This is a genomic window from candidate division WOR-3 bacterium (assembly GCA_039802005.1).
Taxonomy (GTDB): Bacteria; Hydrothermota; Tepidihabitantia; order SM23-42; family JAOAFX01; genus JAOAFX01.
This window is the reverse complement of record JBDRVV010000003.1, coordinates 57,672-115,342: the sequence shown is the minus strand read 5'-3', so window position 1 is coordinate 115,342 and position 57,671 is coordinate 57,672. Positions and strand designations below refer to the sequence as shown.

Sequence of the window (57,671 nt, the reverse complement as noted above, 5' to 3'; positions counted from 1 at the left end):
GCCGATATCTATCGCTGCCAAATTTCCTTTAAGTATTATTTCAATCGCCTTCTGGTAATCGAATGGAATGTTTAGGCTTCTGCATAAATCAGCACCTGTTCCTACCGAAATGAATCCGAGGGCGGGGAGATTGTTAAATGAATCCTTGCATTCCATTATTCCATTTATGATTTCATTTATTGTGCCATCGCCACCAACACTTATGATTAAATCGAAATGCTTTTTCACTCCATCTATTGCCAGTTCTTTTGCGTGGTAGCGATACCTTGTTTCGCTGATGTAAGGTTCACAACCCGATTCTTTAAGACGTTTCTGAATATCCTTAAATCTCCTGCCGGCAAGATATGCACCAGCTTTGGCATTAATTATTACTTTGGCCTTCTGAAACATTTTTATTTCTCGTTATTTTTGTAGATTATAAATCCCACCGCCGAGAATAAAGCAATGAAAGTAATTATACCCCAGATGAAGATTGAACGACCAGGAAATGTATCAAGTAGAATTCCACCAAGCATTGGACCAAATGCCCAGCCAAAGGTCTGAGCAAGATTATAGAACGCAAGATATCTACCTCTATTCTCAGGGCGTGCAATTTTAGACGCATAACTTTGACTTGAAGGTGTTATCACCATTTCGGCGATTGTTATTAAGATCATTGAAAAAATAAGAGCGGAGAAACCATTAGCAAAACCGAGTGATAGATAGCCTATGCCATATATTAATGAACCAATCCATAGTGCAGATAGTTCTTTTTTATCGGGAATTAAGTGGGTTATGAAATATTGAAATAAGACAACCATAAATCCATTGATAGAGAATAATATTCCAAGTTGGCTTTTGGTTATTCCAATGCGATTGACTGTATAAATTGATAATGGTGATACAAGTTGTCCCCATACAATAAATATGCTGAGGGAAATCAATGTGAAAATTAAGAATTTCTGGTCATTAATTACTGAAAATATTTCTTTCAGATTGATTGATATAATAAAGTTTTTCTGGTTTTGTGATAGAGCATTATTCTCAAAATTTTTTTTATGGAATAAAGATTCCTTACAGTAATTTACTAAAATAATCGTGGCAATTAACATACATAATGCAGTAACAAAAAAAAGGTAGGCATATTCTATAGATGCAAGTAATCCGCCGAGTGCTGGACCGAGAGCCCAGCCCAGATTTCCACCCATCCGCAGTAAACCATATGCCTTTAATCGTTCGTTTGTTTCGGTCAAATCGGCTATATATGCCTGGGACGCGGGTATATAGAATGAAAATAATATTGAGTTTAAAATGAGAAAGGCAAATATAGTATAAACATTGTGCCAGTGTAGGATAATAAAACCCATTGAGGCAAATAGAATAAATCTTCCTGATAATGAGCGAACCATTATAAATTTTCTACCAAATTTGTCGCTTATTTCACCGCCATACAAACCTACGGTTGCTCCAATTATCTGGGCAAACATTAATATTGTGCCGACAATGGTCATTGGAATATGCAAAACATTATTTAAATAAAGACTCATATAGGGCATTGTTATTGAAAAACCAATTGCACTTATGACACTTGTGGTGAAAAGTGCCCAGATATCCCTGGAAAAACCTCGGGGCAAAACTGAATCTAATTTCATCTAATGATACTATTCTACTTTCAGCAATTCAGCCATAGGGTCCCAAAGGGGTAGATGGATTGGTTTTTGCTCAAAAATTTTTCTTATTTCGTCAGGCAAATATTTTACATTAATTATTACTTCATAAACATAATCATCAAACCAATCATTATACATTGTATAAAAACCCTGTTCACCTTCATCATTACCATGACTATTCTCAACAAGCCATTTAACAATTTTATTGTCTTTAATATCCACTCCCAGTAGCACCATTGCGTGGTTGGAAGAACTAAATCTATAAAATATTCTATTTTCTTTATCCATTTTGAATGCTGGCTTGAATAGGGCATCATAATTATAAATCTTTGAACTCAAGATCCCTGTTTTACGGTCACTCCCTTTTCCTATATCACAGGCGAACCATACAGGTTCATTATTCAAAATAGATTTTTTTACCAACTCCTTTATGATTTCAATATTAACATTGGCACTTTGTGGATTGGGTAGATCAAAGACATTGCGACAATTATCAAATTCATAAAGACGATTAAACTCCCGCCCTGGATAATGTATCAATGAGACATAATCATTTAAATTGACCCCGACTGTCTCTTTATAGAAATCAAGAGGAGTATAAATTTTTGTCTCGAATATTTTCCCATTTTTATCTTCATATCGCCAGATAAATTTTTCTGGTGGTTCTGTGAAATTCATCACAAGAATTTTATAGATTTCTTTTAGTATTTTTAACTTATGGGCTCTAAGGTCATTATCATCCGACCCTTCTTTTGCCATTTTTCTTATCATGCTTGCTCCAGCGAGGACCTGTTCATTAATCACCCTGTTCATCAACCAGGTATTACTTGTAGGATAAGTTTCAGGATAGACATCCTTTGGCACCAGACCATACTTTTCGACAAGGGAAACAAACCAACTCCAGTATCCACCGTCCTGGACACCTTCATCAAGGATTTCGCTTAGTTCCCGGTCTAATATGTCGCGGTCTTTTGTCTGTATCACAAATTCAAGGACGAAATTTGCCTTCTCAAGTTTATCGTAAAATGCGATATAGGACTGAGAAAATTCGAAATTTTTTAGATTGTATTTTTTTATAACACCAGGCCTTAACAGATTTAATCCTGCAAATATCCAGCATCTACCACTATTCTTCTGGTCGGTAATCCCTTTGGTCTCAATCTTATTACTGAACAGTGTATTATGGTTCTTTAGAAATTCTCTATTCAATGTCAATTCATGGAGATCGTTATTGGTCAGGGCGTTGATTAGTGCTGTGTCTTCTATACTTAGATTGAGTGAAGACCTCAATTCGTTAAGTATCACGGTGTTTATCCCAGCGTCTTTAAGGTACTGGCAATAGCCAGGGAAAAGACACATAAATGACAGCGTTGTTATACGCAAAATGATTTTATCAAAACGCATAGTTGCTCCTTTCTATTATTTATTATTACCACTTTGAAAGGGTTTTAATTATGGTTATGTTTTTTAAAAATATGAACTATTTCATTAAAATGACCTTTTCAGTATAAACTTTGTTTGCGTAATCCGCTTTAATAAAATAGATCCCAGAACTCACTTCTCGATTTTCGTTATCTTTTCCATTCCATATAATCAGATGTCTTCCATTTTCTATTTTCCCATTTATTAATGACCTTACCAGACGGCCTGTTGCATCATAGACATTTAGTTTAATCTCTCTTTGCTCTGGTGAATAGAATAAGATTCTGACTTTATTAGTAAACGGATTGGGAAAAGGATGGTAGAGCATAAATTTTTCCGCAGATGTTTTTTTATTATCAGATATACCTGGTGCATAGTCTGTAGTGACGCGCATCATAAAATCATAGGGATACCAGGTATGCCATCCATAATTTGACGGTTCGGTCCAGTACCAGTATGATACGCTGTCCCTTGGGATTGCGTTATCCATTCCGACATAAGGGGCACTTGGTGAATTTGAGAGCCAGTGAAGGACAAGCCAGAAGGGATTTGAGTTATTTATAACGATTGGTGGTGAATAGCTTTTTACTGCCCAGCCGCTCCCTGGAGGAAATATCGTTTCAGGTGGTGCAATGTAATAATCAGGGGTAAGCCCTGGTAGTCCTGAAGAATCAGCATTTAATGATATGAGCATGGGTGAAGATGTGCTTGCAAAAAACCTTGCCTGGGTTATAACAAATGGTGCGGACAAACAGGGAATCATTTTCTGGGCAAACTTGTTATCATAGAAGTTCGGGGATACATAACCATAGACATCAAGGTTACCATCATCATATAAAATTTCCGTCGTTATGTTGACCTGTTTCATTAATGTATCATTACTACGATTATAATCGTCATTTACATTAGTGTAGAAATAAACAGAATGTATCTGGGTTGTTGCAGGTGCCCAGGCAGGGTTTAACCAGATCGTGTTGGACTGGAGCGGTGTAAGATATGCCTGGCCATTACCTGTGTAAACAAGGTTATTACCAGCATCATAGATTTTACATACCACGGGTATATTTTCTGAATAACTGCCGTTATTTGTGATTGTAACACGAGGCGCTCTTGTATAATTCAAAGTCAGTTCATCGAATGGAAATTCAATCCTTGATACTGCACCATCATGGAAACAGATACTACCCTTTTTTAGTGTATCATTTGCAGGATATTGATCCCCTGAAAGAGCAGTATAGGCAACGGTCGTATATCTGCCGTAAGCAGGGACTGTCCAGTTGGGCGAGAAGTTCAGTACCTGTTCTGCACCGCTCTGGAGATTGTTTACTGAAGCGGTTGATTGATAAAGAACAGCGCCGAGAGAATCATAAATAAAATAGTATGTAGAAAAACTGGCAGAAGCAGTTCCATAATTTTTTACCGTTGCCTGCGGTGCGATTGACTGTCCAACCTGTAAAAAATTCCCTGGCGAGTTAATACTCTTCACGCCGACATCGTTTGCTAATTGGTCAATTATCCTAATAGCATATAACTCGCCACCGTTTCCAAATTCTCTTGCGTGGACTGCTTTCCCGCCAGCAGTAACGAATGAACCATCCTTTGAAATATCTACTGAAGTTAATGAACCAGGTTCATCAATGTCGTCTAATAACTGAAATATTGGCGTGGAGGATGATTTATTAAAGACTGTGAGTACATCTCCAAATGTTCCCTGGTATTGTCCCCATGATACTGCAGCACCCCTTTCTCCGTTGGCAGAAAGGGCACACTCATCAATATAATCGCCATACTGACTATATTCCCAGAGCGGTGTTGAGGATGTTGAATCATACATCAAAACCTTTCCGGAATAAGTCGGGCTATACTGGAATGTCCCCGCCATGATTGTGGCACCGTTATCAGATATTGCTACAGCAGTAACCCAGGGGTGACCCGTGTAATGTTCCCATTTTAATGTATAATTAGAACCGGTCCAGCGATAGAGATACACTCTTCCATTGAAATGTCCTTTTACGAGATATTTTCCATCGCCAGAAATTTTTGCACTGCTCTGTCCGTAATTATAGAGCGAGTCGCGTCTTGTCCCATTAAGATTATAAATATATGTTGCATAATAAGTTGAGATACAAAATACATTGCCATCATTGGAAATATCAAGTCCGTAAATACCGCTATTGGGAGAAAATGTGATTGTGCGTATTGTGTCACCGTTTTGATTGAAGATAAATAATTTAGCTACATCCGATGCACTTGCAAGTACCCCATAGATTGAACCATTTTCACTAACTGCAACGCATGTTCCCTGAGAACTTGTAGCAATTTTGTAACCTGGTGGAAGGTTAAAACGCCATTTAGGAGCCGCACTATTCGCAGTAAAACTATAAAATGGCTCACCCGTAGAGCCGACGGCTATATCTTCTCCGGTTGAAGATACATCAACCGGAATATACCATTCGGTAAGCGGTAAGGGAAAAGTCCATAATGGAGTGTTATTTCCGAGTGTTCTATATAAACTTGTCCTTTTATTATTTAACCACCAACCTGCCTGGATAAACATACCATTTCCAGTAATTGAAACATGTTCTGCAATAGCATATTGATGATTGCGGTCAACCCATAAAGTCTCGGCGCGGGAAGGATTATATTTAACCGTCTGGGGCAAAAATTTTGGTATCATAGCAGTAGGTGTTATGTATCTCGTCTCGTTATTAGAAATTTCTATATCTATTCCGGGTAGATTATCATCTTTAAGTATGCCTGAAAAGGCAAAACCAATAACGAAAATAAAGACAATAAACCTGAACATTTAGCCCCCTTTCAATTGATTATATCTAAAGGATTTTTGATGTCAAGGACAAGATTTGCGTCAGAAATCTAAACTATTTTTTCCCTATAAATACTCTAAAGCGAGATTTAAAAGACCATCCTGTGTCGTATTGCCAGTTTTTATTTCCAGCGAGGACCTGCCAGTAGTAAATTCCGCTTGTATCAATTATTATAGTTTCCGAGTTAGTAGATACATTATAATCAAATAGATATGTAGTGTCTCTATACAATCTAATATTATAATACTGTGCGTTGGTCACCTCTGTCCAGTGGAATGTTATAGGTGCGGGTAAAGAGTCAAAATATAAACTTGTGTCAAATTTTGGAAAAAGTGGAGTCGGTGGCAAAAAACGAAAATTCACCTCAAAATGCCATTCTTCAGACCAGTTTGTATAATAATCCCATTTTGAACTGTATGCCCTTACCTTCCATTTATACTTATCAAAAAGTAAAGTATCTGCCCAACTCTGGATTAATGCATTAGTATCTAATTGTAATGTCCATGTGCGGCCTTTTTCTGCAACAAAATTGATTTCGTATATTTCTGCATCTTCTATATTTTCCCATGAAATAATGAGCCTTGGGCTACCAAATGGCATATGAACAAAACTGTCGGGTGGGGTAAGTAGTCTTGGTGGAGCAGGAGGTGGAAGCAATGAATCACCTTTCGGTTTGTATTCGTCCGGATTTTTGCAATCAGAATGTATTATCAATAAAATAACGCTTACAAAATATAATATTGGGAAAATTATTTTTAACTTTTTCATTGCCACCCCCTAATGTATATATGTTACCTATAAAAATCTTTTTGTCAAGGGGCACTTCTGACTTGATATTCTATCATTTTTGGCTATAATAAGCTATGCAGATAAAATATGGAAGAAGATTGATAATTTTCTTGGCTTTTTCTTTGCTAATGCATTGTGCCCCGAAATTTGTCTATTCACCTGACCCCAAGGAAGATGTAAAGTTCTGGATGAAGAATCTTTCCTATCAAAAATCCTTCCGATATGAGTATGAGCTGAATACAGCTTATGCAAGAATATCTGCAAAGGGCGATTGTATTATTGGTCGGGCGGAATATATTAAAGGAACTTGGGATTATGGCGATACGATAATTGATTTTGAATATATCGGGATAAACGACAGGGAATGGTCAAAAAAGGAAGGTAGGTGGATAGAATCCGCAAGGGGTGAAGAATCAAATATATATGCCCAAGTCAAAAGGATTCTTGAGTTTAACAAATTTGAACTTTTAAGTGAAAATGATAAATTTCTATTCCGTTCTAATGCTACTTTGCCCTTTCTCGCACCGGATAGGTGGCGGGAGATGATTGGTTATATTGAGATCTCACGCAAAACATATCTACCTGAAATGCTCTGGGTGGGATTACCTGATTCAAGTGTTTACTGGAGATTGAAAATTGATGATTATAATCATAACAGAATTATTACACCGCCTTATATTGATATAAAAAATTATGAAATTAAACCTGATAGTTCAATAAACCAGAAACAGGCTGTCAAGAAAATAAAGAATCGTTTAAAATTATTAAAACTAAATTGGAGATTGAATAAAGAAGGTAGTAAGATAATTCTTAGAGTACCTGGAGAATATAATATTCATGATATTAGGGATTTACTCGCCCCTGGAATCACCACAATTTATCATGTAGCCCGCAATAGCAACGAAGCATCCCGTATTTCCTATCTTAAAGGAAATGTTAATCAGACAATCTACTTAAAAGATATCAAATATGATTACGGAATTATAAAATCTACTAATTTGAGTTTTGACGCTTTTTCCCGCCCTTATATCACAATAAAATTAAAAAAGAAGATTGAGCCGGCAGAGGAGATTGCCATTGAGATAGACAGCGTTCTAATTGCAACCGCAAGACTTGACAAAGATAAAAAAATGGATAAAATTATCATATATCCTGATATGGAATATCTTGAAATTCTTAAATACAAGGCATTTATGTCTCAACCCTTATTTAAAATGGAGATACTGCCAGCAACCAAGGGGTCTGATTGACCAGTTTGGTACTTTTTGTCTATACAATAGTACTCTTTGTCTTATTATTTTATTCAATGCACTCTTATGTATTGCTTTATTTACATTTCAAATTCAGGAAGAAAAAAGGTGATAAAACAATAATTGGAGTCCCTGGGATTTTAAAAACATATCCCAATGTCACCATACAATTGCCTGTTTATAATGAAAAATTTGTCGTGAGACGGTTGATAAATAGCGTGTTAATGATTGATTATCCAAAAGAGAAACTTGAAATTCAGATTCTTGATGATTCTAATGATGAGACTACGAGAATAATTGATGATATCTTGAAAGAAAAATTAGAAATCGGTTATGATATTAAACATATAAGAAGAGGCACAAGGCAGGGGTTCAAGGCGGGTGCACTTCAATATGGTTTGATGATTGCTAAGGGTGAGTTCATTGCAGTCTTTGATGCTGATTTTGTTCCACCAAGAGATTTTCTCAAAAAACTCTTGCCCGAATTTGATGATCCAGTGGTTGGAGCGGTTCAGGCAAGATGGGGACATCTTAATGTGGAAGAATCGCTACTTACAAAGAGTCAGGCGGTTGGACTTGATAACCATTTTATCAATGAACAGGAATTAAGGAATAAGGCTGGGCTTTTTATAAATTTCAATGGAACCTGCGGAGTATGGCGCAAGGCTGCAATAATGGATGGTGGCGGCTGGGCAGGGGATACACTTGCCGAGGATCTCGACCTTTCATATCGGGTGCAGTTGAAGGGCTGGCGAATAAAATATCGTGGTGATGTTGTCGTCCCTGGAGAATTACCCGATGATGCGGATAGTTTTCGCATTCAGCAAAACAGGTGGGCAAAAGGAACATTCCAGGTTGCACTTAAATTGCTCAAAGATGTGCTCAGAAGCGATTTGAAACCTCTCGTTAAATACGAAGCATTTGTTCACCTTACCTGCCACATAAATTTTATTGCAATGTTACTTTTAGGTTTGCTTTCCTTCCCGATAATTTATTTCAAGGTAGAGAAGATTGTTGCTGATTCCTACTACACATTCGCTTCTTTCTTTACGATCGGTGCATTTGGCTATCCTTTGCTTTATTTCTTCTCTCAAAAATTCAGTTATACTGATTACAAAAGACGAATTCCATATATCGCAAGTGTTATTGCCTATAGTATGGGATTGACAATCTCAAATACCAAGGCAGTCATTGAAGCATTGCTAAATAAAAACATTGTTTTTACAAGAACTCCGAAGAGTGGCGGGGTAAAAAATAAAAGATATATAATTGAGGTTAATAGTTTAATTCCGTTTTTAGAAATTTCTATTGGTTTTTATATCTTTTTTACCTTTTTGTATGCGCTCTTCAATAGTCAGTATATTCTTTTGCCGTTTTTGGGCGCATACGGTTTTGGTTATTTACACCTCGGCTATAATTCATTTAAAGATAAATTTGTTTTAACAAAACCACAGGAGGTATTATGCTCAAGAGAGAACTCTTAGAAATTTTATGCTGTCCGAAATGTAAAGGTGACCTTGAATATGATAAAGAAAAAGAAGAACTTCTATGCCACAATTGTAAACTTGCTTATCCTATAAAGGATGACATTCCAATAATGCTTATTGATGAAGCAAAAAAGATAGGATAAATTATGTTTGTCATTTCTTTCTTTATCATTTCTGCCGTTAGTGTAAATAATCTGGGCGATGCGGGCATCCAGATTAATTTTTACGGGAGAGAAATAGAACTAAATAATTTAAAATTCAGCGGGGCGACATCATTTGCCCAGCCCGGTGAACCCGATGTACCTTCTTTAAATTTATTTGTAGGCATTCCCCAGGAAGGCGATGTGGATGTGAGAGTCATAGAACATCATACTGAAATTTACTCTGGAATAGATATAAAGCCGGTACCGTCACTTGCAATATATGAGGGAGATTATGGTGAGATTAATAATCAGGTATCTAAAGTCTATCAGAAAGACCATCTCTATCCCGAAAACATAATTGAAGTATCTGCTCCTAATTATTTCCGTGATATTAATACAGTTAGTTTAAAAATAAATCCGGTACGCTATAACCCTATTAAAAAAGAAATTATAATTTCGCGGGTTTTGAAGATCACAGTCAAATTTAAAGGTAAACCAAAGGTGGTACCGCTCTTTAATGATTCTTTTGAGGAAATTTATAAGAGGGTAATAATAAATTATGATCAGTGTAAATATTGGCGTAGAGAAAGGTTAGAACAAACAATAAAGAATCCATTTTCAGTCAGTAACATATGGTTTAAGATTGAAGTAGATAAAGAAGGTTTATATAAAATAGGGTATGATGAGCTAAAAAAGGCAGGGATAAACCCGCGGCAACTTGACCCGCAAACAATGAAGGTATACAATGCAGCATTTGAACTATTGCCCAAAAATGTGCTCCAGCAGTTCCCTGATTCCCTCATAGAAATTCCTGTATTTGTTGAGGGTGAAGAAGACCATAGTTTTGATAAAGATGATTATTTAATATTCTACGGTTTCCCTGCAAGCCATTTTGTTCCAGATACATTTTTGAAATGGTATGAAAATGGCTATGCAAAAAATAATGTATATTGGTTTACATTTGGTGGTGCGTTAGGAAAGAGAATGGAAAAGGTGAATGCAACCTCGAATAATTCAAACCCGGATACCGTCGTTAAAGAAATTCTGCATTTTGAAGAGGATATTCATAATCCGACACGTTCTGGAATAAACTGGTACTGGATGGATTTTTCATTGGGCACTGCTGAAAGTACGGTTGTGAGAGTCCCCCTAAACCATAAATATGCTTCTGGTAATGCAAATATTATTGTATCAATATTTGATTCTATGAGTCCGAGTCCCCAGCCATTCTGGTATAGGTTAATTCTGGACGGTCAATCTTTTTTCAATGATACTATTGTCCTGCCGCAGACGATGTCTTTACCCCCGGTCAAATTATCAGGAACCTGTGTTTTAAATAAGGATTCCTCTATTTTTGAATTCTGGGTTAGAAGGTTACCACCCGACACGACAAGACTTACAGTTTACCTGAATTGTTTTGATATAGAATACAATCGTTTGGCGGATATGACTGAGCCTTTTCATTGTTTTTTCAAAAATCCTGTTGATTATTCAATAAGATGCAAGAATGTTAATTCTAAACCATTTATCATTGATATAACCGACTTACGCCAGCCAAAGATGCTTGATAACTTTTTGATGAGTGGGAAGAATATCACATTTTCCAGCAATTGTGATTCTTTTCAGTTATTGTATGCTGCCCAATTAAAATCAGCAATTGATGCAAAACTAATTCCAGTCAGTCCGGGTCGTTTGAGAACTGTGGACAATGGATCTGAATATTTGATCATAACCCACAAAAATTTTTATAACTCAATAATGCCTTTGGTCAATTATCGCCGGCAGGAATATACTACAAAGGTGGTAACTGTAGATGCAATATTTGATGACTTTTCTTTCGGAAAATATGACCCATTGGCAATTAAACATTTTCTTTATCATACATACAATAACTGGTCTACTATTCCAAAGTATGTCCTTATCGTTGGCGATGCTACCTATGATTACAAAAATAACCTCGGCAAGGAGAATCCACCGAATTATGTCCCAATGTATGAGACCGGGACAACACTTTCGGGTAATCCAGGGATCCCACCTAACTATATCTACGAGGGTGAGTATGTGAATTTCTTCGGGACTGAGGCAATGGTTCTTGGCAGAATAACTGTCCGTACCAACAAGGAAGTCCGTGATTTTATTGATAAAGTATTTGCCTATGAGAATAGTGATATAGATGGAACATGGAATAGAAGAATCATACTTTCTGCAGATGATGAATATGCAAATGGGTGGGAAGGAACTACACATTCTTCTGCCTGTGAGGCAGTTAATTCTTTTGTCTCAAATCTGTTATATGATCGGGCTAAAATATATATGCTGAGTTATTTACCATTTCCTCCTCATGATGTGAATACCGTGAAACCCCTTGCGACAGAAGATTTTATCAAGGAACTCAATAAGGGTGCCTTGATTGGTTGTTTCTTTGGGCATGGTAATACCCATCAACTTGCCCATGAAAAATTATTTATAGAAACCGATATACCAAGGGTGAATAATGGAAGGAGATTTTTCTTCTTCTATTTTGCTTCCTGCACAGTGGGTAGATTTGATGACTCAGACCATGAGTGTATTGCTGAAGAATTTGTGAGAATGAAACAGGGGGCGATCGGCACAATGGGTGCACACGCTGCTTCAAATACAAGTACAAATCAACCGATTGGTATTGAACTTTTTAGACTCTTTACGCATCCCGATACAAATCTGACAATGGGTGAATGTTATTATATTGCCAAACACAGAGGGAATGGTATATCCACCTATTTGATGCTTGGTGACCCGGCGACTAAAATAAGAAAGGTAAAACAGAATTTCAATATTCAAACAGTTCAAGACTCAATAAGGCCATTAGAGAAATTGAAAGTACTTTCTGATAAAAAACCATATTATTTGACTGCATATATTAAAGATACCACGCATATCAAATGGATTGATCCTACTACCGTAAATAAAATAAGCAGCCATATAAGACGCACGGTGCGTGTAGGCCCTAACACCCAGGATACTTTAATTTTTGATTATCGAATAGAAGGTAAAGAAGTTTATAATGGTTACTGGACGATTGATACCGCACAATTTGCTGTACCAATTATTTCAACAACTCATTTACCTGTGATTAAATTGAGTGGTTATAAAGACCAAACAAGTAGTACACTTGATTCTATCCGTGTCTGGGGGACTGTAATGCCTACTACTGACCAGGAGGGTCCTAAAGTATTATTCTATGATGGTGCACGACAATTAAAAAATGGAGACTGGGTGGATAAGACTTTTACGCTTACCGGAATTGTCTCTGATGAAAGTGGAATTAACCTTTTAAATTCTAAAGAAGACGCACGTGGTTTCTTTTTGTATGTGGGCAAGGATAATGTCTTAAATCGTGTTGATTTGCGTAATAATTTTATCTACAATCAAAATTCCTATTCAGAAGGAGAATTCAAAACCGAAATTACACTTGATAATCCACAAGAATCTATAACCGTCTATGTAAGTGATAATTGTTATAATCAAACCATTGAAAAGATTCTATTGAATGCTAATATCTATGAGCGCATTTCAATAGAGAATGTTCTGATATATCCTAATCCTGTAAAACATCATAAAGGTATATGGATTACATTTGTCCTTTCGCAAAGCGCAAAGGTAACGATAAAAATCTATACGATTGCAGGCAGATTGGTTAAGGTCTTACCAGAACTTTCCTGTCATGCGGGCTATAATCAAAAATTCTGGGATGGCAGAGATGAGTATGGGGATGATTTGAGTAATGGTGTATATTTGGTTAATATCCTTGCTGAGGGAAATTCCGGAACTGATAAAAAAATTGAGAAGTTTATAATAGCACGGTAAAAATTCTTATTTAGAATAAAAAAGGGGCAGATTTTTCTGCCCCTGAAGTTTCATAGATGAATCATTATGCACCGGCCTGAGGTGGTTTCAAAGCCCTTGTATTCTCTTCAATCGCGAGGATTACAAGAATCATATCTGCTGCCGCGAGCAGACTGACAAAGGCGAGGGCTCCGTAGATAAGTATAAAAAATGCCATTCCAATTCCGCCAAAGGCACCCAACGCACCTAAACCGCCATAACCACCATAGCCGCCATAACCCCTGCTCATCATACTGCTCATTGCTGCTCCACCAACGAGCATTACAATAAATCCGATTACCGTTAGCACTGCAACAATCCATGCGAGTACCTTAAAGATAACCGAAACGACGCGCAATGCTGTGAACTTTTTTTCCATTTTACCCCCTTATCATAATAATGATATATAAAAAGATATTTAAGTCAAGGCTAAATCTTTATTTTGTTTTTTTAATAATCATTGACTTATTTAAATTTTTGTGTAGAATATTTAAGTTTTTAATGATAACCTGAGAGGAGGTGTAATGCCAAAATATAAGATTGCCTGGTTGCCAGGAGATGGAATTGGCAAGGATGTTCTGGATGCAGCAAAGATAGTGCTTGATAAATTAGAACTTGATGCTGAATATATTTATGGTGATATTGGCTGGGAATTCTGGTGTAAAGAAGGAGATCCATTACCAAAAAGGACGATTGATTTGTTAAAGAATGTGGATGCAGCACTTTTCGGTGCAATTACTTCAAAACCCACAAAACAGGCTGAGGCTGAATTGGTTCCAGAATTAAAAGGAAAGGGATTTGTTTATCGCTCGCCGATTGTCAGAATGCGACAGTTGTTTGACCTTTATATATGTTTGAGACCCTGTAAGGCATATCCGGGCAATAATTTAAATTATAAAGAAGGTATTGACCTTGTTGTTTTCAGGGAAAATACAGAAGACCTATATTCTGGTGTTGAATTTTATCCGGTGCCCGAAGAATTATCAAATTTACTAATTAATCTTTCCAAAAATTTTGAACCATTCAAAAATTTTAGTGCACAGGAATTAGCTATATCCTGCAAAATTAATACCCGCAAGGGTTCAGAGAAAATTATCCGTGCCGCATTTGAATATGCCAGAAAAAATAAAAGAAAAAAGGTAACGGTCATTCACAAAGCAAATGTCGTCCGGGCGACTGATGGATTATTCTTAGAGACCGCCCGAGAGGTGGCAAAGGAGTATCCGGAAATCCAATTTGAAGATGCCAATGTTGATGCGATTATGATGTGGTTATTAAAAAATCCTCATAATTATGATGTGCTTGTGGCACCCAATCTTTATGGTGATATTGTTTCTGACTTGTGTGCGCAGATGGTTGGTGGCTTGGGATTTGGTTGTTCGGGAAATATTGGTGAAAAACTTGCGGTATTTGAGCCAACTCATGGTTCAGCACCAAAGTATGCAGGTATGTATAAAGTTAATCCGATTGCAACCATACTTGCGGCGAAGATGATGATTGAATGGCTGGGTGAATTAGAACTCGCAAAGAAACTTGAGAATGCGGTGGCTGAAGTTATTAAAGAAGGTAGAGTTAAAACCTATGATATGGGTGGTAGTGCTACAACTCTTGATATGGCGAAGGCAATAGCAGAAAAATTATGACAATAATAGAAAAAATTTTTTCCCGTGCCTGTGGGAAAAAAGTTAAACCGGATGAATATATATGGGCAAATGTAGACATCGTGGCGATGCGGGATTTTGGTGGTCCGAATGTGGTACAAGAATTTGAAGGAAATTTTAATAATGCGCCTGTTTTTGATAATAAAAAAGTTGTCATCACCTTTGATCTTCATATCCCACCGCGTGATGAAAAAGTTGCACGGAACCAGCAGATTTTAAGAAGATTTGCCCGAGAAAAGGGCGTAAAATTATTTGATGTTAATACTGGTGTCGGACAACATATTCTAATGGAAAACGGTCTGATAAAACCCTGGCATATTGTTATCGGCACTGATAGTCATATGAACCTGCTGGGTGCAATCGGTGCCGCAGGTTTTGGAATGGGCACAACCGATATAGCCGGGGCACTTTATAAAGGCAATCTCTGGTTTAAAGTACCGAGGACGATAAAAGTGGTCATTAACGGGATTTTAAAATATCCGGTGACAGCAAAGGATGTGATATTGTATATTCTTAAAAATTTGACAACGAGTGGTGCGCTAAATAGGGCAGTAGAATTTTGCGGTGAAACTATAAAGATGATGAGTTTAGATGAGCGCATTACAATGACAAGCATGGTCACGGAGATGTCGGGTGATATTGGATTTATGGAAACGGATGAGACCGTATATGAATTTCTGAGAACCCATAATGTAGAAAATATTGAACCCATAAATGCAGATGATGATGCAGAATATGAAAAGATTTATGAGTTTGATATTACAAGTTTGAGACCTCAGATTGCCTGTCCTCATTCTCCAGATAATGTGGTAGATGTTGCTGATGTGGCAGGGAGAAAGATAGACCAGGTTTTTATTGGTTCCTGTACCAATGGACGCTTTGAGGATTTGAAGATTGTTGCGAAAATACTGGAAGGCAAAAAAATCAACAATAATGTAAGGTTGATAATCGTACCGGCAACGCACGAGGTCGCCCAGCAGGCTGAGCAGGCAGGATTTTATAAGATATTTTTACATAGCGGTGCAGTTGTCGTTAATCCGGGTTGTTCTTTATGTACAACAGGGCATCCAGGAATTCTCGCACCAGGTGAAGTTATGGTTTCCACTTCTAATCGCAATTTTATCGGAAAGATTGGCAAAGGCGGTGAAGTTTATCTCGCTTCGCCCGCTACCGCAGCTGCCAGTGCGGTGCGTGGTGTAATAACATCACCGATGGAATTATGGAATTAAATAGTATTAATAATAATTTAGTTTATCGGGGTAGAGTCTGGAGATTTGGTGATGATATTGATACCGATCAGATTTATCCTGGTAAATATCTTCCTCTGACTGATAAATCAGAGATGGCTAAACATGCAATGGAAGGGACTGATAGGGGAGAGGAATTTTTAAAGAATGTGAAATCGGGTGATATAATTGTTGCGGGAAAGAATTTTGGCTGCGGTTCTTCACGGGAGCATGCAGCAACAGCGATCAAAGGAGCGGGTATAAGTCTGGTAATTGCCGAGTCGTTCGCCCGGATTTTCCATCGTAATTGTGTTAATACCGCATTATTGACCCTTGAATTGAAAGAGGCAAAAGAGATAAATGATGGTGATATTCTTGAAGTAAATATTGCCAGTGGCGAAATCAAAAATATCACTCAAGGTAAGATATACAAAGCCGAACCGATTTCAGAACTTGAAAGAGCTATAATAAATGCGGGTGGATTATTAAATTATTTGAAATCAGAATACAGGTGAGAAAAAATGGATGAGAATTATATAAAAAAAATATTTCCTGAGATAAATGAGATTAAAGACGATAAGTTGAAAAAAGGTGTCATCTCGGCCTGGCTCATAGCGATAAAAAAGGGGAAGTGGAGGGCTGTTAAAAATATTCCATTTACACTTTTAATACAAACAAAAAAGAATCTTATTGAGCATACGCGTTCTGTAACGACTATGGCTATGGCAATTGCCAAGACACGCCAGGACCTCAATTATGATATTGTTGTTGCTGGTGCCCTTGTCCATGATGTAGGGAAGTTACTGGAATATGAATTTAAGAATGGACAATTCGTAAAGAGCCGTTTCGGAGAACTTGTCCGCCATCCAGTTTCGGGTTATCAAATTGTGCTTGAGGCAGGATTACCTCTGGAGATTGCTCACATTGTTGCTGCACATTCAGAGGAAGGAGAGAAGGTTAAGCGTTCACCTGAAGCAATCTTAATCCATCATTGTGATTTTATTGATTTTGATATAGAGAGATCAAAATCCGGAAAATAATAAATATGCGCTATTGACATATTTATTTTTTTAAGTATAATGTGTTATGATTTTTAAAAAAGTAACACCAAGGAGACTATATGTCTGATGCAGTGAGATTCGGGGTGTCAATGAGTCGGAAATTGCTTGTTGAATTTGACCGGTTGATAAGAGAGAAAGGGTATAAAAATCGGTCTGAGGCAATTAGAAAATTGATCAGGGAAAAACTCGTTCAAAAAGAATGGGAATCTTCAAAAGAAGAGATTGTGGCAACGATTACAATGGTTTATAGCCATGAGGTTAGGGAACTCACCGAGCGTTTAACAGAAATTCAGCATAAATATTATAAGCAAATAATTTCTACCATGCATATCCATCTTGATGAGCATAATTGTCTGGAAATTCTTGCGATAAAAGGTAGGGCAGATGAAGTAAAGAGTATCGCGGATAGACTACTCAGTACAAAGGGGATAAAACATGGACAGGTGGCAACAACGAGCACGGGCAGAAGGCTTGCGTGAATTCAATTGAAGGATCTAACCGACAAAAAGCGATTATGGATTTTGGTTTGGAAATGGGATATGGTCTGGTTTTTTGGTTTTGTTTATAGTGTTACTTTTTTAAAAAAAATAACACAAAGGAGGTGCGATGCAAAATCTTAAGGCAGTTGCCTTAATAATGATTGGTATAATTGCCAATCTCTATGGTGCCAGACCGTTTGGAACCGATGATGCAGGAACGGTTGCCCAAAATTCTTATGAATTGGAGGTCGGTTATGATATATGGAAAGAAATAGGAATGTTTGACCTGGGATTCAAACATGGATTGACAGAGAAAATGGACATTGGAATCGGATTCGGTTTCAATATTGTTTCAGAACCAAAGAATTCTTTTGTTCCGGCTGAACTTGCATTCAAATATTCCCTCGTTCCTGACTTTTTGGCTGCATCTTTTGTCGCAGAAATCGGTGGTTCGGCTTATGCCTTGAATGGTATTCTTACTCGAGGATTTGGACCCATAGAATTAGATGCTAACCTTGGTTATACAACAGGGGATTCAAGTATAACCTATGCAGGTGCATTTATTTACTCAATAGAAAAATTTGCCTTTGGCGGTGAAGTACTTGGCGATAAAAAAGCTCAGAACTGGTTATTGGGAGGTAGATATACAATAAAAGATGGATTGATGGTTGATGCGGGGTTTGCGAGTGATTTTAAATTTGAGGCAAAGACTGCAACTTTCGGTGTCCATTATGAATTTTAGGGATTTATTCAAAAAGGCTAAAGCCTTGCCCTACAGATGCAGATGCAATCTTGTTTGTAGGGCAAACAAAAACAATTGAAAGGAGAAAAATGTTGCAAAATAGGACAAAATTATTGATTATTGTGGGGTTTTGTTTGATTCTTCCATTATATGCACATTTTCAAATCATACTCCCCGGTACTAATATTATAGATGACCAGAAATCGGCAAACATCAATCTTCAATTAATGTTCTGCCATCCCTTTGAACAGGCAATTATGAATATGGATAAACCTTTGCAGTTTGGGGTTCTAATCGGTGGCGAAAAAAGAGAAAATCTTTTAAATACACTCTCAGAAAAGAAGGTTGAAGGTTTTTCAACCTGGAACGCAAATTATAAATTAAAACAACCCGGTGATTATGTGTTTTATGTCGAACCCGCACCCTACTGGGAACCGGCTGAAGAAAAGTTTATTATTCATTATACAAAGACCGTGGTGAACGGATTTGGAATGCAAGAAGGATGGGATGCGGAAATCGGGCTTGAAACGGAAATTATACCATTAACCCGTCCTTATGGGTTATATGCGGGAAATGTATTTTGCGGATTGGTAAAGGTAAATGGTAAACCCGCACCGTTTACCGATGTTGAGATTGAGTTCTATAACATTGATAAAAAATATAGCGCACCCAAAGAACCCCATATTACCCAGGTGACAAGGACCGATGCCAATGGTGTATTTGTCTATGCCATGCCCAGACCAGGGTGGTGGGGTTTTGCAGCATTGAGTGAAAGGGAAACGAAGATGCTCAATAAACAGGACAGGAAAGAATATCCAGTGGAGATTGGGGCGGTGATATGGGTTTATGTTGAGGAGATGAAGTAAAAAAGTGGTTATTGGGTTGGGGTTGAGAAGAGGTATTATATGCATATCGCTGAAGGTGTTCTAACTGCGCCGGTTTTAATAGGTGGGGCTTCCATTACAGTAACCGGAACAGCAATCGGTTTAAAAAAAATTGAATATAAAGATATGCCGAAGATTGCTGTCCTTTCTTCTGCCTTTTTTGTTGCTTCGCTAATTCATATTCCAGTAGGACCTACAAGCGCCCATTTAATTCTCAACGGACTTGCAGGAATAATATTGGGCTGGGCTGCATTCCCAGCCCTTCTTCTGGCTTTATTCTTGCAGGCGATACTCTTCCAGTTCGGGGGATTGACAACACTCGGGGTGAATACCGCAACAATGGCAACTTCAGCCGTCTTTTGTTTTCTGATTTTTAAGAAATTGGTGGAGGTTCAAAGCCGATTTTGGAATTTTGTTGGTGGTTTTCTCACCGGATTTTTGAGCGTTCTTTTAGCCAGTTTTTTCGTCGCAATCTCTCTTGCTCTTAGTGGCGAGGTATTTATGCCTGTAGCGAAGATGATTATAATTGTCCATATTCCGGTGATGATTATTGAAGGTATCCTTACCGGATTTGTGATTTTATTCTTAAAAAAAGTTAAACCGGAATTACTTTGAAATATGTTTTCATTAATACCCGATTGAACGGGTGTAAGGAGAAAAGATGAGGTTCATTAATTTCATTCTCTTATTATCCATACCACCCATTTGTTTGGCACATAAGATCAATATCTTTGCAACAGTAGAAGGAAATAAGATTTATACCCAATCTTATGCCAGCGATGGTGGTAAGATTAAGGGTGGAGAGATTGAAGTTTATGATAAGAGTGGTAATAAACTTCTCAGTGGAAAAACTGATTCGCTTGGTGAATTTTCTTTTGTCATACCTAAAAAAGATGATTTAAGGATTGTGGTCATCGGTGGTATGGGGCATCGGGCTGAGACCGTGGTAAGCGCGGATGAACTCCCGGAGATAAAAAAGGAAATTGCGGTAAAGGTAGAAAAAAATGAAAAGTATAAAGAAGCCCCAAAGACAGAGACTGCGGTAATTGATACCACCTTATTGGAAAGGATAGTGGAAAGGGTAGTTGATGAGAAAATCCGTCCGGTTTTAAGATTAATCGCCGAGCAGAAGCAAGAGAAAATTGGCATTACTGAAGTCGTGGGCGGTATTGGATATATCATCGGCATAGTCGGTATTATTGCATTTTTTATGAAGCGAAAGAACAATGTTTAATGAATATATAAATGGTAATTCTATAATCCACAGATTTGATCCGCGCATAAAGATCATTTATGCATTTGTATTTTCTGTGGTTATTGCTCTACAGAATGAATTGATTCCTTCGTTAATCGGACTTTTAATCAGCATTATTTTGGTCATGCTTGCAAGGATAAGATTATTGGAGATAATAAACAGATTACTGATTGTTGATAAATTTCTCCTACTCCTCTGGCTTGTTCTTCCTTTGACATATCCAGGCGAACCATTATTAAAAATATTAGGTTTGAAAATAAGTCAGCCAGGTCTTTTGTTTACATTATTATTGACCATAAAGGCAAATGCAATACTTTTGATTCTTATCAGTCTTATAGCGACATCAAGTATATTTGATATTGTTCATAGCCTGCTCCATCTTAAAATACCAGAGAAACTTGTCTTCCTGTTTTTTCTAATATATCGGTATCTCTGGGTTCTTAATGATGAATATGAAAAGATAATACGGGCAGCAAAGGCAAGGGGGTTTAAACTGAGAAATTCTATTCATACCTACAAGACGATTGCTTATATTGTCGGGAGTCTACTGGTTAAAAGCTATAGCCGAGCAGATAATCTATATCGGGCAATGGTATGCCGGGGATTTTGTGGGAAATTCTGGCTCATAGACCACTTTCAATTCAAAACTACAGATGTTTTTGGTGCTATATTGTTGACCATTTGCAACATTTTGATTATAATCGCCTGATGGAAGCAAAATATCTGATAAGGTTAACAAGTATTACTTTTGGGTATAATGGTAAACCACTACTTTTTGATGATTTGCATTTTTCCCTTTTGGAGGGTGAACGTGTGGGTATCATTGGTCCAAATGGTTCAGGAAAGACTACTTTATTCAATATAATAATGGGATTTGTTGAACCCGCAAATGGAGTAATTGAGATTGCAGGCAGGATTATAAAAGGTGAAAAAGATTTTCAGAAGGTGCGAGAAATGATTGGATTCTTATTTCAGAATTCTGACGACCAGTTATTCTGTCCGAGTGTTAGAGAGGAAACGGCATTTGGTCCTTTAAATTATAGAGTTCCTAAAGAAGAGATTGAAAGCATTGTAAAAAAATCTCTTGAACTTGTTGGGCTCGAAGGATTTGAAGAAAGGGCTCCGTATCAACTGTCCGAGGGTGAAAAAAAGAAACTGGCAATTGCAACTATACTGGCAATGCAGCCAAAAATTTTGCTCCTTGATGAGCCAACAAATGGGCTTGATGAGGAGGGTGTCAAAAGGGTAATTAATATTTTAAATAGTAAAAAATTTACATACGCGATAATTTCCCAGGATATCAACTTTTTAAAACAAACGACAGAAAAAATTTATACAATTGAAAATGGTAGATTGGTAGAAGTTAACCTTCATTTACATTGAGTATTTTTAAAAATAGATCAACTATTTCTCCATCAAGCTGGGTATCTTTGGCATTTTGCAATTCTTTAACTGCTTCTTCTTTGGATTTTGCCTTTCGGTAAGGTCTTTCTGAAATCATAGCATCATAAGTGTCAGCTACTGCAATTATTCTTGCCAGAAGAGGAATTTTTTCACAATCAATTCCTTCGGGATAACCTTTTCCGTCAACCCTCTCATGATGGGCATAGACAATATCAAGGATTGGTTGAAATTCACTGACGGTGCCGAGTATTTTTCGTCCAAGTATCGGATGATTAATTATATATCTTTTTTCATCCTCTGAAAGTTTCCCTTTTTTATTCAAAATTCCGTCCGGTATCCCTATCTTTCCAATATCGTGTAGCAGGCATGCTTGCTTTAATATTTCTTTATCGGATTCCGAAAGTTTTAGTTCTTCAGCAATTTTTAAGGCATAATCAAGGACACGGAGAGAATGACCGGCAGTATATTCGTCCTTGGCATCAAGGGTTTTTGCAATCAACTGGACAAATTCAATAAAATTTTTGTTGGATTTTGCAATAAGTTTTTCTATCTCTTCTTTTGATTTGTTTAAACTCGCAAAGACCATTGAATATTGTGAGAGAAATGTCCAGGCGAATGTTAACATAATGATAAAAATTCCAAATATGAATGGGTCTCTTATTTTAAATATAATTGTTTTGTTCAAAAATGTTCCCGTAATGTCAAGCAATCCCAATAAGACTGCAAAAATAATGCCGATAATCATCGGTCGAACATCAATCAATTTCGGCTTGTTCTTTCGGTAATATTTTATTGTATCTATAAATATATAACTTGCCCAGATTGCAAGAAGAACGATTAAAAGATAGGTTATATTTGATTTTGTAGGTCTGTAAATGCCGGCAAAATCTATCAGTTCATTTTTAATAAATAAATCAGTAAAAAGTGTTAAAATTATTAATATAACAGAAAAAAGTCCGGTGAGCCAGCAAAATGCTTTTGTATATCCTTTACCAATCGTGTTATAAACAAATTGTGGAAATATAAAAAAATAAGCAAAGATACAGGAAAACATTATTTTATTCCAGTAAATTATTGTATTACTGGGTTGTGATGTCAAATTCATAAGATAACTGGAAAGCAAAAATCCTGCACCAAAGAGAAAGAAAAATCCTGCAAAAAGGAATTTTTTATCAAACTGGTTTTTAGAATAAAGATAGAATAACCCCAGTGACAATAAAAATACCGTGCAGAAAAATCCGAAGGTCAATTGAGCAATAAGCATATAATAATTTATATATTTTTTCGCCTCTGTCAATAGTGAGAATCTTGACTTGCAGATTTTTTTGGTTAAATTCTTATGTGTTGTTGTTATTGATTATAGGAACCTGTGATTTTAGGGGAATATGGATTCCCCGATGGTCCATACAGGATAAGCATAAGATATTTGAAGTTATTGATAATAAATTCAATCATATATTTTTGCAGATATTCGGAAACGGAGAAGCATACTATCCATCAGAGATTGCACCGACGAGAATAAAAGATGACCTCTGGCTGAAGGATTTCCTTAATCATGCACATTCAAAAGGTATTAAGGTATCTGCCTGGATAAATGTCTTCTATTCTTGGGGTTATGGAACAAGAATTGACGATGATCGCCATCCGTTCAATTTTGCACCAGATTGGTACGTTTTTGATAAAGAGCAGAGGTCCATTTACGATTATCAAATTGATGAACTCAAGAAATTGGGCATAGAAGGTTATTATTTAGCGCCTGCAAATTCAAGCGTCAGGATATATTTATTGAATGTGATAGAAGAAGTATTGAATAAATACAATTTTGATGGTATCCATCTTGATTACATAAGATATCCAGGTGAAAATTTTGTTTATGATATGCACCTAAGGACAAAGTTTCAAAGAAAGTATTTTTATGATCCATTAGAACTTGACACTGATTCACTCAGGTTAAGGTTGGGTATTAAAGGTAATGACGAATTAATCAGAATGTGGTGGCAATTTATCAACAATGACCTTACTGAATTTTTAATTCAAGTACAAAAATTAATAAAATCTAAAAAACCCGATTGTTTACTTTCGGCTGCAGTTAAACCGGATTATTCGAGTGCCCGAAACGAATTTTATCAGGACTGGCTTACCTGGGTCAACAATGATTATATTGATTTTGTATGTCTTATGGCATATTCTAAAAACATAGATGGAATACTAAATAAGACATTAATTAATGTAAAAGATCACAAAAAAATTATGATTGGGCTTGGAATTTATAATCTGAGTCCAGATTTGATCAAAAAACAAATCGATATAATAAAGAAGACAACATTTGGTGGCTTTGTTTATTTTTCTTATCCCCAATTAAAAGAAAATAAAAAATATCTGGAATTGATGGATTAAAAAGCCAACCTTTTTGGTTTCTTTTTAGTTATTCCGTATTTTTTTATCTTCCGAAAAAGGGTTGAACGATTTATGCCCATTAATCGCGCTGCCTCGGTCATATGCCAATTTACTGTATTCAAAATCGTTACAATATATTTCTGTTCGGCCTTTGTTTTTATTTCATTTATATTTGGAATATCTTCAATATTTCCTGTTTTCATTTTCATTTCTCTCCTTTGGCAGTAGAACAAAAAAGAGGGCGGAAGTGCCTAAGTTTTTCTACAAACCCCTCTCCACTTTCCGCCCTATTTTACTCTACCCTATATATCTATAGGCAAAATGCGTGCCCGTCTATAATTTTAAAAAACCTCCGAAATTTCATAAGTTTTTCCTCTGATAGAGTAAAAAACGGAAACGATATGCTAAAATATGTTGCAATTTTGCAACAGTGCCTCTGGAATTATTACACTTAATTTTAATTATAACTTCATAATTTCCCCATAAATCGTGAGAATTTACGCTGATATTGAATATATTTGATTGTTGCATAATTGCAACATCATTTATGCAATGTCGCAACAATTTCTCCTATAATTGCATAAACAATTATTTTCCTTCTTTTGAGTTCAATAAACTTTTTTATGGTTAACCAATTTATTGGATAAGATATTGTAGTTAAAAATGATTCAATAAAAAACAGGATTGACTTTTATGTATTTTTTTGTTATAATACATTATGCGTATGTTGATCTTAAGTTGCAAAAAGGCATTGCAAAAAGAAGTTGGTGATTTGAAACCACTTGTAGAAGAGATTGAAAGATATAAAAAGAGAAACAAAAATTGTGATATAAAATTTGTTTTTTTTGATGATGAAAACGTTTTCAATATCAAACCGGTAAAGAAAAAACCAAAGGACATAAGGGAGTTCATTAATAAACTGGAAAAAAAATGGGGAAATATTCAGACAGTTTTAATCATTGGAGGAGATAGCGTTGTACCATTCTATCGTTTGCCAAATCCTTGCGATGATGATGACGCGAGCGTTTTATCTGATAATCCCTATGCTTCAAGGGATGATGACTTTTTAATCCCCGAAAGAGCTTGTGCAAGGATACCGGATAATAATAAAATGGATTTTATTATCAAACAATTGAATAAATCGTTTACAAGGTTTGATAAATCATTTGGTATGAGTGCCGAAGTTTGGAAGGAGGCATCAAAGAATGTTTACAAACAGATAGGTGATGTAAAAGACTTGAAGATTTCGCCACCCACAACATCCCAAAATTTTAATTCAGAGTGGCTTAACAAAAAGGATTTTTTATATTTTAATTTGCATGGTAGTGCAATATCTGAAAACTGGTACGGACAGCAGGGTGGTGAATATCCCGTTGCATTGAGACCTGCTAATATTTTATCGGCGACGGGCTTTGTTGCATCCGAGGCATGTTATGGTGCTTATATAATAAACAAAACTGAGAAAAATGCGCTTTCCTTAAAATTTTTAGAACAGAATAATATCATTGGATTCTGCGGTTCAACGACGATTGCTTACGGACCTCCAACGCCACCATCAAGTGAGGCTGACCTTCTTATTAAATATCTTTTTGAGTATTTAAAACAGGGGTTATCAGTTGGTGAGGCATTTAAAAATGCTAAAATTGATTTCGCCCGTAAAATGATAAGACGCCACGGGTTTCTTGATGATGACGATCAGAAGACCTTGCTACAATTTGTGCTATACGGTAACCCCTTGTTAAAATTATTTTAATGGACTAAAGTCCAGGGGAGTGAAATGGTTGATAAGAAGATAATAGAAAAAATAAAGAGGGAGGTTGAGAAGAAATTTCCTGAATTTAAGGGTGTTAAACCCGAGGTCAACGAGAAAAAGATGCCACCGCAGAAGCATGTTTATAAAAAACTTTCCCTTGAAGTTTCCGAAGAGACAAAGACCATATTCAGTTTTAAGTTTGTAAAAAAGGTTAAAATGGCGGATAATATTCGGATGAATAAGATTCTGCTTGTTACCACGGATAAATTGGGGCAGATAATAAAGATTACGCAGTCAAAGTAACTTTAAAGGAGATTTATGGTCGAAGTTCTTATAATAATTTTAGTTTTTTCTTTCGTTTCCCTAATTTTTTCTATAATTAATAAGTTTCTGCCTATTAGTATTTTCCAGGTGATTGTGATTTTGTTTACAATTTATCTTTTGATTCGAGTGCGGGTAAAAATATCACGGGCAGAAAAAGAAAAATTAAGGGCAAAGATTGAAGAATTAGAAAAGAAGATTGAGAATCTGAGTAGAAAAGAAATTTAGTTTTTTACCAGGTTGCTTTTCTAACCCCGGGAAGTTCGCCCTGAAGTGCGAGCTCTCTGAAGCAAATACGGCACAGACCAAATTTTCTGTAAAATCCCCTTGGCCTTCCGCACCTCTGACAGCGGTTATATTTCCGGGTTGCAAACTTTGGCGGTCTTTTTGCCTTTATAACCAAACATAACTTTGCCAATTAGCCTCCTCTTTTATTTTTTTCTCTCAAAAGGCATGCCCAGTCCTTCAAGCAATGCAAGGGCATCCTCATCTTTTTTTGCTGAAGTTACAAGCGCAATATCCATCCCGAAGACCTTTTTCACTTTGTCATATTCAATCTCAGGAAATATGGTTTGCTCAGTCAAACCCAGATTATAAGAACCACGACCATCAAATGAATCCCTTTTGAAACCTTTGAAATCTCTTATCCTGGGTGCTGCGAAATTAATAAATCTATCAAAGAATTCATACATACGGTTGCCCCTCAGCGTTACTTTTAATCCTATTGTCATGCCTTTGCGAATTTTAAAATTAGAGATGGGTCTTTTCGCACGCGTGTAAGCCGGTGCTTGTCCAGTTATCTTTGCCAGATCCTCTTTTATTATTTCCAATATTTTGGGATCTGAAACTGCCTCACCGACACCAACATTAATAACTATCTTTTTGAGTTGCGGCACTTGATAAATATTTTTATATCCTAATTTTTTTAATAATGAGTTTCGCAGTGTTTCTTCGTAAAAAATCTTTAATCGTGGTTTATAACTCTTTTTCATTCTATTATCTCCCCACATTCTTTACAAATTCTAACCCTTCTTTTTTCAACCTTTTCTCTTTTTATTTTGGCTTTTTTCCCACATTTGGGGCAGATGAGAACAAGATTTGAAATATGAATTGGTGCTGGTTTCGTAATTATACCAGAAGGTTGGGTCTGAGAACGGGCGCGCTGATGTTTTTTTACAAGATTGACTCCTTCAACTATTGCCTTTCCTTTTTCACGGTCCACTTCAAGCACCCTACCTCTTCTACCTTTTTCTTCGCCAGAAATGACCTCAACCAGGTCATTCTTTTTGATATCAAATTTTATTTTTTTTATTTCTTTCATACAACTTCACTCGCTAAAGAAAGTATTTTTGTAAATCCTTTTTCGCGTAATTCACGCGCTACAGGTCCGAATACCCTTGTTCCTTTTGGTTCTTTTTGCTCGTTGATCAAGACACAGGCATTGTCATCAAACCTTACATAAGAACCATCAGGACGTCTAATTTCTTTTCTTGTTCGGACTATTACTGCCTTTGCCTTATCACCTTTTTTGATTGGTGCATGGGGCAAGGCATCTTTTATTGTTACATTAATAATATCACCAACATAGGCATAACGCCTTCCCGAACTTCCAGTAACATGCATACACATTGCCACCCGTGCACCAGTATTATCACATACCTTTAATCTTGAATAGATTTGAATCACCTGAACCTCACTATCATTTGATTAATCTCAAAATTCAACATTTTTATATTATTTTCTTTAAAACCCGCCACCTTTTCAATTTAGATAAGGGGCGTGTTTCTTCAATCAACACCTTATCACCAATCTTACATTCATTTTTTTCATCATGGGCATACACCTTCGTTGCCTTTTTGATATGTTTCTTATATAGCGGATGTTTAACAAATCTTTGGAACTTAACGATAACGGTTTTCTGCATTTTATCACTTACCACAACACCAACCTTGGTTTTACGCATTATTCTCCTTTCTTTGCTTTTGTCTTAGTCTGAACTTGTTTGGGTTGTAATAATTTTCTCTTTCCTAATTCATCTTCGCGAAGAATTGTTCTTATCCTTGCGATATCTTTTTTTATAATTCGTAATCTAACTGGATTGGGTAATTGCTGGGATGCGTGGCGAATGCGCAGATTGAATAATTCACGGTATAATCCGTTTAGTATCTCAATCAATTCTTCTCGTGATTTTTCTCTAAGTTCATAAACCTTCATATTTTATTCCCTCTTCTCTTTTGACAAATCTTGTCTTAATCGGTAACTTACTGGCAGCGACACGGAATAATTCACGAGCTTCTTCATTTGAAACTCCTTCAATCTCAAAAATAATTCTACCTGGTTTAACAACGCTGACCCAGAATTCAGGTGCTCCTTTTCCTTTTCCCATTCTCGTCTCTGCTGGTTTTTTCGTTACGGGTTTATCAGGGAATATTCTAATCCAGACTTTGGCACCTTTTCTCATACTGTGGGTAATGGCGACTCTTGCTGCTTCTATTTGACGTGCGGTTATCCAGGCTGGCTCAAGTGCCATGAGTCCGTATTCACCAAAGGCAATTGTGCTACCACTTGTTGCCTTTCCTTTTCTTCTACCTCTCTGTTGTTTACGATATTTTACCTTTTTAGGTTCTAACATTATTGCGCATCTCCTCTATATATCCAGACCTTTACACCAACTGTTCCATAAATTGTGAATGCTGTAGCACGAGCAAAATCTATATCTGCCTTAATCGTTTGTAAGGGAACACGACCTTCACGATACCATTCACTCCGGGCAATCTCAGCACCGCCAAGCCTGCCCCCACAACTTACTTTAATTCCTTTTGCACCAATCTTCATTGCTGAGATTACCGATCGTTTCATTGCCCTGCGATGTGAAATCCTTTGTTCGATCTGTCGGGCTATATTCTGGGCAACAAGATTGGCATCAAGCTCAGGAATTCTTACTTCTTCTATGTTGATTGAAACTTCACTCTTTATAAGACTTTTAATTTCTTCATGGAGTTTTTTGATCTCCTCACCACCCTTGCCAATGATTTTACCGGGCTGGGCAGTATAGATTGTGATAATTACTTTGTTTGATACTCGTTTTATTACTATATTAGAGACCATACAGTCTGCAAGCCGCTTATTTAAATAGCGACGGATATTAAAATCTTCTATAACCAATTTTGCATATGAAGTTTCATCAAACCATTTTGATTTCCAATCTTTTGTTACACCGAGACGGAAGCCTATAGGATGTGTTTTTTGACCCATTATTCTCCTTTCTTTGATTGTATTGGTTTGTAAGAATCAACAATAATTGTGATATGACAGGTTGGTCTTTTAATTATTGAAGGACTACCCCTGAAACCGGGGCGAAGACGTTTAAACCGTGGACCTTCATTGGCAATGGCTTCTTTTACATATAGGTCATTATCTTCAACTCTTACTGAACCAACTTTATTCTTTAAATTTGCGACCGCTGAATTAAGCGTTTTCAAAATAGGTATTTTTGTCCGCGAATGATGCAGTGTCAATATTGCCCGTGCCTGTGGAACAGGTTTACCTTTAATCTCTCTTAGAATCTTCCTTACCTTTAAAGGTGATGCCCTTTCGTATCTTTTAACTGCACGTGTCATCATTTTTCTGACTCTCTTTCTTTCTCGGCTTTTCTTGTCCCGGAATGAGCACGGAATGTTCTTGTTGGTGCAAACTCGCCGAGTTTGTGCCCAACCATTCTTTCTGTGATATATACTGGAATAAAACGATTGCCATTGTGAACCGCAATTGTAAAGCCGACAAATTCAGGCGGAATAGTAGAATTCCTTGCCCAGGTTTTAATCACTTTCTTTTCTTTAGTTTCGATAAGGTGCATTATTTTTTTCAGAAGTTTCTGGTCTATATAAGGACCTTTTTTCAAGGAACGAGACATCACTTTCTCCTTTTTACGATAAATTTATCTGAAGCCTTTTTCTTTTTTCTTGTTTTCTTGCCTTTTGTCAACCAACCCCAGGGTGATGTTGGATGCCTGCCACCGTGTGCCCTTCCTTCACCACCGCCTAATGGATGGTCAATTGGATTCATAGCTACGCCACGCACATAGGGTCTGATACCCATATGCCTTGTTCTTCCTGCCTTACCAATTGATACACTTGAATGCAAAGCATTTGATACCTTACCGATGGTTGCCCGACAGCGCAAATCCACTAACCTTACTTCACCTGAGGGAAGTTTGATATGGGCATACTTTCCTTCTTTTGCCATAATCTGACAGGAAAGTCCTGCACTGCGAACGAGCTCGCCGCCTTTTTTTGGCGAAATTTCAACATTGTGAATTTCCACACCCAATGGGATATTACTCAAAGGCAGACAGTTTCCAATTTTTATTGGCACATCCTCGCCCGAAATTACTGTTTCACCTACATTCAATCCTTCCGGACATATTATATATCTTTTTTCACCGTCTTTATATGTAAGCAGGGCAATGTATGCACTGCGATTCGGGTCGTATTCAATAGCACTTACTACAGCCGGAATGTTGTCTTTGTCTCTTTTGAAGTCCACGATCCTTATTTTCTTGTGGTGCCCACCACCACGATGGCGTGCGGTAACTCTCCCCAGGTTGTTTCTACCGCCGGTCTTCTTTTCAGATATAACGAGTTTCTTTTCCGGTTCAGTTTTTGTAATTGGTGGAACATTTACCGTATAAAAACGGCGACCCGGTGTTAAAGGACGATATACTTTTATACCCATCATACACCTTCTACTATTTCAATCTTCTGTCCCGGTTTAATCCACACCGATGCTTTTTTATAACCAGGACGATAACCTTCTGACCGTCCGAGTCTGCGCAGTTTACCACGGAAGTTTGCGGTATGTACTTCCAAAACATTTACACCAAATAATTTTTCTATTGACTCCTTAATCATCTGTTTATTCGCCTTCTTTGAAACTAAAAATTGATAGCAATTTAGTTCCCTGAGACGGTCTGCCTTTTCTGTAATTATTGGTCTGATAATTATTTGATCTGGTCGCATCTTTTCTCCAGTTCGGATAAACCGTTTTTTGTGAATAATATATAATCAGCCCATAGCACATCATAACAATTTATGTCTATTGAGCGTTTTAAATTTATTTTTGGTATATTTCTAACTGATAGCAGAAGATTTTTGTTAATCTTATCAGGGCTGATAAGAATCTTGGAACCAACTATATTTATTTTCTTTAACAACTCATTAATAACTTTAGTTCTCGGTTTTTCAATGTTCATATCCTCAATTATGCGTATTCTATCTTCCTGGGCTGCGACACTGAGGGCTGAAAGAAGTGCTTTAATTTTTTTCTGTTGGGGCATTTTTTTGTAATAATCTCTTGGCTTAGGACCGAATACAACACCGCCCTTACGCCAGATTGGAGAACGAATACTACCATGCCTTGCCAATCCTGTGCCTTTCTGACGCCATGGTTTTCTGCCACCACCCCTGACTTCGGCACGTGTCTTTGTCTTGGCGGTGCCGCTCCGCTGGTTGTTTAATATAATTGTGAGTGCTTCCCATAACAATGTTTTGTTGATTTTGGCACCAAAGACCTTTTTTGGTAATTCTATCTTGCCAACCTCTTCACCATTCTGATTAAATAATTTTGTGTCCATAACTATTCTTCCTTGCTCAATAATAATATACCGTTCTTTGGACCCGGCACTGCTCCGTGCAAATAGATTATGTTGTTTTCAATCTTTACAATCTTGAGATTTTTAATTGAGACGCGTTCGTTTCCATAATGCCCGGGCATTGTTTTACCTTTGAGTATCCTACCTGGATCAGAATGTCCATGTCCAGCAGAGCCAATCCTTCTGTGTGACATTGAACCGTGGGATGCAGGTCCGCCTTTCCATCCCCATCTCTTCATTCCACCGGAGAATCCCCGTCCTTTTGTGAAACCTGTCACTTTTATTTTATCACCCACCGAAAATATTTTAGAATCAATAACATCACCAGGTTTGTATTTTTCAATATTCTCTGTCTTGAATTCAGCAAGCCACTTTGCGGATTTTAAATTTGCCTTTTTCAGATGTCCAAGAAGCGGTTTGTTTACTTTCTTTTTAGTCCCAAATGCAATCTGTATTGCCTTATAACCATCTTTCTTTTCATCTTTTACCTGAACAATAGGACAGGGTCCTGCCTCGACCTTTGTGACTGCTATGAGTTTCCCATCCTCAGTAAAAACTTGAGACATACATATCTTTTTGCCTATCAATCCAATCATATTGCCTTTACCTCTACATAAACTCCAGCCGGAATTTCAAGTTTGTTAAGGGCATCAATGATATCAGGAGTCACATCGTTCAATTCAATCAGACGCTTGTGAATTCTCAATTCAAATTGTTCCCTTGATTTTTTATCAACATGCGGTGAGCGAAGCACGGTATATAATGAACGTTCAGTAGGGAGGGGAACAGGGCCTGATATCTTTATGCCAAATCTTTTCACAGTCTCCACAATGGATTTCACAGACTGGTCGAGAATTCTATGGTCATAAGATTTTAATCTTATTCTTAATTTATTCATTATTCAACCTTATTCAATTATCTGTGTTACCACACCAGCACCGACCGTCTTACCACCCTCACGAATCGCAAAACGCAAACCCTGCTCAATCGCCACCGGCGAAATCAACTCCACCTCTAAATTCGCATTGTCACCAGGCATCACCATCTCCACACCCTCAGGCAACTTAACCACACCCGTCACATCCGTCGTCCGCATATAAAACTGCGGCCGATAACCATTGAAAAACGGCGTATGACGACCACCCTCTTCTTTCTTCAACACATAAACCTCTGCCTTAAACCGATGATGCGGATTGATCGAACCCGGCTTACTCACCACCATCCCACGATAAACCTCATCCTTACCCACACCCCGCAATAATATCCCAACATTATCCCCAGCCTCCGCACTATCCAATGTCTTACGAAACATCTCTAAAGAAGTCGCCACCGTCTTAAACTGCTTACCAAAACCCACAATCTCAACCTCCTCACCCGGCAATAACTTACCACGCTCCACACGACCCGTCACCACCGTCCCACGACCCGTAATCGAAAATATATCCTCAATCGCTAACAAAAACGGCTTGTCCACATCCCGCACCGGAGTCGGAATAAACCGATCCACCGCATCCAATAAATCCCAAATACACTTATAAGCCGGATCTTCCACACCACCCGTCGCCTGCATCGCCTTCAACGCACTACCCCGAATCACCGGCGTCTCATCACCCGGAAAATTATACTTCGTCAACAACTCCCGCACCTCTAACTCCACTAAATCCAAAATCTCCGGATCCGCCACCGCATCCACCTTATTGATAAACACCACAATCGCCGGCACATTCACCTGACGGGCAAGCAAAATATGCTCTCGAGTCTGAGGCATCGGACCATCCACCGCACTCACCACCAATATCGCACCATCCATCTGCGCCGCACCCGTAATCATATTCTTGATATAATCCGCATGACCCGGACAATCAATATGGGCATAATGCCGCTTCTCCGTCTCATACTCCACATGCGAAATCGCAATCGTCAAAATCTTCGTCGCATCACGCCGCCCCTGTGCCTCAGAAGCCTTCGCCACCTCATCATAACTCACATACTTCGCCAGCCCTTTCTTCTCCAGGGCCTTGGTTATTGCCGCAGTCAATGCCGTCTTGCCATGGTCAACATGACCGATCGTCCCGATATTCACATGCGGCTTGGTTCGCTCAAACTTTGCCTTTGCCATAAAAAATCCTCCTTAACTTTTCTCCTTTCTTTTTGCACCCCTTTTACCAGCCTGGAGCCGGAATCGAACCGGCGACCTCCTCCTTACCAAGGAGGTGCTCTAACCGACTGAGCTATCCAGGCATTCTGCCGGATGCATTTTTATTATTCAAAAGATATAGACTTTAATTATATTCAAAATCTAAATTTTGTCAATAACTAAATGAACAAATACGGAAAGAATAAACTATTGACTTAAATTATAGATTAATTATAATTATAAAGGGAAAAAGGAGAAAAAAATGAATAAATATTTTATATCGGTGAATATTGTGCTTTCCTTGTTCACGGGTATTCTTTTTGCAAATGAATACCTTGTTCGTGTGGATAATCTGAGTGACAGAGATTTTCATATTGTTGAATTGATAGAAAATCATGCAATAATTATTGCAACTGACAATGATTTAATCAAACTCCAGAACAAGGGTGTTGAATATAATTTGCTTGACGAGAATCCAAGAGATAAATACTATCAGATTGTTTATCTCTGGGGTGAAGACCCTGCGGTAGTTGCTCAATATGGAGATATTATTGACCAGTATGAAGATTGTTTACTTTTGCGCACAGTTGAAGAGAAAGTCATAGAATTGAATAAACTCAGGGTTGAACTGAGGAGATTGACATTTGATCCAGTTAGATTTCTTAATGAAGACCCTTATCCATTGAATCTAAATAATCTTGCACCCGATACCCTTATACAAAAAATGGTTGCGGCAGTATCACAGGATACGATTCAGGCATCAATCTTAAGGATGCAGAGAATGTATACAAGGTATACAACCACTGATTCCAATAAGATTGTTGCCGTTAACTGGATTAGAAATAAATTACTGAGTTATGGTTGTGACAGTGTATATTTTCAGTATTTTAACAATAACTATGGACCGAATGTAGTAGGAATAAAAAAGGGTTATCTATATCCTACTATTAAAAGATACTGTTTGATTGGTGGACATATGGATGATGTCCCGTCAAGTGGTTATGCACCAGGGGCGGATGATAATGCATCAGGTACGGTTGCAATGATTGAGGCGGCAAGGGTGATGAGAAATTATTTATTTGAAAATACGATATATTATGTAGCATTCAATGCGGAAGAATTGGGTTTATATGGTAGCGACTCCTTTGCAACACGCGCCTGGCGAAATGGTGATACAATCTTAGGGGTAATCAATTATGATATGATCGGTTATGTGACGCCTTCAAATCCCAATCGGGATACAATGAATGCCCATTATACAACTGCTGTGCCAGGTTGCAGTGTATTTGTGACTCAATTCTATAAGGCGGTTGCTGATACCTACACCCAGTTGAAAATAAGAATGGTCCGCAACACCGGAACAAGTGGTTCTTCTGATCATGCAAGTTTCTGGAAACGTGGCTATAAGGCGATGCTCGGGATTGAAAGGCAGCTGACACCTGCGTATCATACGACCGGTGATACACTGGGACCACATCTTTATACTAATTGTGGGGTCAATCATCTGCCTTTTGCGACCAAGGTGATAAAGACCGGGGTGGCCGCACTAGCCAAACTTGCGGTTCCGGTTCATATTGTGGGAATCAAAGAACAGAAAGGGATTGCCGTTGATAATATTTTACTTTCACCCACAATAGGAAGGCGGTTTGTAATTCAAAATCAAAATGGAATTATGCAGAAGATAAAGGTTTACAATGCTCTTGGACAGGTTGTTAGGAATTTGTCTGTTGATAATAAAAATGTGATATGGGATGGAACTGATGACACAGGTAATTATTTACCCGCTGGTGTTTATTTTATTGGCTTTACGAAGGATAATATGACGATAGTCCGCAGGGCAATTTTGATTCGCTAATCAATAATAATTATCTTTCCTTTCTGCTCAAGATTTTTGTTTTTTAGCAAGTAGAAATACACTGCGCTTGGAAGATTTTTAACAACCAACCTTTTTGGAGATTGAACAAATTTTTGATGGTATATCAGTCGCCCGTCTATTGAATACAATTTAAGTTCTGTATTATCAGGTAGGTCTTTTAATAATAATGATTTATGAATGGTTGCAATTTCTATTTTTTTGTTATCCACTGCTTTTATATCCAGAATTCCAACAAGCGTATCAGAATAGCCATGGGCGGTAACACAATACCAGAAGACAGAATCAATACCGGTTCTGACAAGCCAGTTCGTGATATGGTTTGAACCGATTATTTTGGTCGAGTTTATTATATCTCCTGAAGGACTTAATTTTCTGATAAGTAATGAATCTGCATGCCACTGGGTAAAATAAGAGACGCTTTCAACCTGACAGGGCGCAGTTCCCCAGTTCAACATCCCTTGGGTCTTGGTCTGTTCAACCCAGACCATATTAGTATTTTCGGTTCGGGCAAGGGATGCGACAAGAAAAGACTTCTGCCCCGCGGTGCTGTCAATCTTTGTAAATGCAATTATACCGTCGGTATTGCCGATTACTTTTATCCCGCCTAAAATTACTGTATCACCGGCAGTCCTACCGCAAAAGCCTTTTGTTCCCGTTGTATTAATTTTGAATATACCCTTCTGCGAATTCCAATGGAACTGATTAAAGATCCGGTCCCTTGGTGAACTCGGTATTGCCTGGCTCCAGTGGTTCCCCGCATAAATATCTCTAATTATCTGGTCAAGATTGAAACTCGTCCAGGGTGTTCTTACCAGGTCTTCGGGTTGTAAATCCCTTAAAAAAGCCAGTGCCGCTATTCTTAAAAAAGCAAAGTGTATTGGTTGTCCTGCTGCATCAAAAAAAGCCCTTATCCTATTATTTGAGAAACTGCCTTCAGAATGGGCAAAAGCAAAATTTATGATTGCATCATAATCTCTTAATCCGGCATAACTGGCGAACGGCAGTAGTGTGACATATCTTGATTCGCAGGGTGCAGGATGTTGCCATTCGGTTATTATCATTGGTTTCTGCGCCGCAGCGCACTGGTTCATATAGGTGAAGAACCATTCTCCATTGCTGCCTTCTCCAAAATAGGCGTTTGTAATTCTGAAATCAAGGGTATCCCAGGGTTGATTGGGAAAATCAGGATGATCAAAATATGGATGGGCGTCCATCACCGGCACCAAATTTGCCCAGGCGTACTGATGGAGCTGGTTTGCCCAGAAAAAGGAAGAGGTGATAAGGGACTGACAATGCAATGTGTCATTCAAAAGGGCTGAAATACGCTGATAAAATCTTGTCTCTTTTTCATAGAAAAATCGTATTTGGTCAAAATAACGGTAAGGACTATAATCATAACGATTGCTCCAACGCACAAGTTTGATTGTCCTCGTGGCAAGGCTTTCACCGGGGTCCAGAACTTTTGAAAATGGCGCACGACGCAATTGAACATCATCAATCCAAACCCTTCCGGTATCAAGTCCGAGATTAAATGTTAACTGGACGGAGTCTGATGTCCCTGAATAAAATGGTAAGACAAAACTCTGTCCACTCGTTGTGAGGTTGATCGTTGTTGAATAATAAACAGTCCAGGGTGTCTTGTTTCTTTGTATGACGATATCCATACTCCTGTTTCTGCTTGATTTTGCTTTGAAACTTAAGCGATAGGTGGAATCCGTATTGATTGTAAATCCTGATTGCAATAACTGGATATGCCAGGAGTATTGTCCGGGTGAATAGATATGTACAAAGACTGCGGGTTCAAGGCTCAATCCTGCATTCTGCACACCCCAGGTAGAATTACCACTGAATTGGTTAAGCCACCAAAATCTTGGGACACCATTCAGGGTGTCAGAAAATTCACCGTTGATTATCTTATTGGGACCTGTGGTAGTATCACCGCCCGACCAAATTCTTATAAGGGTTGAATCCCAATGATATCTATAATATAACCAGTCATTCCATTGATTCTGTAGTTCGTTTTTATAGAATCTTGGCAGATAATAATTTGACTGGATATTATCCCAATTATCCCAGAAATAATGGTCGATCAAAGTTCCTTCATTCATTGGATTAATGAAGACCAATGCAGGGTCATTCTTGTAGGCAGTTCCTGTATAGGGATTTATGTGATTTAGCAGACTATCAGGGTAATCGCGAAAAAGTGCATATGCAGGTTCGTAGAACATATAAACCCTTTTTACGATATCCATTGAGCGGTTGACACTGTCGTAATAAGGGATTCCATCCCCAGATTTGAAATATCTTATGCTATAGAGATCAATTGCAGAATAAATTCCTTTCTGCTTTAATTGGTAAAATAAATAATCAAATTTATCCAATACTTCGTGATTCAATCTCCTTGTTGTATTTGAGCCTGGTGCACTCGTTAATGCACCATCAATGTGATGGTAGCGCACCAGATTAAAGCCTTGTTTGGCGATATGCGGTGTAACATTCAAGGCAGTGGTCTGCGAGGGATAGGTTGCTGAAAAACAGAGGTTTGTTCCAAAAAATTTTGCCCTCTGCCCATTGGCAAAATATAGATGTCCATCGGATTGGACAATAACCCGTCCGTTAATTCCTGCTGGTGGTTGGAGTATGAATTTGCCAATATGTGTTATATTGTTAATCGTATCAGGATATGGTGTTGTAAAATTAAACCAGCCTTGCTTTGGTGTGACATACTGGGCATTAACTATCTCTATCATTATTAATAAGAAAACGAAGCGAATTTTCATAACGCCTCCTGATATCGTATTATAAAAGTAAAATTCCTGATGTCAAGGTCGGATATCCATCATTTGGTATGGAATATTTTAGTCAAAATATTGTAATGAAATATAGAGGAGGTCAAAATGAAAAAAGGACTTTTGATTCTTTTTGCATCCATTATGATGCTTTTTGCAAAAAAACCAGAGCTGGTAGTGGAAGATTATATGAACCGTCTCAAAATCGGCGTGCCTGTTGAATACAAAAAACTAAAAATTTATCCACTGGAAATGGCGATGAATATAGGAGCCAAAGATTTTATAACCCTTGATGAGGCAATGGACAAAGGTTGGCTTAAGATTAGAGAAGTTGGCTCGGGTAATGTAAATCAGGTGGAGATAAAGAATAATGGTGATGAACCGGTCTTTATTCTTACTGGCGAAATGATTATCGGTGCCAAGCAAGATAGGATGATAAAGACAGATATATTATTGCCACCTAATAGCGGCTGGATAAAAGTAGAGGTTTATTGTGTGGAACACGGCAGATGGGTGGAGGTGTCAAAAGAGTTTGAAAGCAGTGGGTTGGTTGTGCCCAATACAGTGAGGCAGAGGGCAAAATTGAGTGAAAGTCAGACCGAAGTCTGGGCAGAGGTTGCTCGGACTCAGGATAAACTTGGGATTTCTTCAGGAACCGGGACGGTACGGGCAAATTACGAAGATAAAGATGTTCAGAAAACGGTTGAAGATTATACTAAAGGATTCGGGAATATCCCTAAACTATCTAAATCAACAGTTGGTGTTGTTGTTACCACAGGAGACAAGATTATATGTCTCGACCTTTTTGCCAATAATAACCTGTTAAATAGACTCTGGAAGAAGTTGATAAAATCTTATGCTATGGATGCGATTAGTGGCGAAAAGAGCAGTGTAACAAAAGAACAGGTAAGAGAATTTATTGATTTAATTGACGATGCAAAATTTGTTTCAGTAGGAACGCCTGGTTTAGGTGATTTATTGACGATTAATGCGGATTCTGGGAAAGGCTCGGCATTGGTTTACGAAAATACCATTGTGCACATAGACTTTTTCCCAAATGAGGACGGCAAAATTGATCGGGATTCAAATTTAAGATTGGATTTCCGCAGGGACCAGAGGCTTGAAGATAGAGATTAGTTCCAAGGACCTTAAATTATAACACTCTTGATTTAGATATTTTTATGTCTATAATTTCTATGACAAGAAATGTTAGGTATGAAGGCCACCTGGATAAAAGATTTGAAAGGATTGATTTACACCAAAATCATTGGGCCATTAAGATACAAGGCAGGCGACGGATATAACGCACAGAAATTCTGGTCAGAACGGTTCAAAAGATATGGTGTGTCATTAAAGGCAGCAGGGAATGTTAATCTTACCGAACAAGAGAATATAGAAATGTATGAAAAATCAGTTAAGACGCTATTAGATTTATTTAAAAATCATGCTATTATGCTCAAAGATAAACGCGTACTCGAGATTGGCTGCGGAACAGGTTATTATACAAAATTGATGTCAGAAATGGGAGTGGCTGATTATACAGGATTGGATATTACCGACACTTTGTTTTCAATCTTAAAACAAAAATTCCCTTCATATAGTTTTGTCTGTTGCGATATTACCAAAAAAGGTTTGGATGAAAGGTTTGATATTATTTTGATGCTGAATGTAATAGAACATATCGTCAGTGAAAAAAAACTTAAAAATACTTTAATGAATGTTGATAATTCATTGATTAAAGGTGGTCTATTTATCGTAGGAGCCCTTTTGGGCGAAACAAAGAAGCACACTTTTTATGTAAAATATTGGACATTGAATGATGTGATGAGTAGACTACCAAGATACGAAATAGTTGCAAAGGCACCATTTCAAAATGGAGAGGTGGTGATTTTGAAAAAAATGTAGAATAAAAAATTATAGTAATTTAATCTTGACACAAGATACATTGTGATTATATTTGAGTATGTTAAAGAGGCTTAAAGAAGATATTGCCACAGTATTTGCACGCGACCCTGCAGCAAGGCATGTTCTTGAAATTCTCTTATGCTATCCTGGTCTTCATGCGGTCTGGTTGCATAGAATTGCCCATTTTTTATGGTGCAAAAATTTTAAATTATTTGCAAGATTATTATCCCATATAAGTAGATTATTTACCGGGATAGAAATCCATCCCGGGGCAAAGATCGGAAGAAGATTTTTTATTGACCATGGTGCAGGGATAGTGATTGGAGAGACTACTGAGATTGGAGATGATGTGCTAATGTATCAAGGCGTCACTCTTGGTGGGACGAGTTTGGAGAAGAAAAAACGCCATCCTACAATTGGAAATAATGTGGAAATTGGTGCTGGTGCAATTGTCCTTGGACCAATAAGGGTAGGAAATAATGTGAGAATTGCTGCGGGTTCGGTGGTGGTAAAGGATGTTCCTGATAATGCGACGGTAATCGGTGTGCCAGGAAGAATCGGGCTTGGTTTCTCAGCAGAGGAAATACGCAGACTGGAACATGGTAAGCTCCCTGACCCGATTGCGGATGCATTACAGTTTGTAATGAAAGAACAGGAAAAATTATATAAAAAAATTAAAGAACTAGAAAAGAAGATTGAAGAGATAAAAAAATAGGATATTTTTTACAATACTTCTATTATCTCAAAAGTATTACCTTCTCTACCTTCTTGGAATCCCACGCCGCAAATTTTATAAAATACACACCTGCAGGCAATCCGCGACCTGAATCATCACAACCATCCCAGGCAACCTGGCTAAATGGTTGAATGGTTAAATGGTTAAATTGTTTAACAACCCGACCTGAAATATCATAGATACTTAATGAAATTTCGGATTTCGGATTTCGGATTTCGGAATTGTTTGGGATTTGGAATTTAATCACACAGTGATTTTTGAATGGATTGGGATAGACCTCTAATTTCGGATTTCGGATTGCGGATTGCGGATTTGTAGATTCTTTAATTCCAAGTGGTCTCATCTTTACATTTAAAATTGTTTGAGTTCCGGGTGATACAACAACATTATTAATTGTAATAGTATCATAACCCTGTTTTCTAAATTGTAATGAATATGTACCTGGATTCAAAATTCTCCGGTATCTGCCGAATAGTGAATCGCTTAATCGGGGTGTTAGTGTTGAGTCATAATAACCAACAACCCTTACTTCTGCAACAATCGGCTGGTTTGTGATTGAGTCTGTGATTATGCCGGTGATACTTGAACCGAATGTCCTTTCCAAAAGATAATAGGCGCCAGGTAGATTTCTCATACAGATACTATCAACTCTATAGCCGGGTGGATAACAACCTCTGCTCAATTCAATTGTATAAGCAAATGTACCACAGACTCCGTAAAGGTAATTCCTGGCATTTCCTTCCGTAGCATAACCATATATCGGAACATAAGTTCCATTGCCGGCATCGTTTATTATCTTTGAGGCGAGGGTGTCTGCAACTCTTTTTATAAATGGATGGTCTATTGCAAATTGATTCCCCCAGCGCCACGGGTAATAGACTAACTCACCCTGTCCAGTGCGTGCACAGTGATAACAGATATCAAAGACAAAATGATTTTGGAACGCAAGGTCTCTAATAATTCTTGATTCATTTTCAGAAAATGGATAGGGGCCGCGATAATATTCATCATTTGGATTTGGACTACCACCCTGTTCCCAATTGAAGTCATAATTACGGTTTAAATCAACTCCATCTGAATCAAGGTCAAAAAATCCATTATTGTTATTATCCCTTTTGTTCTTACGCCATATAGAATCAATACCGTTCATTACTACATTATGCCCTTCAGGATTTAAAATTGGAATTATCCAGATTTCCGCATTATTTATCCAGTAGGTGATTGCTGAATCAATGCCGTATTTACTGACGAGGTCATTTAGAAGATACAAACAGACCTCACACCCCAATAATTCCTCTGCGTGGTGAATTCCGTTGAATAAAACCGCAGGTTCATCTTCTTTTATTCCGGGATTGTCCGAAATCTTTATACCCAAAATAGGTAAACTATCGCGGGTTGAAAATCCAAGATTGTATAACTTTGTGATCGTAGGATAGTGAGACGCAATAGAGTCAATTTCCTGGACCATTTCTGCATATGTGTGATAGCGAGGGTCAATTAAGAATACACCGGATACAAGATGCAAGATGAATGATAACAAGAAGGTCAATCTAATCATTTCAGAATAACAATTTTTCTTACGATTGAAAATTCTTTCGTTTTGACCGAAATGAAGTAAATACCCGCAGATAATTCTTCTTTCCCGAGGTCGTAGTAGAGATAGCCAGGCGAAACGATTTCATTTGCAATTGAATAAACACATTTGCCCGTTATATCGTAGAGATTCAGTGTTACCGATGTCGGAACAGGAATTGCTAACTGAATCAGTGGTCCGACGCCATAAGGATTAGGAGAAAAAAGATTTATAAAAAACTGTGTAGGCTGCGTGTTATTTTCTTCAACGCCGACCGCACCGATTGTAAAACAATTATCACTCACATCATAACCGATGTTTGCAGAACGGTCATAGGCAAGCACCTTAATTAAGCACTTATTAGAGTTTACCGTGGGAATAGTCCAGTTATAAATAGAATCATTGGTATTGAAATGAGAAATGCGGTACGGATAGGTTAGACCGCTGTCAATGGAAAGATAGATGTTCAAACTGTCTATACCGATATTATCACTCGAATTCCAACGAATCTGATGTAATTCATTCCAGTACCATATTTCACCACCATTAGGAATGAGCACATTGACTAAAGGTGATACAGGGTCGTAGATCGTGAAGGTTGCATTAGATACATCAATTCCAATATTATTATTTCTGTCAAACGCACGGATGCGGACAAGACAACGCGTTGACGGGGTGGGTGGTATTGTCCAGAGATAAGTTGAATCATTGCCAAATGAAGTAGCTATATAACTCCAGCTGTTACCGTTATTTGTTGAATATTCAATGACAGCAGAATCAACTGCTACATTGTCCTGGGCAGACCAGCGGATTGTATAAGTTTGTCCTATATTCCAGATTTCTCCGCCGTTAGGTGTAATCACAGTGACCTGGGGTTCAACAAGGTCAGATAGAAGTTTGCTGTAAAAGATATCCCAATTTCCTCTTCTATCTGATTGCCAGAAAACCCATATATATCCTGAGTCGTCTGCTATCGCACTGGGGAATATATCCCGGGCTTGATTATTGCTTATCACCATAGAATCTCCCCAGGCACCATTTTTATAATATTTTGCCCATATTTCCCAATCACCGGTTCTGTTGGATTGCCAGATACACCAGAGATAGCCATCTCTATCAACAACGAGCACAGGGTGTTCATCGCGATTTGGGTCAGCAACTACTGCTCGGGCATTAGACCAGGTTGAACCATTGTAATGGCTTTCGTAAATATCGGTATTACCATTCCGCCAGGTCGTCCATACAACCCAGATCGTGCCATCGCCCGAGACCGCAATCTTCGGGTCCTGATCCTGGGCAGGATTACCTGTGATTCTGTATAACCCTTCCCAACTTCCTGAAGTTGGATTGTAACGCTTTACATATATATTCCTATTGTATTGATAACGTTCACTACACCAGGTTACCCAGGCAATTCCATTGCTGTCGGTTGCCATTGCGGGCCGATAATCATTGGCTGAATCTACCGTTACTGCAAACATTGGCTGCCAGGTAGTCCCGTCAAAATAACGGCAATAGATATCACCATTCAAATGTGTCCATCGTTCAAGGCAAACCCATAATCTACCATCACCATCCCTGGTCATTGCCGGATACATATCATTTGATGCTTTAGAACTTAATTGTTCTTCGGTACCCCACTGGTTTCCTATGTAGACGCTGCCAAAGACATCGTAATTCCTTCCATAAGCCCTTTGCCAGGTTAGGTATGGATTTCCCAGGAGGTCAGTTGACATTGAAGGGAAAAAATCCCAGTAAAGATATGGTCGCACAATCTGTGCCTGTGTCCAACTTCCATTTGCATAATATGACGCGCAGATTTCGGTTCTGCCGTTTGTTACTGAACGCCCGGTCACCCAGGCTGTCCATAATCTTCCTTGACCGTCTATGGTATTGGTGACAAAGGCATCGGTTTCAGGATGGGTATCAATCGGGGCAGGATTTGACCAGTTTAGAGAAGTTTCCAATGGATAATATTTGTTATTTTGACTCACCATTTGCAATCCTGTTCGTTTTGGCTTTAAAGTTGGGTCTCCTAAAATACACATTCCATAGAACCAATCCACATCATTAATACCATATTGGGTAAACCATTGTTTGAATGCCTGCCCGATTGAAATTCCTGTATTTAGCGGTCCATAGAATCCATCAAAATTTAGCATGCTTCCAACTTTTGTTGAACCGATTGATAAAAGTCCGTTTGTTGTATTAAAAATATAAATGCTGCCTTCTGAATTTTCTTCAATAAATCTTGTTCCTGCACACTGAAATAAGTTCAAGAATAGAAATGGAGGGTCAGCAAACCATAATTCAAAATTGAAGACTGTACCTGCATAGCCAGATGTATTTTTAAATGTATTACCCCAGGGCGAAGAATGACTGCAGATTTGCACCCATTCGTAGGGGTCGTCAAGGCGTGTACGAAAGTCAGCAGCAGTTGTAGTATTGTATTGTCGAATAACGACCACGGTATCATAAAGGAGATTCAAACTACAGTTATTAAAACTATACCAGTCATCATCTACATAAGCAAGTGCTTTTTTAGGGATCGCATAGCCAATGTTCCGGTATTTATGGATTTTTGAAAGATAATTATTAACAAGCCATATTTCGTTTCCCCAGGTCACAGGGTTGGCATAGATTCTACCGACATAGATTTCAGGTGCTTTGTTACCGGTATGATTGTCAAAAAGACCATCATTATCCGCATCAACCCAGGTTCCGTTTAGATCCATAAAATATAATTCAATCGGAAATTCCTCGCGCCCTTCGGTCGATTCATATTCATACCAAGCGATAGGAACATTACCAATGAATACCGCACCAACGAGCTGGCTATCTATTAGTGATGCAAGATGATTCCTCAATTGTGGTGCCTGCCAGCCGCGAATCGTATCAACACGAACATTATAATTTTCTGTCTCAAGGTCGGTGATGTAAGTATTTAATGAATCAATGATGTTTGGATAAAGAGGAGCATATACGACAATATCAAACATTGGCAAACGAGAATCTTTTATTTTACTCTGGTAAGCCTTGCCTATTTTGAAAGATTCTTTTGTAATTTTTGCTGACCATTCTTGATACGATGTCATCTGGACATCATATGGATCAACATATTTTAATCTTTTTATTCCGGTAATTCCCTCACCCGATATGAAAAAAGGGATTGCAAAAATTAATGATAATTCCAAAAACTTTTTCATGATTCCCCCTTCTCCTAAATTATCTCAACATAATAACTTTTTTCATTTCTTTTATTTCGTCGGATTTAAAATCAATAAAATATACGCCTGAAGGAAGTTTGCGACCCATATCATCATCACCAGACCAGGTGATACCTGATGCATGATTCAGGATACAGGATTCAGGATTAAAAGATTTAACAACCCGACCGGAAACATCGTAGATCTTTAAAGAAATTTCGGATTTCGGAATTCGGATTTCGGATTTGTTTGGGATTTGGAATTTAATTACGCAGTGATTTTTGAATGGATTGGGATAGACCTCTAATTTCGGATTTCGGATTGCGGATTGCGAATTTGAACCTTCTTCAATCTTGACTTCAGAATGAATCTTTAAAGTTAAATAGGCACTGGTGCTGTAATTTCCATCATTGCCTGAAAAATGAATAATCAATCCGACCAGGGTATCAGCTGGATTTTCTGTAATTTGCAAGATATAAGGATTTGAACTATTGTTAACAACCTGTCCAATATCAATATCTCCAAAATCAGCAATCGTATCAATTAAAGAAACGCTCATTGAATTTGTGTTTAAAATACCATTTACATTTGAAACGAGTGTGTCACCGCCATTTCTTATATAAATTGTCAATTCAATCGTTTCTCCAGGCTCGGGGATGCCGTTATTGTTACCGCCCAACGAATCATTTATCGTATAATTGGTAAGATTGATCCAGGGGGAATGCTGACTTGTTGGTGGTTTGGTGGTGATCAACAAAGCCCTGCCATTTTGAATGGGTGCTGCGTTTGGGTTATAACTACCATTGAAAAGATACTGCAAACCGCGGGTTTCAGTTTCGTCTTCAATACCCACACTATTTTCTCCAGCATTTGAGACTGTGTTATAAAAGAATAGCACTTCGCCATCTCCGGTCGGCGTTGGATAATACTGGGGGTCAAGTAGAATCGTCTGGAAAGTTTCAAGGGTTGATGTATTACCATAATGGGCACAATTTTTATATTCTACAATCCATCTGTGATTTGTCGTATCGTTGTGATAATAGACTTCGCCATTACCAGTGGGTGCGGGTCTCAAATCAAGGTCGTCCCAGAAGGGTGCGAGCATTCTCTTTGGGCCACCGGGTAATGGAATTGCTGTGTTGCTGCCAAATCGGTGTGTGGATGTGCCCAATTCTAAAAATCCATTGGAGCATAGACCAATAGAATTATAATTAATTCCATAGAATTTAAATGTGAAAGGAAGATTGTATGTCACTGTATCAGCATCCTCATCTGTTATTTCACTGACAACTAATCCGGGTCCTGGGGGTGCAATTTCAAACCATTCGTAAATTGGTGCATTACCCGTCAATGTATCAGTATCATCATAAATGTAATAGCCATAAGGGTCGGGCCCGACAGGGCCAATCTCTTTACTTAAAATCGGTACTGAAAAATTATGGATGAATGTATCCCCTTGTGCATCGGTCAATATAATTTCAAAAGGGATAGAGTGAGAATGGGCATGCGGAGAAACCGAAAAGACAAAGGGATTTAACCCATTTTGCTCAGTCATGGGAATTACTTCGCCATAAAGAGAAATACTATCATTGATTTGAATTGTTGTATCAGCGGTTTTCAAAAGTGCTTTGACATTATGAGCAGGAGAATATCCGATATTTTTAATCTTTGCCCATAGAAGTATTGTTTCGTTTGCGTTGATTGTATCATTGGCATTTCCCAGTGAATCATTAAACGAATATGAAATATAATTGAGGTGGACATTACCCGTAATTACCGGAATCGTTCCTTCATAGGGATAAAGATTCCTGCCTGTGACTGTTATATACATTATTCCGGGTAATGATGGATTGACGATAAAAAAGGTTTCGCCATTTGAATTAGTATATCCTGTCTCATATATTAATGTATCCAGCACAATACAAACAAAAGCAGATTCAACTGGTGTTCCCTGATATTCCACTGTGATATTTAATGTATCTTCTCTCCCGGTATAAATGATAGAATCGTGTGAAACATTAATATACATAGGTTTTGCAGTCCATAACTGCATTGCCGGATCACCGAGTGTCGTAAATCCGCGATATTCCTGCTGGTCTCCGTACATTTGATAGACTCTTTTTCTGCCATTTTCACACGCCTCACCAAATCTATTCTTTTTTTCAGCAAAAAGTGCGTCAAAGAATCCTTTACATACTGCACTTCTTAAATTCGCCCCATGAGTGACAATCGTTGTCGTGGCAAAATATCCTGCCCCACCACGGGGCGTTGTTGGTGTTCCAGTGAGCAACCATTTTTCAGCAGTGGCAGGAGACGAACCAGTTCCGATTGTCTGACAGGTTATTGAAAGAACAATAGGTAGTCTTGCACTATTCTGAGTCTGGTCGGGGTCAACCGCGAACGGGTTCCACCAGTTGCCAACACCCTGCCCCCGGTATAAAACAAACCCCCTACCCTGATTTACTCTGTTGATTACATCACTTGAACTGTTGCCGAGCGCACGGGAGAGGGTGTCAATAATATTAAAATCATTTTCATTCATCAATCTTTTGGCATGCCTTATGTCACTCCAGTAGATTGAATCGCTGTATTGTTCGTAATCTTCGCGGACGATCAAACAGGCGTTAATGAACCATCCAGTATTGGTTGTGTCCGGATGACGTTCATATAAAAGCAGTTTATTCACAACGGTCTGGGCTTCGGTTATATTGTGAACCGTAAGTCTTCCTGAAAGGATTTCATTGTAAATATCGGTGTTCATATTTGTATAATTGTTATCACTGTATGGTGAAGTCATCGACCAGGGAATATAATTGGGCGCACCAACGATCAAAAGAAATTCCGGCTTTATCTGCCAGGTATTATAGGCATTAACGATATAATTTCTAATTATTGTAGCATTCTGGGCAAGTTCTGAAGGGACCCTGACAATCTTTGTGCACAATCCCATTTTATGTTTCCATTGGGCATAGGGGAGGATTGCATCATAAAAATTATCATGGGTAATAATCAAATATTTTGCACCAATTTCTTGTGCAACAACATAATATAACCCAAAGATTATTAAGACCAAAATTATTTTTTTCATTTTTCTCCTAATCTATAAGAATTACTTGCTCCATTGCTGCGTGGTTGCCAGATTCAAATTCTATTAAATAAACACCTGCGGGTAGGTTGCGACCAAGGTCATCATCACCAGACCAAATAATTGAAGATTGGTAATTGGTTAAATGGTTAAATGATTTAACCAGACGACCGGAAACATCGTAGATCTTTAAAGAAATTTCGGATTTCGGATTGCGGATTTCGGATTTGTTTGGAATTTGGGAATTGGAATTTTTTTGATCATTGGGATCTGGGATTTGGAATTTAATTAGGCAGTGATTTTTGAATGGATTGGGATAGATTTCAAATTTCGGATTTCGGATTGCGGATTGCGAATTTGAAGATTCTTCTATTCCTGTACCAGTATTCCAGGTATTTCCACCATTCGTTGTGTACAAAATTATCCCCTGACCGCAGGCAATTCCATGTTGTGTATCAGAGAAATCCACATCAAACAAGGTTGTGGTGGCAGGATTTGTCTGAAAATTCCAGGTATTTCCACCATCAGTTGTGTGGATTATTGTACCAAATCTCCCGACTGCCCAGCCATTTAAATCATCTACAAAATCAAGGGCACGGAGATAATATGCATTTGCTGGTGCAGTAATTGGGGTCCAGATATATCCTCCATCAATGGTTTTCCAGATTATTGGTGAATAATTTTGTTCATTACCACCGACCACTATGCCTATGTTAACATTAAAAAAATGGACATCAAAAAAATCTTCATAGACAGAACTGAAATATTGTAAATTCCAATTAAACCCACCATCCGTTGTGTGAATGATTAAACCTTGCCCTGTGTCAAGACTGTCAGGCCATCCTGAAACAACCCATCCCTCATAGGCATTAGCAAATGAAACACCATAAAGTTCTGCCTGTGCCCAGGGTGTGAATATCTGCTCCCAGTATGCGCCACCATCGGTTGTTCTGCCTACGACACCGTCTCCACATACTACCCATCCCAATGTATCATCAATAAATTCAATTCTTGTAGCATATTTTGCCAGCCCCTGAACCTGATGGGTCCAAGTCTGCCCGCCATTATTTGTGTGTGTAATTTCTCCAAGAATACCACAGGTCCAGGCTTTGAGATTATCACGGCAGGTGATATCAAAGAATTTCCTTGCTGCCGCATTATTTGACTGTTCAAACCAGTGTGCACCGCCGTCGGTTGTTTTTAGTACAATAATGGAATCAAGTGTGACAACCCAGCCAGTCTGATTGTCGGGTGCTAAACAACACCCATGAAAATTTTGATAGGCGAACAGTACATTGCAAAGAATAAGAAACAACGCCATATATTTAATTTTCATAGGCTCTCCTTTCGTTTGTATTTTTGTACAGTTAAAACTGGACGCTAAAATAAGCATTCTCATTCTAATAAAATTACTTTTTGAACCACATTGTAATTTTGGGTTTTGAGTTCAATAAAATAGATACCCGAAGGCAATTTGCGACCAGTATCATCATCACCAGACCAGATGATACCTGATGCATGATTCAGGATACAGGATTCAGGATTAAAAGATTTAACAGCCCGACCGGCAACATCGTAGATCTTTAAAGAAATTTCGGATTTCGGATTGCGGATTGCAAAATGGTTTGGGATTTGGGAATTGGAATTTGTTTGGTCATTGGGATTTGGGATTTGGAATTTAATCACGCAGTGATTTTTGAATGGATTGGGATAGACCTCTAATTTCGGATTTCGGATTGTAGATTGCGAATTTGAGTTTTCTTCTATGCCCGGGAATGGATCCGGTGGGTCGGTGGTAAATTTGATTGCCCGATTATTTTCAAGTATTGCCGCAGAGGCTGGATATTGATTGGCGTAGGTATATTCAAGGCCATTTATATGATAGTAATCCCGTATTCCAACCGTGGCATAATTATGCCAGTAATCGTCGTTATTTATCTTCTTATATTGGAATAGTATCTCACCATCACCGGTCTGGGTGGGATAAAAAATCGGATCATATAAAACTATTTCAAATGTCTGTAACTCTGCAGGTGTCGGTGCAGTTGGATTGTGGAGGTGTTGAACCCTCGACCACTCAATTATAAATCTATGATTTGAGGCGTCATAATAATAACAGATATTACCGCTGGAGTCGGTCGCATTCGGGTCTAAATCATCCCAGAACGGTGCAATGAGCAAGGGTGGACCGCCCGCACCGAAGATATGCCAGTTATACATATCGGCAATCCAGGTGGAATCCATGGCAATGTAGCCGTTGGAGCAGATACTGATTCTATTGTAATTATTCCCGTAATATTTAAAATTAAATGGGAGTGCAATTGTTTTTGTCTCATCATTTAACAGGCCCAAAATTGTGCCCGGGCCTCCCAAATCCGGGTCAATTTCAACCCATTCATAAGTTGGGGCTTCGGGATATCCGGTATCAGTGTTATCATAGACATAATAGCCATAGCGGTCTGGTCCGGTGGGTTTGTTGGATGCCACAACGCCAATTATAATAGAAAATACAACGGTATCTCTTATCCAACTGCCTTCAGATAAGATAGTTAAAAATTTTATTTCATGGCCCGGGGCAAGTTGGGGAGAGGCGGTTATCCGGAATACATCGCCAGAATTTGTTGCTGAGTCGCCAACCGGAATACTGCTGAAGGAACCATTTGAGTCAATGACTGATACACCGGGATTTAATGACCGTAAAACTCCTTGGAGATTTGTTCCAATAAGTCCACCAATATTTTTTATTGAAATTGTCAGCTCCGAGGTTTCGCCTGGTTCAAGTATACCATTACCGCCGTCTAAGATTTGACATCTTTGATACTCAAATTCTGCTGCCTTTGCATTGAGCCAGAGCACTGAATTCCAGTTGCCCTGGGAAGAACTAATTGAAATATTGAATTTAATTGTATGATTATTTTTAATGTTTTGTGAAACACCAAAGACAAAGGGTGATGAATTTGCCGTCGCCCCCGGGGCAATTGTTCCATAATTTTTTATTGAATCTATAACGGTAATAAATGGGTCGTTTGTGGTTAGTATGGCATTCACATTCGTTGCGGTCGTTGAATTGCCGAAATTCTTCAGGGTTATTGTTAGGTTAATAGTTTCTCCGGGATTTATCTCACCGTTATTATTACCGCCGGGGTCACTTATCGTATGATTGTAGTATCCAACATAGACTGCAGAGTTATTTACCATTGCATAACCACAATAAGGTTTGAAATTATGCTTTGTTACGGTCACAAAGAGCGTATCAGGAGTGTTTGCAGTAATCTGAAAATTTGCAATGCCGTTAGCACCAGTGAATTCTACTTCCTTGGTTTCATTCTTTTTATAAAGACTCACCATTGCCCCTTCTACAGGTTGGGAAGAAGAATTTAAAACCTGGACCGAAAATTGATTTGTTCCAACAGGAATTGTTGGTTGATGATTGACAATGAAACTTCTTGGCACATCGGTCCAGACCTCAAGCGAAGGGTCGCCCAAAAGATTATAAGCATTGAAATAGAATTCACTTCCAGAATCTGGAGAGGTTTCTAATGGGAAGTTCACATAAACTTCCATTTTTCCACGATATGTCATAGGCCCCAAATAATAAATGCTATCAATCAATAATCCGCGATAGATTCCAAAGTCAAGGCAATTGTTCCACCTTGAATGGGTTGTGGGTGGTGATGCACCAAAGAACGCAACCGCACCTTTTGGAGTTGAAGGATTACCTGCCCTTAACCAGGTTTCCCCAAAACAGGGTTCGGCATTGAAATTGCCGGTTAAACAGACAATGCTTGTTATTACGGGTAATTTCCAGCCATTGGAAAGTCCAATCACATCTGTGTTATAAAAACTCGGTCGGTCCCATCCTGACCAGGAAGCAATACCACCGCGATAATTTACAAAGGTTACACCCTGGTTAACTGAATTGGTGATGGCAGTAACGCCGTTGGAAACTGGTGGATAAAAAACCGTGTCCACCTGATAATATCCACTATTCAAAAATTTCTCGCGCACCCAGCGTTTGGTCAGAATTGGTGTTGTCATTTGATTGTCAGGATAATTACCGGCAACCATCAGTGTCCTTTTGAACCACAGGGTATCTGTAGTATAAGGATTTCTTTCATAATTAACGATTTTTGCAATCACGGTATTTAAATCGTTTATATTGGCGACAGATAACCTGCCAATAAAAAAATCAGAAAGGAAGTCGTTGCCTTTTATCGTTGTATAGGGATGGTCAGTGGGATTTGAAGAGACGGTGAAACATGGAACACTATCCTTATCACCGACAAGGATAACATATTCTGGTGGTGGATTCCAGTTGTAATACGCATTTGTGATATAATTTTTTATCGCAGTTGCTGTATTGCCGGTTTCCGATAATTTTGCCACCGTGACCTTCCAGCCCTTTTTTTCCTTCCAATCCGCAAGGGGTAAAACTGCATTATAAAATGAATTGGGTGTGATAATCAAAAGTCCCTGGGGTTTTGTTTCAGGATTGTATTCGTAATTGAGAATTAAATTTTTGAAAACCCGGGCATGGCTATGGGGAAGTTTGATATCTTGATATTTGGAAAAGTGAATTTCTAAATTAAATTCTTTAATCCCTGCGACCGGATTGAGAATCACCGGATAAAGATTATAATCCTTTAGTGTCACCGGTGGACCAATCTCCACAGGATTGTTACTTCCTGTTTCCAAACATTCATACACTGGATACTCGGGGGCGATTATAAATCCTATATTCACTGGTTCCAATATCTTGTCGGCAAAAGGGATTTTCAGCTGGATTGAGTTTTCTGTTCGGTTAACAATCTGAATATCAAGACTATTTAATGCGGATAAGAGAAGCAAGGATAGAGTAATCATTGATTTTCCTCTTTAATTATAACCATTCCGAGGTCCCTGTCAACAAGGTATATCAACCCATTCTTTACATAGACATTATAGGCATAGGGTGTTTTTAATTCTGCATACACTTCTAAATTCTCGGGGTTTGATACATCAATCACCTTTAAGCCACCGCTGCCATCTGCTAAATAGGCGAGGTCATTTTCTACAAATATGCCCTGGGCATACCCAGGCGTATCATAACTGCTGACGAATGCTGGTTTGTAAGGATTTGATACATCAATCAGGACCAGCCCATCATAACCATCAGCAATGTAAGCAAAATCATCAATTACAAAGACATCTCTGGCATTAGAAGGTGTGTCAATTTCTCCAATCTTGGCGGTGCTATCCGGATTTTTTAAATTATAGATAATTAAACCCATCTGTTCGCAAGCCAAATATGCCAAAGAGTCAACGATAAATAGACTGTGAACATTTCCGGGCGTGGCAAATCTCCGTGCATAACTTGGATACTGAGGCCAGGAGACATCTTCAACAATGAACCAGTATCTTGCGGCAATATATACATACTTTGAATCATTGGGCGGTGAAAAGACATTATATCCGTAAAACCAGTTATCCTGTCCCACAAAAGAAGGATTCGCTGGGTCTGAAATATTTACAATTAGCATCCCACCATTATTCGGTGGCCCGGCCGCAAGCGCAAGATAAGCAAAACTATCTCTCACTGCTACACCCTGGATATTTGTCTGGTGAAAATAATGACCCACAACATAGGTTGATTCGGGATTTGATATATCAACAATTTGCAAACCACCCTGGTCATTGGCAATGTATGCATAACTTCCTTTGATATCTATATTTACCGAGTATCCTGGGAGTTTACACTGACTTACAATTACCAGATTATGTGTGTCCACCTGGGGATGGCGGCAGGTTAAGATTAAAATTAATGGCAGTAAAAAAATTTTTATTTTTTTCATACGCTCTCCATATTAGTTCTGCAAGGCTGAAGCCCTGCCCTACACTTAATAGAAAAATTCCAAACCACAGCCCGCACTCCATTTATTGTAATTTTTATAATCGCCTATGTCCTGATAGACTTCAGATTGTGAGATGCGAAACTCATAGGTATAATTCAAAGAAAAATTTAGTCCTGTAAAAATGGGGAATTCATAAGAAAATTTCAATTTCTGGGTGATATCCAACCGACCGCTATGTGGTGTATCAAGAATAGGGGAGACCTCGGTCGTAAAAATTCGGTATTTAAATTGATATTCAAAACCGAGTTTTGAGAATCTGGGGAAATTCATTTTTAGGTTCGGTTTTAAACCGAACCGGTGCTGGGCATAAGAGATATCAGGTACCGGACCCCTTGCATCAGAAGATTTGAACTCGTAGTTAAACTTAAAATCCATAGTCCTGAATAGTGAAAAATCAAAAAAAGGCGCAATTCTAATTGCCTTTGAATCATATATATTAAAATTTTCAATGTAATCATCAATCTCATAGGCAAAGACCGCGCCTAAATCTAATGAACTTAATTTCAGATTTGTTTTAATGGTGAATAAATGCTCGGTAAATTCGCAACCAATATATTTTGTTCCAAGTGGGTCACGGTAATAACGAATTAAATATCCGGGCATTATCAGATACCCGAACCTGATGGCGAAATCACCAAAGGATTGTCTTATTCCAGTTGAAATGACGGAATAATTTTTTTGACTATTTACAAAATAGTTATATCCGGTGAAACTGAAATTGAAGGTTGTTGTATGTTGACCGATGAATTTATTCCGAATCAATAAATCCAGTCCATAGTTTGTATATAAATCATCATAGGTTTCAAATGGGAAACGTTCGGGGTTTACTCCTTTTATGAATTCTCCAAGATATTTTTGGGAGTATTCAAAAATGTTATCATCATAGGCAAAATCAAGATTTGTTTTGATTGAATAATCAAATGTAGTAAACAGAAACAGCAGTATACTCATTTTGATTCAATGAGAAACCTTAAACCGCATTCAGTCCAATTTTCAATATAAAATTCATAACGATGTAGCCCCTTACGAACATTGAGAAAAAAAACGTGCGGATTTGAAGGTAATGTGCCGGGACGGTTGTTATAGTGCACTGTCTCTGAGGGGTAAGCACGATAATTGATGGACTTTATTGTTTTACCTTTTTCTTTGATATTGATAGAATATATTTGCTCGCCCTTGATATCTGCTGTTAAATTCAAACGCGAGATTATTTTTAATTTCTTTGGTCCTTCTATTTCTAATACAACTGGTTTTTCTCTGGTTGCTTCAAAGTAATTAATTATTTTCTCATCTTCAACAAGTTCTAATTTTGCATTATAAGACAAAGGTGTAATATCCTGCCATTTACCGGGTGATTCATTTGTAAACTTCAAAAAGATTGTATCACCTGGTGCACGCCAGTGAATAAAACGGTATGAGTGGTTTCCTTCTGGGACATTTATATAAAAAGAACGCCATTTACTCAATCTAATATTATCAATACGGGATACTTTTGAATACTCGCTCTCCAGGGTAATAAATTTTTCTTTAATGTCATCTTCCTGTAGAATTAATTTGTATAATTTTGTACCTTTTTTCTCACCCGACCAGGGAATTCTTGTATAGACCCGGAGCCAGGTAGGACCCGAGACTTTTATCTCTAATGGTTGCTTTTTGGTCAGAACATAATAAGATTCTTCTTTTTGTGTCTGGATTTTTATTTTAACTTCATTCATTGGCGAAATGTTTACAACCTGATTCAGGACAAAAAATAAAATAATATTAATCATTTTTATGCCTCCTGATGTAATAATCAATATCAATTCTCAAGACCACAAAGATTATCAAACTGAGGATGACAAAAAAGATTGTGGAGAGAATGACCGAATAACGTTTTTCATAATATAATTTCCCTTCGCCAATTTCCGGGAGGGGTATCGGTGCAATGGGAAGTTCATAACGCCTCGTCAAGGTTCCAATGTTGTTGATATTTATCACCTTTACGCCGTTTTTAAGAAACCTGCCAGCAAGCCCTTGATGGAAAGAATATTTCAATGGGTCTAAAATTCCTGTAGGTAATTCGTATCCTGCGAGTGCAGTTGCACCGCCCCCGATATTTATAAAACAGGAAATTTTTTCTTCACCAGCAATTTCGTAATATAATCTGAATCTTTTTTCTATCGCCTCTTCAAGGTCTTTTGATTTCAATTCCATAATTTCATTTCTTTCTAT

56 protein-coding genes, 1 tRNA gene and 1 pseudogene (2 of these 58 cut by a window edge) are annotated in these 57,671 nt (G+C 38.0%); 23 read left to right on the top strand and 35 right to left on the bottom strand.

The annotated features are described in order from the left end of the window. The 5 genes from ABIL69_01905 to ABIL69_01885 all read right to left on the bottom strand — a co-directional run. Positions 1–390 carry the 5' end (the start) of a diacylglycerol kinase family protein gene (locus ABIL69_01905; protein MEO0122744.1) on the bottom strand. Its footprint begins 549 nt before the window's first position, so the window shows 390 of its 939 coding nt (coding positions 1–390); the start codon lies at positions 388–390; the stop codon falls past the left edge of the window. A gap of 2 nt (positions 391–392) precedes the next feature. Beyond that, a complete protein-coding gene (locus tag ABIL69_01900) occupies positions 393–1,631 on the bottom strand; it encodes an MFS transporter (protein ID MEO0122743.1) in 1,239 nt (412 codons plus the stop codon). Between the two features lie 9 nt (positions 1,632–1,640). Next, complete coding sequence (locus tag ABIL69_01895) at positions 1,641–3,053, bottom strand: C1 family peptidase (GenBank protein MEO0122742.1); 1,413 nt, start codon at positions 3,051–3,053, stop codon at positions 1,641–1,643. A 76-nt stretch (positions 3,054–3,129) separates the two neighbouring features. After that, positions 3,130–5,877, bottom strand: coding sequence for a FlgD immunoglobulin-like domain containing protein (locus ABIL69_01890; GenBank protein ID MEO0122741.1), 2,748 nt, complete (start codon positions 5,875–5,877; stop codon positions 3,130–3,132). A gap of 73 nt (positions 5,878–5,950) precedes the next feature. Continuing rightward, the gene (locus ABIL69_01885) at positions 5,951–6,664 is read right to left on the bottom strand and encodes a hypothetical protein (GenBank protein ID MEO0122740.1); all 714 of its coding nucleotides are present in this window, start codon (positions 6,662–6,664) and stop codon (positions 5,951–5,953) included. A 95-nt stretch (positions 6,665–6,759) separates the two neighbouring features. On the opposite strand from ABIL69_01885, the gene ABIL69_01880 reads away from it, so the two are divergent. Genes ABIL69_01880 through ABIL69_01865 form a run of 4 tightly spaced genes read left to right on the top strand, consistent with a single transcriptional unit; the run spans position 6,760 to position 13,411 of the window. Next, positions 6,760–7,935: a hypothetical protein gene (locus tag ABIL69_01880; protein ID MEO0122739.1), complete on the top strand. Its 1,176-nt coding sequence runs from the start codon at positions 6,760–6,762 to the stop codon at positions 7,933–7,935. Further along, positions 7,932–9,419: a glycosyltransferase gene (locus ABIL69_01875; protein ID MEO0122738.1), complete on the top strand. Its 1,488-nt coding sequence runs from the start codon at positions 7,932–7,934 to the stop codon at positions 9,417–9,419. Before ABIL69_01880 ends, ABIL69_01875 begins: the two co-directional genes overlap by 4 nt. Beyond that, on the top strand, positions 9,398–9,565 hold the full coding sequence (locus ABIL69_01870) for a Trm112 family protein (GenBank protein ID MEO0122737.1): 168 nt from the start codon (positions 9,398–9,400) through the stop codon (positions 9,563–9,565). Before ABIL69_01875 ends, ABIL69_01870 begins: the two co-directional genes overlap by 22 nt. Positions 9,566–9,568: 3 nt before the next feature. Further along, positions 9,569–13,411 (top strand): C25 family cysteine peptidase, encoded by a 3,843-nt coding sequence (locus tag ABIL69_01865; protein ID MEO0122736.1) that lies wholly within the window; start codon positions 9,569–9,571, stop codon positions 13,409–13,411. A gap of 64 nt (positions 13,412–13,475) precedes the next feature. On the opposite strand, the gene ABIL69_01860 is transcribed toward ABIL69_01865, so the two are convergent. Further along, positions 13,476–13,808: a hypothetical protein gene (locus tag ABIL69_01860; GenBank protein ID MEO0122735.1), complete on the bottom strand. Its 333-nt coding sequence runs from the start codon at positions 13,806–13,808 to the stop codon at positions 13,476–13,478. A gap of 145 nt (positions 13,809–13,953) precedes the next feature. Between ABIL69_01860 and ABIL69_01855 the strand changes: the two genes are divergently transcribed. The 11 genes from ABIL69_01855 (at position 13,954) to ABIL69_01805 (ending at position 22,120) form a co-directional block, all read left to right on the top strand. Then, positions 13,954–15,072, top strand: a complete 1,119-nt coding sequence (locus ABIL69_01855) for an isocitrate/isopropylmalate dehydrogenase family protein (GenBank protein MEO0122734.1) — start codon at positions 13,954–13,956, stop codon at positions 15,070–15,072. Further along, a complete protein-coding gene (locus ABIL69_01850) occupies positions 15,069–16,319 on the top strand; it encodes an aconitase/3-isopropylmalate dehydratase large subunit family protein (GenBank protein ID MEO0122733.1) in 1,251 nt (416 codons plus the stop codon). The genes ABIL69_01855 and ABIL69_01850 overlap by 4 nt, the downstream gene beginning before the upstream one ends. Further along, positions 16,310–16,831 carry a 3-isopropylmalate dehydratase small subunit gene (locus tag ABIL69_01845; GenBank protein ID MEO0122732.1) on the top strand — a complete coding sequence of 174 codons (522 nt, stop codon included), beginning with the start codon at positions 16,310–16,312 and terminating at the stop codon, positions 16,829–16,831. The genes ABIL69_01850 and ABIL69_01845 overlap by 10 nt, the downstream gene beginning before the upstream one ends. A 6-nt stretch (positions 16,832–16,837) precedes the next feature. After that, positions 16,838–17,356 carry an HD domain-containing protein gene (locus ABIL69_01840; GenBank protein ID MEO0122731.1) on the top strand — a complete coding sequence of 173 codons (519 nt, stop codon included), beginning with the start codon at positions 16,838–16,840 and terminating at the stop codon, positions 17,354–17,356. An 80-nt stretch (positions 17,357–17,436) separates the two neighbouring features. Next, positions 17,437–17,856, top strand: coding sequence for a nickel-responsive transcriptional regulator NikR (gene nikR / locus ABIL69_01835; protein ID MEO0122730.1), 420 nt, complete (start codon positions 17,437–17,439; stop codon positions 17,854–17,856). A 127-nt stretch (positions 17,857–17,983) separates the two neighbouring features. Then, positions 17,984–18,598 carry a hypothetical protein gene (locus ABIL69_01830; GenBank protein MEO0122729.1) on the top strand — a complete coding sequence of 205 codons (615 nt, stop codon included), beginning with the start codon at positions 17,984–17,986 and terminating at the stop codon, positions 18,596–18,598. Between the two features lie 89 nt (positions 18,599–18,687). Further along, positions 18,688–19,464, top strand: a complete 777-nt coding sequence (locus ABIL69_01825; protein ID MEO0122728.1) for a DUF4198 domain-containing protein — start codon at positions 18,688–18,690, stop codon at positions 19,462–19,464. 39 nt (positions 19,465–19,503) lie between these two features. Next, positions 19,504–20,097, top strand: a complete 594-nt coding sequence (gene cbiM, locus ABIL69_01820; GenBank protein MEO0122727.1) for a cobalt transporter CbiM — start codon at positions 19,504–19,506, stop codon at positions 20,095–20,097. 46 nt (positions 20,098–20,143) lie between these two features. Continuing rightward, positions 20,144–20,716 (top strand): hypothetical protein, encoded by a 573-nt coding sequence (locus ABIL69_01815; GenBank protein MEO0122726.1) that lies wholly within the window; start codon positions 20,144–20,146, stop codon positions 20,714–20,716. Continuing rightward, a complete protein-coding gene (gene cbiQ / locus ABIL69_01810) occupies positions 20,709–21,446 on the top strand; it encodes a cobalt ECF transporter T component CbiQ (protein MEO0122725.1) in 738 nt (245 codons plus the stop codon). The genes ABIL69_01815 and cbiQ overlap by 8 nt, the downstream gene beginning before the upstream one ends. Next, positions 21,446–22,120: an ABC transporter ATP-binding protein gene (locus tag ABIL69_01805; GenBank protein ID MEO0122724.1), complete on the top strand. Its 675-nt coding sequence runs from the start codon at positions 21,446–21,448 to the stop codon at positions 22,118–22,120. The genes cbiQ and ABIL69_01805 overlap by 1 nt, the downstream gene beginning before the upstream one ends. Here the strand turns inward: ABIL69_01805 and ABIL69_01800 are convergent. Then, on the bottom strand, positions 22,101–23,405 hold the full coding sequence (locus ABIL69_01800) for an HD-GYP domain-containing protein (protein MEO0122723.1): 1,305 nt from the start codon (positions 23,403–23,405) through the stop codon (positions 22,101–22,103). The two genes, ABIL69_01805 and ABIL69_01800, sit on opposite strands and share 20 nt — an antisense overlap. A gap of 77 nt (positions 23,406–23,482) precedes the next feature. Between ABIL69_01800 and ABIL69_01795 the strand changes: the two genes are divergently transcribed. Next, complete coding sequence (locus ABIL69_01795) at positions 23,483–24,538, top strand: family 10 glycosylhydrolase (GenBank protein MEO0122722.1); 1,056 nt, start codon at positions 23,483–23,485, stop codon at positions 24,536–24,538. On the opposite strand, the gene ABIL69_01790 is transcribed toward ABIL69_01795, so the two are convergent. After that, entirely contained in the window at positions 24,535–24,747 is a 213-nt protein-coding gene (locus tag ABIL69_01790; GenBank protein MEO0122721.1) for a helix-turn-helix domain-containing protein, read from the bottom strand. The genes ABIL69_01795 and ABIL69_01790 overlap by 4 nt on opposite strands. Before the next feature lie 509 nt (positions 24,748–25,256). On the opposite strand from ABIL69_01790, the gene ABIL69_01785 reads away from it, so the two are divergent. The 3 genes from ABIL69_01785 to ABIL69_01775 are packed head-to-tail and all read left to right on the top strand — an operon-like array spanning position 25,257 to position 26,840. After that, complete coding sequence (locus ABIL69_01785; protein MEO0122720.1) at positions 25,257–26,291, top strand: hypothetical protein; 1,035 nt, start codon at positions 25,257–25,259, stop codon at positions 26,289–26,291. 24 nt (positions 26,292–26,315) lie between these two features. Beyond that, positions 26,316–26,594, top strand: a complete 279-nt coding sequence (locus ABIL69_01780; protein ID MEO0122719.1) for a hypothetical protein — start codon at positions 26,316–26,318, stop codon at positions 26,592–26,594. Positions 26,595–26,609: 15 nt separating this feature from the next. Further along, on the top strand, positions 26,610–26,840 hold the full coding sequence (locus ABIL69_01775; protein MEO0122718.1) for a hypothetical protein: 231 nt from the start codon (positions 26,610–26,612) through the stop codon (positions 26,838–26,840). Positions 26,841–26,844: 4 nt separating this feature from the next. Here the strand turns inward: ABIL69_01775 and ABIL69_01770 are convergent, their stop codons facing one another. The 17 genes and pseudogenes from ABIL69_01770 to ABIL69_01690 all read right to left on the bottom strand — a co-directional run bounded on the left by ABIL69_01770 (position 26,845) and on the right by ABIL69_01690 (position 34,503). Continuing rightward, a complete protein-coding gene (locus tag ABIL69_01770) occupies positions 26,845–27,030 on the bottom strand; it encodes a type Z 30S ribosomal protein S14 (protein ID MEO0122717.1) in 186 nt (61 codons plus the stop codon). A 13-nt stretch (positions 27,031–27,043) separates the two neighbouring features. Beyond that, a complete protein-coding gene (gene rplE, locus ABIL69_01765; GenBank protein ID MEO0122716.1) occupies positions 27,044–27,604 on the bottom strand; it encodes a 50S ribosomal protein L5 in 561 nt (186 codons plus the stop codon). Next, on the bottom strand, positions 27,601–27,933 hold the full coding sequence (rplX, locus tag ABIL69_01760; protein ID MEO0122715.1) for a 50S ribosomal protein L24: 333 nt from the start codon (positions 27,931–27,933) through the stop codon (positions 27,601–27,603). The genes rplE and rplX overlap by 4 nt, the downstream gene beginning before the upstream one ends. Beyond that, positions 27,930–28,298, bottom strand: coding sequence for a 50S ribosomal protein L14 (gene rplN, locus ABIL69_01755; GenBank protein ID MEO0122714.1), 369 nt, complete (start codon positions 28,296–28,298; stop codon positions 27,930–27,932). The genes rplX and rplN overlap by 4 nt, the downstream gene beginning before the upstream one ends. 46 nt (positions 28,299–28,344) lie before the next feature. After that, positions 28,345–28,575 (bottom strand): annotated as a pseudogene (gene rpsQ, locus ABIL69_01750) (30S ribosomal protein S17). Continuing rightward, the gene (gene rpmC, locus ABIL69_01745; GenBank protein ID MEO0122713.1) at positions 28,575–28,826 is read right to left on the bottom strand and encodes a 50S ribosomal protein L29; all 252 of its coding nucleotides are present in this window, start codon (positions 28,824–28,826) and stop codon (positions 28,575–28,577) included. The pseudogene rpsQ and the gene rpmC overlap by 1 nt, the downstream one beginning before the upstream one ends. Beyond that, complete coding sequence (gene rplP / locus ABIL69_01740) at positions 28,813–29,244, bottom strand: 50S ribosomal protein L16 (protein ID MEO0122712.1); 432 nt, start codon at positions 29,242–29,244, stop codon at positions 28,813–28,815. Before rplP ends, rpmC begins: the two co-directional genes overlap by 14 nt. After that, a complete protein-coding gene (gene rpsC / locus ABIL69_01735) occupies positions 29,244–29,867 on the bottom strand; it encodes a 30S ribosomal protein S3 (protein ID MEO0122711.1) in 624 nt (207 codons plus the stop codon). Before rpsC ends, rplP begins: the two co-directional genes overlap by 1 nt. Then, positions 29,867–30,232, bottom strand: coding sequence for an uL22 family ribosomal protein (locus ABIL69_01730; protein MEO0122710.1), 366 nt, complete (start codon positions 30,230–30,232; stop codon positions 29,867–29,869). The genes rpsC and ABIL69_01730 overlap by 1 nt, the downstream gene beginning before the upstream one ends. After that, positions 30,232–30,525, bottom strand: a complete 294-nt coding sequence (gene rpsS / locus ABIL69_01725) for a 30S ribosomal protein S19 (protein MEO0122709.1) — start codon at positions 30,523–30,525, stop codon at positions 30,232–30,234. Before rpsS ends, ABIL69_01730 begins: the two co-directional genes overlap by 1 nt. Further along, positions 30,525–31,346: a 50S ribosomal protein L2 gene (gene rplB, locus ABIL69_01720; protein ID MEO0122708.1), complete on the bottom strand. Its 822-nt coding sequence runs from the start codon at positions 31,344–31,346 to the stop codon at positions 30,525–30,527. Before rplB ends, rpsS begins: the two co-directional genes overlap by 1 nt. Next, complete coding sequence (gene rplW, locus ABIL69_01715; GenBank protein MEO0122707.1) at positions 31,346–31,630, bottom strand: 50S ribosomal protein L23; 285 nt, start codon at positions 31,628–31,630, stop codon at positions 31,346–31,348. Before rplW ends, rplB begins: the two co-directional genes overlap by 1 nt. Continuing rightward, positions 31,612–32,244 (bottom strand): 50S ribosomal protein L4, encoded by a 633-nt coding sequence (gene rplD / locus ABIL69_01710; protein ID MEO0122706.1) that lies wholly within the window; start codon positions 32,242–32,244, stop codon positions 31,612–31,614. Before rplD ends, rplW begins: the two co-directional genes overlap by 19 nt. Before the next feature lie 2 nt (positions 32,245–32,246). After that, positions 32,247–32,858, bottom strand: coding sequence for a 50S ribosomal protein L3 (gene rplC / locus ABIL69_01705; protein MEO0122705.1), 612 nt, complete (start codon positions 32,856–32,858; stop codon positions 32,247–32,249). Then, positions 32,855–33,160: a 30S ribosomal protein S10 gene (gene rpsJ, locus ABIL69_01700; protein ID MEO0122704.1), complete on the bottom strand. Its 306-nt coding sequence runs from the start codon at positions 33,158–33,160 to the stop codon at positions 32,855–32,857. The genes rplC and rpsJ overlap by 4 nt, the downstream gene beginning before the upstream one ends. Positions 33,161–33,169: 9 nt before the next feature. Then, complete coding sequence (gene tuf, locus ABIL69_01695; protein MEO0122703.1) at positions 33,170–34,381, bottom strand: elongation factor Tu; 1,212 nt, start codon at positions 34,379–34,381, stop codon at positions 33,170–33,172. Between the two features lie 48 nt (positions 34,382–34,429). Continuing rightward, positions 34,430–34,503, bottom strand: a tRNA-Thr gene (locus ABIL69_01690). Between the two features lie 158 nt (positions 34,504–34,661). Between ABIL69_01690 and ABIL69_01685 the strand changes: the two genes are divergently transcribed. Further along, the gene (locus ABIL69_01685) at positions 34,662–36,254 is read left to right on the top strand and encodes a M20/M25/M40 family metallo-hydrolase (GenBank protein MEO0122702.1); all 1,593 of its coding nucleotides are present in this window, start codon (positions 34,662–34,664) and stop codon (positions 36,252–36,254) included. On the opposite strand, the gene ABIL69_01680 is transcribed toward ABIL69_01685, so the two are convergent. Beyond that, a complete protein-coding gene (locus ABIL69_01680; GenBank protein ID MEO0122701.1) occupies positions 36,251–39,055 on the bottom strand; it encodes a carbohydrate binding domain-containing protein in 2,805 nt (934 codons plus the stop codon). The genes ABIL69_01685 and ABIL69_01680 overlap by 4 nt on opposite strands. A 117-nt stretch (positions 39,056–39,172) precedes the next feature. On the opposite strand from ABIL69_01680, the gene ABIL69_01675 reads away from it, so the two are divergent. The 3 genes from ABIL69_01675 (at position 39,173) to cysE (ending at position 41,684) form a co-directional block, all read left to right on the top strand. Then, entirely contained in the window at positions 39,173–40,201 is a 1,029-nt protein-coding gene (locus tag ABIL69_01675) for a DUF6569 family protein (protein MEO0122700.1), read from the top strand. A gap of 69 nt (positions 40,202–40,270) precedes the next feature. After that, the gene (locus tag ABIL69_01670; protein ID MEO0122699.1) at positions 40,271–40,969 is read left to right on the top strand and encodes a class I SAM-dependent methyltransferase; all 699 of its coding nucleotides are present in this window, start codon (positions 40,271–40,273) and stop codon (positions 40,967–40,969) included. Between the two features lie 58 nt (positions 40,970–41,027). Next, positions 41,028–41,684 (top strand): serine O-acetyltransferase, encoded by a 657-nt coding sequence (gene cysE, locus ABIL69_01665; protein MEO0122698.1) that lies wholly within the window; start codon positions 41,028–41,030, stop codon positions 41,682–41,684. A 22-nt stretch (positions 41,685–41,706) separates the two neighbouring features. Here the strand turns inward: cysE and ABIL69_01660 are convergent, their stop codons facing one another. From ABIL69_01660 to pgsW, 9 genes are all read right to left on the bottom strand, one after another. Next, positions 41,707–43,173: a M14 family zinc carboxypeptidase gene (locus ABIL69_01660; protein MEO0122697.1), complete on the bottom strand. Its 1,467-nt coding sequence runs from the start codon at positions 43,171–43,173 to the stop codon at positions 41,707–41,709. 86 nt (positions 43,174–43,259) lie between these two features. Then, positions 43,260–46,484, bottom strand: a complete 3,225-nt coding sequence (locus tag ABIL69_01655; GenBank protein ID MEO0122696.1) for a T9SS type A sorting domain-containing protein — start codon at positions 46,482–46,484, stop codon at positions 43,260–43,262. 19 nt (positions 46,485–46,503) lie between these two features. Continuing rightward, the gene (locus ABIL69_01650) at positions 46,504–49,572 is read right to left on the bottom strand and encodes a C25 family cysteine peptidase (GenBank protein MEO0122695.1); all 3,069 of its coding nucleotides are present in this window, start codon (positions 49,570–49,572) and stop codon (positions 46,504–46,506) included. 7 nt (positions 49,573–49,579) lie between these two features. Beyond that, on the bottom strand, positions 49,580–50,905 hold the full coding sequence (locus ABIL69_01645; GenBank protein MEO0122694.1) for a YCF48-related protein: 1,326 nt from the start codon (positions 50,903–50,905) through the stop codon (positions 49,580–49,582). 59 nt (positions 50,906–50,964) lie between these two features. Next, a complete protein-coding gene (locus ABIL69_01640) occupies positions 50,965–54,432 on the bottom strand; it encodes a C25 family cysteine peptidase (GenBank protein ID MEO0122693.1) in 3,468 nt (1,155 codons plus the stop codon). Then, the gene (locus tag ABIL69_01635; protein ID MEO0122692.1) at positions 54,429–55,400 is read right to left on the bottom strand and encodes a hypothetical protein; all 972 of its coding nucleotides are present in this window, start codon (positions 55,398–55,400) and stop codon (positions 54,429–54,431) included. The genes ABIL69_01640 and ABIL69_01635 overlap by 4 nt, the downstream gene beginning before the upstream one ends. Before the next feature lie 45 nt (positions 55,401–55,445). After that, positions 55,446–56,411 carry a hypothetical protein gene (locus ABIL69_01630; protein MEO0122691.1) on the bottom strand — a complete coding sequence of 322 codons (966 nt, stop codon included), beginning with the start codon at positions 56,409–56,411 and terminating at the stop codon, positions 55,446–55,448. Next, positions 56,408–57,229 carry a hypothetical protein gene (locus ABIL69_01625; protein ID MEO0122690.1) on the bottom strand — a complete coding sequence of 274 codons (822 nt, stop codon included), beginning with the start codon at positions 57,227–57,229 and terminating at the stop codon, positions 56,408–56,410. Before ABIL69_01625 ends, ABIL69_01630 begins: the two co-directional genes overlap by 4 nt. Next, positions 57,222–57,671: the 3' portion of a poly-gamma-glutamate system protein gene (gene pgsW, locus ABIL69_01620; protein MEO0122689.1), read on the bottom strand. It continues 630 nt past the right edge of the window; the window shows 450 of its 1,080 coding nt (coding positions 631–1,080); its start codon lies beyond the right edge, outside the window — the gene reads right to left on this strand; its stop codon occupies positions 57,222–57,224. Before pgsW ends, ABIL69_01625 begins: the two co-directional genes overlap by 8 nt.

What these genes read in the sequence shown, in the direction of transcription:
- nikR (MEO0122730.1), top strand. Translation starts at nt 17,437, where the DNA reads ATGTCTGATGCAGTGAGATTCGGGGTGTCAATGAGTCGGAAATTGCTT.
- ABIL69_01685 (MEO0122702.1), top strand. Translation starts at nt 34,662, where the DNA reads ATGAATAAATATTTTATATCGGTGAATATTGTGCTTTCCTTGTTCACG.
- rplB (MEO0122708.1), bottom strand. Translation starts at nt 31,346, where the DNA reads ATGGGTATAAAAGTATATCGTCCTTTAACACCGGGTCGCCGTTTTTAT.
- rpsS (MEO0122709.1), bottom strand. Translation starts at nt 30,525, where the DNA reads ATGTCTCGTTCCTTGAAAAAAGGTCCTTATATAGACCAGAAACTTCTG.
- rplD (MEO0122706.1), bottom strand. Translation starts at nt 32,244, where the DNA reads ATGGACACAAAATTATTTAATCAGAATGGTGAAGAGGTTGGCAAGATA.
- ABIL69_01895 (MEO0122742.1), bottom strand. Translation starts at nt 3,053, where the DNA reads ATGCGTTTTGATAAAATCATTTTGCGTATAACAACGCTGTCATTTATG.
- ABIL69_01775 (MEO0122718.1), top strand. Translation starts at nt 26,610, where the DNA reads ATGGTCGAAGTTCTTATAATAATTTTAGTTTTTTCTTTCGTTTCCCTA.
- ABIL69_01670 (MEO0122699.1), top strand. Translation starts at nt 40,271, where the DNA reads ATGTTAGGTATGAAGGCCACCTGGATAAAAGATTTGAAAGGATTGATT.
- ABIL69_01650 (MEO0122695.1), bottom strand. Translation starts at nt 49,572, where the DNA reads ATGAAAAAAATAATTTTGGTCTTAATAATCTTTGGGTTATATTATGTT.
- ABIL69_01625 (MEO0122690.1), bottom strand. Translation starts at nt 57,229, where the DNA reads ATGATTAATATTATTTTATTTTTTGTCCTGAATCAGGTTGTAAACATT.
- rpmC (MEO0122713.1), bottom strand. Translation starts at nt 28,826, where the DNA reads ATGAAGGTTTATGAACTTAGAGAAAAATCACGAGAAGAATTGATTGAG.
- ABIL69_01790 (MEO0122721.1), bottom strand. Translation starts at nt 24,747, where the DNA reads ATGAAAATGAAAACAGGAAATATTGAAGATATTCCAAATATAAATGAA.
- ABIL69_01815 (MEO0122726.1), top strand. Translation starts at nt 20,144, where the DNA reads ATGAGGTTCATTAATTTCATTCTCTTATTATCCATACCACCCATTTGT.
- ABIL69_01845 (MEO0122732.1), top strand. Translation starts at nt 16,310, where the DNA reads ATGGAATTAAATAGTATTAATAATAATTTAGTTTATCGGGGTAGAGTC.
- ABIL69_01805 (MEO0122724.1), top strand. Translation starts at nt 21,446, where the DNA reads ATGGAAGCAAAATATCTGATAAGGTTAACAAGTATTACTTTTGGGTAT.
- rplP (MEO0122712.1), bottom strand. Translation starts at nt 29,244, where the DNA reads ATGTTAGAACCTAAAAAGGTAAAATATCGTAAACAACAGAGAGGTAGA.
- ABIL69_01840 (MEO0122731.1), top strand. Translation starts at nt 16,838, where the DNA reads ATGGATGAGAATTATATAAAAAAAATATTTCCTGAGATAAATGAGATT.
- rplX (MEO0122715.1), bottom strand. Translation starts at nt 27,933, where the DNA reads ATGAAAGAAATAAAAAAAATAAAATTTGATATCAAAAAGAATGACCTG.
- ABIL69_01640 (MEO0122693.1), bottom strand. Translation starts at nt 54,432, where the DNA reads ATGATTACTCTATCCTTGCTTCTCTTATCCGCATTAAATAGTCTTGAT.
- ABIL69_01800 (MEO0122723.1), bottom strand. Translation starts at nt 23,405, where the DNA reads ATGCTTATTGCTCAATTGACCTTCGGATTTTTCTGCACGGTATTTTTA.
- ABIL69_01885 (MEO0122740.1), bottom strand. Translation starts at nt 6,664, where the DNA reads ATGAAAAAGTTAAAAATAATTTTCCCAATATTATATTTTGTAAGCGTT.
- ABIL69_01675 (MEO0122700.1), top strand. Translation starts at nt 39,173, where the DNA reads ATGAAAAAAGGACTTTTGATTCTTTTTGCATCCATTATGATGCTTTTT.
- cbiQ (MEO0122725.1), top strand. Translation starts at nt 20,709, where the DNA reads ATGTTTAATGAATATATAAATGGTAATTCTATAATCCACAGATTTGAT.
- rpsC (MEO0122711.1), bottom strand. Translation starts at nt 29,867, where the DNA reads ATGGGTCAAAAAACACATCCTATAGGCTTCCGTCTCGGTGTAACAAAA.
- ABIL69_01825 (MEO0122728.1), top strand. Translation starts at nt 18,688, where the DNA reads ATGTTGCAAAATAGGACAAAATTATTGATTATTGTGGGGTTTTGTTTG.
- ABIL69_01850 (MEO0122733.1), top strand. Translation starts at nt 15,069, where the DNA reads ATGACAATAATAGAAAAAATTTTTTCCCGTGCCTGTGGGAAAAAAGTT.
- ABIL69_01900 (MEO0122743.1), bottom strand. Translation starts at nt 1,631, where the DNA reads ATGAAATTAGATTCAGTTTTGCCCCGAGGTTTTTCCAGGGATATCTGG.
- ABIL69_01730 (MEO0122710.1), bottom strand. Translation starts at nt 30,232, where the DNA reads ATGACACGTGCAGTTAAAAGATACGAAAGGGCATCACCTTTAAAGGTA.
- ABIL69_01660 (MEO0122697.1), bottom strand. Translation starts at nt 43,173, where the DNA reads ATGGTCCAGGAAATTGACTCTATTGCGTCTCACTATCCTACGATCACA.
- ABIL69_01860 (MEO0122735.1), bottom strand. Translation starts at nt 13,808, where the DNA reads ATGGAAAAAAAGTTCACAGCATTGCGCGTCGTTTCGGTTATCTTTAAG.
- ABIL69_01655 (MEO0122696.1), bottom strand. Translation starts at nt 46,484, where the DNA reads ATGAAAAAGTTTTTGGAATTATCATTAATTTTTGCAATCCCTTTTTTC.
- ABIL69_01865 (MEO0122736.1), top strand. Translation starts at nt 9,569, where the DNA reads ATGTTTGTCATTTCTTTCTTTATCATTTCTGCCGTTAGTGTAAATAAT.
- ABIL69_01830 (MEO0122729.1), top strand. Translation starts at nt 17,984, where the DNA reads ATGCAAAATCTTAAGGCAGTTGCCTTAATAATGATTGGTATAATTGCC.
- cysE (MEO0122698.1), top strand. Translation starts at nt 41,028, where the DNA reads ATGTTAAAGAGGCTTAAAGAAGATATTGCCACAGTATTTGCACGCGAC.
- ABIL69_01635 (MEO0122692.1), bottom strand. Translation starts at nt 55,400, where the DNA reads ATGAAAAAAATAAAAATTTTTTTACTGCCATTAATTTTAATCTTAACC.
- rplC (MEO0122705.1), bottom strand. Translation starts at nt 32,858, where the DNA reads ATGATTGGATTGATAGGCAAAAAGATATGTATGTCTCAAGTTTTTACT.
- ABIL69_01680 (MEO0122701.1), bottom strand. Translation starts at nt 39,055, where the DNA reads ATGAAAATTCGCTTCGTTTTCTTATTAATAATGATAGAGATAGTTAAT.
- ABIL69_01780 (MEO0122719.1), top strand. Translation starts at nt 26,316, where the DNA reads ATGGTTGATAAGAAGATAATAGAAAAAATAAAGAGGGAGGTTGAGAAG.
- rpsJ (MEO0122704.1), bottom strand. Translation starts at nt 33,160, where the DNA reads ATGAATAAATTAAGAATAAGATTAAAATCTTATGACCATAGAATTCTC.
- rplE (MEO0122716.1), bottom strand. Translation starts at nt 27,604, where the DNA reads ATGAAAAAGAGTTATAAACCACGATTAAAGATTTTTTACGAAGAAACA.
- cbiM (MEO0122727.1), top strand. Translation starts at nt 19,504, where the DNA reads ATGCATATCGCTGAAGGTGTTCTAACTGCGCCGGTTTTAATAGGTGGG.
- ABIL69_01785 (MEO0122720.1), top strand. Translation starts at nt 25,257, where the DNA reads ATGCGTATGTTGATCTTAAGTTGCAAAAAGGCATTGCAAAAAGAAGTT.
- ABIL69_01880 (MEO0122739.1), top strand. Translation starts at nt 6,760, where the DNA reads ATGCAGATAAAATATGGAAGAAGATTGATAATTTTCTTGGCTTTTTCT.
- ABIL69_01630 (MEO0122691.1), bottom strand. Translation starts at nt 56,411, where the DNA reads ATGAGTATACTGCTGTTTCTGTTTACTACATTTGATTATTCAATCAAA.
- rplW (MEO0122707.1), bottom strand. Translation starts at nt 31,630, where the DNA reads ATGCGACCAGATCAAATAATTATCAGACCAATAATTACAGAAAAGGCA.
- tuf (MEO0122703.1), bottom strand. Translation starts at nt 34,381, where the DNA reads ATGGCAAAGGCAAAGTTTGAGCGAACCAAGCCGCATGTGAATATCGGG.
- ABIL69_01870 (MEO0122737.1), top strand. Translation starts at nt 9,398, where the DNA reads ATGCTCAAGAGAGAACTCTTAGAAATTTTATGCTGTCCGAAATGTAAA.
- ABIL69_01855 (MEO0122734.1), top strand. Translation starts at nt 13,954, where the DNA reads ATGCCAAAATATAAGATTGCCTGGTTGCCAGGAGATGGAATTGGCAAG.
- ABIL69_01890 (MEO0122741.1), bottom strand. Translation starts at nt 5,877, where the DNA reads ATGTTCAGGTTTATTGTCTTTATTTTCGTTATTGGTTTTGCCTTTTCA.
- ABIL69_01645 (MEO0122694.1), bottom strand. Translation starts at nt 50,905, where the DNA reads ATGAAAATTAAATATATGGCGTTGTTTCTTATTCTTTGCAATGTACTG.